Source organism: Devosia naphthalenivorans, assembly GCF_003056355.1.
Lineage (GTDB): Bacteria > Pseudomonadota > Alphaproteobacteria > Rhizobiales > Devosiaceae > Devosia > Devosia naphthalenivorans.
Window position 1 is genome coordinate 339,288 of record NZ_PYVW01000002.1, and the last position, 57,671, is coordinate 396,958.

The window sequence follows — 57,671 nt, forward strand, 5'->3', positions numbered from 1 at the left end:
CGAACCAGCTCGCACAGGTCGAGAACATGGTCACCAAGGGCTCCAAGGCCCTGGTTATCGCTTCGGTCGACGGCACCACGCTCAGCGCCGTGCTGCAGCAGGCTGCCGATGCCGGTATCAAGGTCATCGCCTATGACCGCCTGATCCGTGAAAGCGCCAATGTCGATCTCTACACCACGTTCGACAACTTCCAGGTTGGCGTGCTGCAGGCCAATTCGCTGGTTAAGGGCCTCAAGGAGCGCTTCGCCGACACCAAGCCATGGAACGTCGAACTGTTCGGCGGTTCGCCAGACGATAACAACGCGTTCTTCTTCTATGATGGCGCGATGAGCGTGCTGCAGCCGCTGATCGACTCGGGCGACGTGGTCGTAAAGTCCGGCCAGCAGGGCATGGACACCGTTGGTACGCTGCGTTGGGACGGTGCTGTTGCACAGGCCCGCATGGACAACATCCTGTCCGCCAACTACTCGGACGGCTCGATCGTCCATGGCGTGCTGGCTCCCTATGACGGTCTGTCCCGCGGTATCATCTCCTCGCTGCGCGGCGTGGGCTATGGCTCGGGCGACCTGCAGTGGCCAATCATCACCGGCCAGGATGCGGAAGCTCCATCGGTGAAGGCGATCATTGCCGGCGAGCAGTATTCGACCATCTACAAGGACACCCGCGAACTGGCCGCCAAGACCGCTGAACTGGTCGACACGCTGCTGACGGGCGGCACTCCTGAAGGCCTCGACACCACCACCTACGACAATGGCGTCAAGGTTGTTCCCTCGGTTCTGCTGACCCCATATGAGGTCGATGCGACCAACTACCAGGAACTGGTGATCGATAGCGGTTACCTGAAGCCTGAAGACATCCAGTAAGACAAGCCACCGGGCCTCGCTGAAAAGCGGGGCCCGACTGCTTTGGAAGCATGGTGCGAATGGAACGTTCCGATCGGAAGATCAATGTTTTGGAACAAGACGGCCGACCAGTAGAGCCGGGCGCCTTAACTGTCTTGCCAAGTTTCGATGCACGTACCTCAATTTGCTTGCGGAGCCTGTGGGCTTCTCCTATTCTTGCCGCACTGGCTTGGGAGGGCCAAGGCGTAGAAACGCCGCGGGGTACCGCGTCACACCTGCAGTTCCTGCCAGCGGCCCGGCGATACGGATCGCCGGAGGCATTGCGGTGGACAGCGCCGCATCCATCCCTGCCAGAGCACTCTGAAGGGAGACCAGAATGAACTTACTGAAAACGATGGCGACCGTGATTCTCGCCGGTGGCGTGGCACTTGGCGCATCTGCCTCGGCCCATGCCCAGGACAAGGGCATCATCGGCATCGCCATGCCAGAGCAGACCACACTGCGCTGGAACTCGGACGGCGCGGAGCTCAAGTCGGCGCTGGAAGCCAAGGGCTATACCGTGGACCTGCAGTATGCGGGCGACGATATCCCCAACCAGCTCGCCCAGATCGAGAACATGGTCACCAAGGGCTCCAAGGCCCTGATCATTGCCGCGCTCGACGGCACGACCCTGAGTGCTGCCCTTGAGCAGGCTGGCGCTGCCGGCATCAAGGTGATCGCCTATGACCGCCTGATCCGCGACACGGAAAACGTTGACTACTACACCACGTTCGACAACTTCCAGGTCGGCGTGTTGCAGGCCAATTCCATCCTCAAGGGTCTCGGCTACCCCGAGAACAAGGGCCCGTTCAACATCGAACTGTTTGGCGGCTCGCCAGACGATAACAACGCCTTCTTCTTCTATGATGGCGCGATGAGCGTGCTGCAGCCAGCGATCGATGCTGGCGATCTGGTGGTCAAGTCCGGCCAGACCGGCATGGACAAGGTGGGAACGCTGCGTTGGGACGGTGCAACTGCACAGGCTCGCATGGATAACCTGCTCTCCGCCTTCTACTCGGATGGCTCGCATGTCGACGCTGTGCTGGCCCCTAATGATGGTGTGGCCCGCGGTATCCTGTCTTCGCTCAAGGGCATCGGCTATGGCTCGGGTGGCCTCGACTACCCGATCATCTCGGGTCAGGACGCCGAAATCCCATCCATCAAGGCGATCATCGCCGGCGAACAGTATTCGACCGTCTACAAGGACACGCGCGAACTGGCCCGCGTGACCGCCGATCTGGTGGACAGCGTGCTTTCGGGCAGCGAGCCGGAAGGCCTCGATACCACCACCTACGAGAACGGCGTCAAGGTCGTGCCATCGCTGCTGCTGACCCCCTACGAGGTCGATGCAAGCAACTACAAGGAACTGGTGGTCGATTCCGGCTACATTAGTGAAGCCGACCTGCAGTAATTAACTGGACCGAAGCGGGGCTTCGCGGTAACGCGGGGCCCCAAGATCCGTGGACGCCCAGCGGCCACGGGCCGGCAAATCTGGCGGGTGGCACGATTACCCGTCAGAGGCGCCCATCAAGGCGAGAAAATATGAGCGAAACAATTCTGGAGATGCGTGGCATCACCAAGACCTTCCCCGGCGTGAAGGCGCTTTCGGACGTGAACCTCAATGTTCGCGAAGCCGAAATCCACGCCATAGTCGGGGAAAACGGGGCTGGTAAATCCACCCTGATGAAGGTGCTCAGCGGGGTCTATCCCTCGGGCAGCTATGAGGGAGAGATCCTCTACAAGGGTGAAGAACAGCACTTCAAATCGATCAGCGATAGCGAGCACAAGGGCATCGTCATAATCCACCAGGAACTGGCGCTAGTGCCGTTGCTCTCGATTGCCGAGAACATCTTCCTGGGTAATGAGCAGGCCAAGGGCGGCGTGATCGACTGGGACGAAACCCGGGACGGGGCGCGCAAGCTGCTGCGCATGGTCGGGCTGTCCGAAGACCCCAATACACTGGTGACCAATATCGGCGTGGGCAAGCAGCAATTGGTTGAGATTGCCAAGGCGCTGAGCAAGGAAGTCAAACTCCTGATCCTGGACGAGCCCACTGCATCGCTGTCCGAAAAGGATAGCGCGGCGTTGCTGGACCTGTTGATGGAATTCCGCAAGCAGGGGATTACCTCGATCCTGATCAGCCACAAACTGAACGAGATCTCCAAGGTTGCCGACCGCATCACGGTCATCCGTGACGGTCGCTCGATCGAGACGCTCAACAAGGAAGATATTTCCGAAGACCGCATCATCACCCTGATGGTAGGCCGCTCGCTGGATGACCGCTACCCGGTCCGGGAGCCGCATGTCGGGGAAGTGGTATTCGAGGTCAAGAACTGGAACGTTTTCCACCCCCAACACCGAGACCGTCAGGTCATCAAGAACATCGACATCAGCATCCGCAAGGGTGAGGTTGTCGGTATTGCGGGGCTGATGGGCTCGGGGCGTACGGAATTCGCCATGAGCATCTTCGGGCGCTCCTATGGCCAAAAGATCACGGGCGATGTGTTCCTGCACGGCAAGAAGATCGACACGTCAAGCGTGGAAAAGGCCGTTGCACACGGCCTGGCCTATGCCACCGAGGACCGCAAGACCTTCGGGCTGAACCTGATAGACCACATCAAGCACAACACGACCATTGCCAATCTCAAGGGTATTTCGAACGTCGGCGTCATCGACGACATGACCGAGATGGACGTGGCCAATGAGTACCGCAAGAAGACCAATATCCGTTCTTCGAGCGTCTACCAGATCACCGGAAACCTGAGTGGCGGCAACCAGCAAAAGGTCGTGCTCAGCAAATGGCTGTTCGCCAATCCGGATGTGCTGATCCTGGACGAGCCGACGCGTGGCATCGACGTCGGCGCAAAGTACGAAATCTATACAATCATCAATCAGTTGGCCGCCCAGGGCAAAGCCGTGCTGGTTATTTCGTCGGAAATGCCCGAATTGCTGGGCATCACCGACCGCATCTATGTAATGAACGAAGGCCGCATCGTGGGCGAAATGCCGACCGGCGAGGCGAGCCAGGAACAAATCATGCGCGCCATTGTTCGCGCTGAAGGAAAGGCATCATGACCACTGAAACCGCCCAGCCGGGCATTACCGCGACCGGCCAACCGGTCAATGTGCAGCAGCTTACCGTTCTTGGGGCGCTCAAGGCCAATATGCGCGACTACGGGCTCCTGCTCGCGCTGATCCTGATCATGCTGTTCTTCCAGTATTTCACCAATGGCGTGCTGTTCAAGCCGGTGAACCTGACCAACATCATCCTGCAGAACAGCTATATCATCGTGATGGCCTTGGGCATGCTGCTGGTGATCGTGGCCGGGCACATCGACCTCTCGGTCGGTTCGGTGTCGGGCTTTATCGGCGCTTTGGCGGCCATGCTGATGGTGGGTTGGCGTTTCCCGCCCGAGTTGGCATTCCTGACCAATCCCTTCGTCGCGGGGGCTATCTGCCTCGTGGTCGGGGCAGCGATCGGCGCGGCGCAAGGCTATCTGATCGCCTATCACAAGATCCCCAGCTTCATCGTGACGCTGGCCGGCATGCTGATCTTCAAGGGCTTGTCGCTGGCGATCTTGGCCGGCAAGTCGGTCGGTCCGTTCCCGGCGGAATTCCAGCTGCTGTCGGCAGGCTTTATCCCCGATGTCATCGGCCCGACGACGCTGGTCGCGGCCAGTGAGGGCGTCCAGCCCCTGGTGCTGCATACCACAACGGCCGTGCTGGCGCTCAGCGGTGTCGTTGTCATGGTGTTCATGGCAATCCGTGGCCGGGCTCGCCGTCAGGCTCGCGGTTATGAAACCGAACCTTTCAGCCTGTTCGTCGTCAAGAATCTGGTGATCGCCGCGCTGGTGCTGTTCTTCAGCTACATGCTCGCATCCTATCGCGGCCTTCCCAACGTACTGGTCGTGATGGCGCTGCTGATCGCGGTCTTTGTGTTCATCACCAAGCGCATGACATTTGGCCGACGCATCTACGCCCTGGGCGGCAACCTCAAGGCGGCGGCGCTTTCGGGCATCAAGACCGAACGGCTGACTTTCTACGTGTTCGCCATCATGGGTGCCCTTGCGGCACTGGCGGGCATGATCTATGCCGCACGCCTCAATTCGGCGACCCCGAAGGCAGGTCAGGGCCTGGAACTGGACGTGATCGCGGCCGTGTTCATCGGCGGCGCTTCGGCACTAGGCGGCGTCGGCGCCGTGGCCGGCGCGGTCATCGGTGCGTTCATCCTGGGCGTGATGAACAACGGCATGTCCATCATGGGTATCAACATCGACCTGCAGCAGATGATCAAGGGCGTGGTGCTGCTCGCAGCCGTGTTCTTCGATCTCTACAACAAGAACCGCGCTTAGCCATAAGGTTAGGATTGAAATAAAGAAGCCGCCGGGGAAACCTGGCGGCTTTCTTGCGTGCGATACATACTGCCGTCTTGGCCACAGGTTGTTATGGCTGCAGGTCTACGGCCTCTTCCGTTGTTTGGTGTTTTATTCCAAGGTCTGTGTATGGCCGCGGCTTAGAGGTGCCGGAGCGCAACGGAGTGTGGCATGAGGCTGTTTCGGATACTCTTGCGGTTGTTTTCCGGGAAGAGAAAACGAACGTCTTACCGGAGGAGGCCTCGCTCTGCCGAAATAGCCCCGCAACCAGAGCGCCGACCTCGAATTGTTCCTGAGACAAGCGTCAGAATAGATGCGGTATTGCAAGGCCGATGCTGGGTTATTGATGGTGACACTATCGTTCTTGGCAAGGTTCATCTGCGGCTTGCTGGAATTGATGCGCCTGAGCTTGATCACCCATGGGGTCAACAATCGAAGTGGGCGCTGGTAAAGCTATGCCAAGGGCAGACCGTTACAGCGCATATAAAACCTGAAATGTCGTATGACCGTGTGGTGGCGGAATGTTTCCTGCCTGACGGGCGCGATCTGGCCGCCGAACTTGTCAGTTGCGGACTAGCGCTTGACTGGGCGAAGTTCTCGGGTGGCAAGTACCGGCATCTCGAACCTGATGGTGCTCGGCGAAAGCTGTGGCGGTCGGACGCCCGCCAGCAAGGCAGGCTGCGTCCGCCCAACCCCAACTAACCCATGCCGTCCCGTATGTCGCATAGAAATGGGATCACGCAGCAGACCTCATCCTGAGTTTGCCGAAGGACGAGGGCGTGGCACCAGAGCCTCCACTCGCTCGACCTCGTGGTTCGGCAAGCTCACCGTGAGGCTTCCATAACTCTTCGACTGAGGCCCATCAAACGCGACGTGCTGTAGGTGAATGCCAACCAGCCCACAAACAGACTGACAGTAGAGCTGCGGGTCTCATCGAATTACACTACTCCGCCGGCTCCGCAATACCGTTGGCGGCGTCGAGTTCGCGTTCGAGGCGGGCTTCTTCTTCCGCTTTGGGGGTGGAGAAGCGGGCGAGAAGGAGATAGGCGACGGGGGTGAGGTAGAGGGTCGAGATGGCGGCGAAGCTGAGGCCGCCGACCATGACCCAGCCGAGAGCCGCGCGGGCTTCGGCGCCCGCGCCCTTGGCGAGCACCAGGGGCAGGCCGCCCAGGATGGTGGCGATCATGGTCATCATCACGGGCCTGAGGCGAATGTTGGAGGCTTCCTCGATTGCCTCGCGGACGGAGCGGCCCTGGTCGCGCAATTGGTTGGCGAACTCCACGATCAGGATGCCGTTCTTGGCCATGATGCCGACCACGAGAACGAGGCCGATTTGGCTGTAGATGTTGAGGCTCCCACCGGTCAGCAGCAGCGCATAGAGCGCGGCTGCGACGCCGAAGGGCACCGTGGTCATCACGATGACGGCGCTCCAGACGCTTTCAAACTGCGCGGCGAGCACCAGCAGGATGATCACCAGCGCGAAGCCGAAGGTGATGAAAAGGCCATTGCTGGCTTCGCCAAGCGTCTTGGCTTCGGAGAGCGGAATGATCGAGACGCCTTCGGGCAGCAGGGGCCGGGCAATGTCGAGCATGATGGAATAGGCGTCACCCAGGGCCAGTTGGCCATCATCGAGGCCGGCAGTGACCGGAACCGAGCGGCGCTGTTCCTCCCGGCGCAGGGAAGGGGGCACGGCGGATTCGGTGATGGTGGCGATGGTGGACATGGGCACGTAGCGCCCGTCACCGGCCTGTACGAAGAGTTGTTCGAGATCGCGCGGATCGTTGACCGGGTTGCTGGTCGAGACCATGCGCACGGTGTAGCTGGTGTCGTTGATGAAGACGTTGCCGACCTCGCTGCCATCGATCATGGCCTGCATGGTGGAGCCGAGACCATTGATGTCGATGCCCAGATCGTCGGCCCTGGCCCGGTCGATGCTCAGGGTCAGCTGGGGTTGCGTCGTGTCGTAATCGACGCTGACGCGGCCAAAGCGGCCGTCTTCGTCGAGGAGGTCCGCGATGTTCTGCGCGGTTTCAGCAAGCACGGTATAGTCGGGGCCGACCACGCCGAACTGCAGGCCGGAGCCACCGCCGCGAATGCCCAGGCTGTTGCCCTGGCGTACGGAAGCGCGCACGCCGGGAACCTGGGCCATCAGGGCCGTGATATCGTTGGCAATTTCCTGCTGTGTGCGCTCGCGTTCGCCCCAAGGCGCCAGGGTCATGATCAGTGCGCCGCCCGTGCCGAAGCCGGACAGCACGAACATGGACTCCACTTCGCCGCTTTCGACGAAAGGCTGGAGCATGGTTTCGACGGTGGTGAGCTGGGTGCGGATATAGTCGAGGCTGGCTGTGCTCGGGGCGCGAATGCTGAGGGAGATCTGCGAGCGATCTTCAGGCGGGGTGATTTCCTGGCGCAGATTGCCATAGACGAAATAAGACGAGGCGGCGAACAGCAGCGCGATGAGGATCACGACAAACGGGTTGGCGAGCGCGATGTGCAGCGTGCGGCGATAAACTGCAGCGAGGACACGGCCAATCGCCCCGATTATCCCGCCGGTGCCATGGTGGCCTTCCTTGAGCAGGCGTGAGGCGATCATGGGGCCGATGGAGAGAGCGACCACGGAGGAGAGCAGCACCGCTATCGCCAGGGTGAAGCCGAATTCGCGGAACAGGCGACCGCTCTGGCCTTCTAGGAACGAGAGCGGAACAAAGACCGCAGCCAGCGTCAGCGTGGTGGCAATGACGGCGAAGAAAACTTCCTGAGTGCCGAGTACCGCGGCGGCGCGTGGACCAGCGCCCATGGCTTTTCTGCGGACGATGTTCTCGAGCACGACGATGGCGTCGTCAACCACGAGGCCGGTGGCGAGCACCAGCGCGAGGAGTGTGATGATGTTGAGCGAAAAGCCCGCCAGATAGATGCCGGCTACCGCACCCAGCAGGGCAATGGGCATGGACAGCGCGGGCACAATGGTGGCGCGCCAATCGAGCAGGAAAAGGTAGATCACCGCGACCACCACGATCAGCGAGACCATGAGCGCGATCTCGACTTCGTGCAGGGCGCCATCGATAAAGACAGCGTCGTCGCTCGAAACCTTCATGGTGACCCCTGCAGGCAGGGTCTCGTTGAGGGCCTCGACGGCGGCATGTACGCCTTCGGAAATCTCGATGGTGTTGGATTGTGCCTGGCGCACGATGCCAAGGCCAATGCCGGGCTCGCCGTCCGAACGTAGCGCGGAGGTACTGGCGGCAGCGTCGAAAACGACGGTGGCGACGTCGCCCAGAAGCGTCAGGCCGTTGATAATGATGTTTTCGAAGTCTTCGGGCGTGGTGACTTCGGAAATGGCGCGGACTGTGATGTTCTGGTTGGGACCGTTGATCGAGCCGGCCGGGGTGTCGAAGGCGATGGTCGCGAGGGCGTTGCGAATATCGGCGACAGTCAGGCCGAGGCTTGCGAGCTTGACCTGGTTCACGTCGATCTCGAACGCGGTGTCGCTGGTGCCATAGACCTGCACTTCGGCAACGCCCGCTACGGCGCCGAGACGTTCGGCAATGACATCTTCGACGAGCTCGCTCAACTGTGCGACCGAGAGCGTATCGGAGGTGACCGAAAGCTGCATCACCGGTTGGGCGTCGCTGTCGGCCTTGAAGATCGTGGGATCGTCTGCATCGTCGGGCAGATCGCGCGTGGCGCGGCTAAGGGCGTCGCGCACATCCGAAGTGGCGGTGTCGAGATTGGTGCCGTCGGAGAATTCCAGAGTTACGCGGCTTCGCCCGGTGGAGGAACTCGAGGAAATGGCGGTGACGCCCTGCACGCGGGCCACGGCGCCTTCGACAACGGCGGTGATCTCGCGGTCGACGGTTTCGGCGGCGGCACCGGTGAAACTGGTGGATATGGAAAGGACCGGCTGCTCCACGCTGGGAAGTTCGCGTACTTCGGCGCCGAGAAGCGCTGCGAGCCCCGCGACAATGATCAGGGCGTTGATGACAACCGCCATGACCGGGCGGCGCACGAACAGCGCTGCCAGGGTTCCACCGCGTTCGTTTTTCTGGGCGATAGACATGGCCTGTTCTCCGATCAGGGGGCGGTGGCGGCTTGAGTGGCCGCGCCGTCGGGACCGGAAAGCAGGGATACCTCGTCGCCTTCGCTCAGTTGCAGGATGCCCTCGGTGATGATGGGTTCGCCTGCCGCGAGATCTGCGCGGACGAGCACGCCATCGCTATTGCGCTGAACGATTTCGGCCATGACCTTGGTGGCCTTGCCCGCAGCGTATTTCCAGACATAGGAACCTTCGGCCGACCACAGGATCGCCAGCGGATTGACGGCTGGGTATTGCTCGCCGGGGAAGGCCAGGGAGACCGAGAAGGACATGCCGGCGCGTAGCCGGTTGCCCTCGTTGGGAATCTCCGCCCGCACCTGCAGGGTGCGGCTGGCAGGGTCCAGGCGATTGTCGACGGCATCGACCTCGCCGGTAAACGCGCTGCCCGGGATAGCGACGGCGGAGACGGTGACGGGAGCGCCGGGGGCTATGGCGGCGGCGTAGCGCTCGGGAACCCAGAAATTGACCAGGATTGATGAAGTGTCATCGATGGTGGTGACGGCGGTTTGCGCGGCGACGTAGTTGCCCGGCGTTACCTGGATGAGGCCGACAGTGCCGGCAATCGGGCTTGCGATCGTGCGGCGGGAGAGGGCGACTTCTGCGGTACGCAGCTCGAGATTGGCTGTGTCGGCGGCCAGTTGGGCTGCGGTCAGCGTGGTGGTGGCAACAAGGCTGGAGCTGGCCATGCCCTTGGTGCGGGTGAGGGTAGCGTTCGCGTCGTCGGCGGCGAGCTTGGCGCGATCATAGGCGATCTGTTCGGCTTCGGCGTCGAGCCGAGCGACGATGTCACCGGCGGCAACTACCTGGCCGGGGTGCACAAGAACTTCATCCAGCGTGCCGCCGGAGGGTGAGGTCACCGTGACAGAACGGATGGCGGTACCCTCGCCAATGGCGCGCAGGTCGGCATTGATCGTCGCCATGGTGACTGGCGTTGTTACCACGTTGGTTTGCCGGGCAGCACGTCCACCGGGGGCACGCGCACCGGGGCGCTGGGCGGATTGTTCAGCGCCAGCCGGTGCGAATGGCAGGGTGATGCCATAGTTGGCGAGCGTGGCTGTCGCGCCGGGCACAAACAGCACCCAGGCGACGACAGCGGCCGCCAAAACAAGAATAGACGCCACCAATTGCCGTAACAAACGCCGAACCTCGATTACCGATGAGAGGGAGCCAGATAAACCGGCGATCCGCACGACTCTAGCAGCGGAGCGCCTTCCTGCATCTTACAATCTGGTAAGGCACGATAAATTTACGACATGATCTCGGCGTCGGGCCGGGCGCCCCATTCGGCCCAGGAGCCATCGTACACCGCCACGTCCCAAGCCCCGGCGAGCTCCAATGCCAGTGCAAGGGTCGATGCCGTGATGCCGGAGCCGCAGGAGGTAATAACCGGCCCGGTGAGATCGAGACCCCGGTCCGTGAGCAGTTGCCGAATTTCATCGGGTGAACGCATCTGGCCCGCGTCGGTGAGCAGGGAAACCGGCACGTTTAGGCTGTTGGGAATGTGGCCGCTGCGCAGGCCGGCACGCGGTTCCGGCACTTCGGCATGGAAACGCGGGGCGGGGCGGGCATCAGCGATTTGCGCCAAGCCGTCCTGGCTGCGGGCGCGCACCGTTTCGAAGTCGGCGACCCTGTGGGAGTCGAAATTGGGTCGGAAAATCTGGGGCGGATAGGTGACGAGACCAGCTTCGGTGGGGCGACGCTCGGCACGCCATTTGGGGCCGCCACCGGCCAGGATGCGAACATCTTGCGCGCCCATGGTGCAGAAGGTCCACCAGACGCGGGGTGCGGAAAAGAGGCCCAATTCGTCGTAGATGACGATTGTCATGGCCTCGCTGATGCCCAAGGCGCCGACCATGCGGGCGAAGTCGCTGGGCGATGGGAGCATGTGCGGCAGGTCGGTGCTGGTGTCGGCGACGCCGTCGATGTCGAAGAAGACAGCGCCGGGAATGTGTCCGGCTAGGTATTCGGCTTGTGCGTTGCGCGTTGCATTGGGCATGTGCCAGGAGCCGTCGAGGACGACGACGTTGGGGTCGTCCAGATGGGCGGCGAGCCAGTCGGTGGTGACGAAGGGTGTATCCACGGCGTGTCGCTCCTGCGGTTTTGCAAGCTTTGGTACGCCGGTCCGGGGTTGGGCGGCAAGAGGGATGGGTAGGCCGGGCTTTAAGGTTGGAATGCGGTGTTTAGCGTCAGAGGACGAGGAGGTCCTTGCTGGCGAGGCTGATGGTGACAGGTTCGCCGCGGGCGGGTGGCGCGGTGCGTTGGTCGTTGAAGGTGTCGAGGCTGACTATGTTCTGGCCGAGGGCGACGCGGAGGCGGATGACGGAGCCGAGGAATGTTACGTCGGCTATGGTGCCGGTGAGGGTTATGTCGTTGCCGTCTCGGGGGAAGGTGGACAGCACTTCGGGGCGCAGGGTGAGCGTGACGGCGGAGCCGGTGGCGGCATCGGTCGGCAGAGTGGGAACGGTCGCGATCTGACCATCGATGGAGACAGTTTTGGTTGCGGCTTCGAGCACCGTCGCTTCGATGTTGTTGAGCTGGCCGACAAAGCTCGCGACGAAGCGGGTGGCGGGCTTGTTATAGATTTCGTGCGGTGCGCCGAGCTGTTCGATGTTGCCGGCGTTCATCACGACAATGCGGTCCGATATGGACAGCGCCTCTTCCTGGTCATGGGTGACGAAGACGGTGGTGATGCCCAGATCAAGCTGGATGGCGCGGATTTCCTCGCGCAGAGATACACGGATTTTGGCGTCGAGCGCCGAGAGGGGTTCATCGAGCAGGAGCATGCGCGGGCGCGGCGCGATGGCGCGGGCGAGGGCGACGCGCTGTTGCTGGCCCCCGGATAACTCATAGGGGTAGCGCTTTTCATAGCCGGCAAGACCGATGAGCTTGAGCATTTCCTCGATGCGGGCGCGCCGCTGCTCGGCGGGCATGCCGGCAATTTTGAGGCCAAAGCCGATATTTTCGCCCACGTTGAGATTGGGGAACAGCGCATAGGCCTGAAACACCATGCCCAGCTGGCGCCGGTTTGGCTTGAGGCCGGTAATGTCCTGCCCGTCCACGGTGATGGAGCCCGAAGTGGGGCGCTCGAAACCCGCAATCATGCGCAGAATAGTCGTCTTGCCACAGCCGGAGGGGCCGAGCAGGGAAATGAACTCGCCCTTGTCGAAGGCGAAGCTGACGCCCTTGACCACGGTGTTGTTGCCGAAGGACTTGGTGAGGTCGTTGACTTGGATAAAGGCCATTGGTCAGTCAGTCCTGGCGGAGGTGCGGGGTGCGAAGCGGCCGAGCACGTTGATCATGCCCATGGCGCCCCAGGTGATGATGAAGGAAATGATGGCCAGGGCCGCCGGCTCATAGGCCCGGTTGGTGCCGATATTGACGAGGTAGGGACCGAACGCGGGGCGGTTCAAAAGGCTGGCGATGGTGAATTCGCCGATGACGATGGCAAAGGTCAGGAAAGCGCCGGAGAGGATGGCCACCAGAATATTGGGCAGGATGATCTGGCCAATGATCTGCACCTGGTTGGCGCCCATGATCTGGGCGGCTTCGGTTAGCGTGCCGATGTCGATGGTGCGCATGCCATTGTCGACGGCGCGGTACATATAAGGCAGGGCGAGCGTGACATAGGCACCGGTGAGCAGGATATCGGTGCCGAGAGCAGAGCCGGTGAATGGAATGATCGAGCTCGAATTATAGAGCCGGATATAGCCATAGACCAGGATCAGCGCCGGGATGATGAGCGGCAGGAGCGTCACGAATTCCATGAACGGGCGCAGCCATGGCATGCGCAGGCGCACGAAGTAGACGGCCGGGACGACGACCAGCACGCCTACCACAATGGTGACGAGCCCGATCGCCACCGAGTAGCCGAAGCTGGCGTGGAAGCGCGGATCGGCGAAGACCGAGGCATAGGCATCAAAGCTATATTCGCCCCGCCGCATGCGTAGTGAGAACTCGAAGGTGGCGATGAGCGGGACGATGAAATAGGCGGCGCCAAGAGCGAAGACGAGCCAGGGCCAGAGGCGGCTGGTCTTCATTTCATCCACCTCTCGGCGCGGCTGGCGACGATGAGATAGATGACGTTGGCGAGCGAGGTGATGACGATCATGCCCAATGCGAGGGCGGCGCCCAGACCGGGGTTCTGCAGGGCATCGCCGCGGATCTGATTGTAGAGCAGCACGGTTACGATGTTGAGGTTGGAGCCGGTGAGGGCCCAGGCGGTGGCGATGGCGCCGAAGGCATTGGCGAACAGCAGGCTGAGCGTGCCGAGAAAACTGGGCCAGAGGATCGGCAGGCCGACATAGCGCCAGAACTGCCATTGCGATGCGCCGAGCATCTGGGCGGCTTCGTTCCACTCCTTCTTGAGGCCATCCACGGCGGGCGCAATGGTCAGCATCATCAGCGGAATCTGGAAATAGAGATAGGTGAGGGTCAGGCCCCAGAAGCTCAGAAGGTTGAATCCCGAGCGATACATGTCGAAGCCGAAGACCGTGCGCAGGATGATGGTGACGAGGCCGAGACGGCCCAGCGTGGCGATGAAGGCAAAGGCCAGGGGCACGCCGGCGAAATTGGAGGCGACCCCAGAAAAGGTCATGACTGCAGAGCGCAACCCAGCGGGCAGCCGGCCGCGAATGATGGCGAGGGTGATGGCCAGGCCAATCAGCGCGCCGAAAATGGCGGAGGCGCCGGAAATGCGGATGGAAATCCAGTAGGCGGCGAGGATCTGATCGGTGAACAGGCCGACTATGTTGTCGAGGGTGAAATTGCCCTGGCGGTCCGTGAAGGCGCCGCCGACCAGCGACAGGGTGGGCAGGAACAGGAACATCACAGCGAAGATGATGAAGGGTGCGACCGCGAGGTAGTCCCAGGGAATGCGGCGGGGTGGCGTGCGAGGTGATGTGGTGTCGGTCATGTCGGCGCCTTAGCAGCCCTCACGGTGAGCCCGTCGAACCACGAGGGCGTGGCACGATCCAGCCACGACCTCGTCCTTCGACAGGCTCAGGATGAGGTCTGTTGAAGAGGTCGTGGCTGGCCTGGTCATGAGTTCAAGTTACTGAATGCTCGCGCCCACGGTGGTGTCCCAGCCGGTGGTGATGGTGGTCTTGTTGGCGTTCTGCTCCTCAATGGTGGGGAACACGGCCTTGGCGTAGTTTTCGGCGGCTGGCAGCTTGGCCATCAGATCGTCGGGAAGAACGCCGGCTTCGGCCATGGCGTTGAAGCGGATCGGGTGGCAATAGCCTTCGAGCCAGCCGAGCTGGCCTTCGTCGGAATAAAGATATTCCATCCAGAGCTTGGCAGCGTTGGGGTGTGGCGCGTGGGCCGAGATCGCCTGCACGTAGACGCCGGCGACTACGCCATCGGACGGTACAACCACGTCGATCGGCGGGTTGCCGTTGAGGTTGTCGCGGGCGGCGAGGAGGTTGTAGTCCCAATTGATGGCGATTGGCGTAGTGCCCTGGGCGATGGCGGCGGCTTCAGCATCGACGGGGACGAAATTGCCTTTGTCGTTGAGCGCCTTGAAGTATTCGAGACCCGCCTGGGCGCCCGTGGCGGCGTCGGCGCCAGTGGAAAGGCCAGCGGCGTAGACGGAGAGAATGGCGTTGTTGGCGGTGCGCGGATCACCAGCCAGGGCTACGGAATTGGCGTATTCGTCCTTCATCAAATCGGCCCAGGTCTGGGGATCGTCGCCGGTGATGATGTCCTTGTTGATGCCGAAAGCCAGCACGCCGTAATAGTCGCCATACCAGAAGCCATCGGCATCCTTGGCATCGTCGGGGATCTCGTCCCAGGTGGAAACCTTGTAAGCCTGCAGCAGGCCCTCATCCTTAGCCTGTGGGCCGAATGCGAGGCCGATATCGAGCACGTCGGGCGCTTGCGGACCGGTATTGCCGATATTGGCGCGGACGGCTTCGAGCTCGTCGGCGGAGCCCGCATCGGGATTGAGTTCGTTGATGGTGATGCCGGGATACTTGGCCTTGAAGCCTTCGATCACGCCGCCATAATTGCACCAGGAGTGGGGCAAGGCGATGGTGGTGAGCTGGCCTTCGGCCTTGGCGGCTTCGTAGAGCGCGTCGAGATCGGCCTGGGCGAAAGTGGGGGCAGAAACGGCAAACACGGCAAACACGGCAAGCATCGAAACCGATGCAGCAAGAGCGTTCTTGATGGACATCTTCAATCTCCCTGATTGTTCGTTCGCGAGCGCCCGTTGCAAGGCTTCCCGGCGAACTGGCGCGACGCAGTAGAGAGGCGATACGACAATGCGATGACGGCAGCCGCCCCGAGGTGGCAGACACACTCGCCGACATTTCAACCGGTTACGATAACCCGCTTCCCCCCTGCACCCCTCCAGTTGCAAATGTGACAGTGCCCGTTTGTGACAGCTTCGTCCAGATGGTCGAAAATAGCTCCATCGTGCCATTCCGCCTGGCATCTGCATTGCTTTTTTAAGATGACTGTCGTAGTCCGCTTTTGTGATTTCCGGAGGATGGTCCATGGTATTGTTAGGTAGGCGCGCACTGCGCAGCTTTGTTATCGCACTTAGCTTGTCGGTTTCCCCAATTGCGGCTTTGGCCCAGGCGCCGGCAGATGCCGATGTGCTGAGCAATTACGCCGATATCGCGCTGGCGGGGTACGAGGATTCCCTGCTCACCGCCCAGGCGTTGGACCAGGCGATCGACGCGCTGATTGCCGATCCAGGCGAGGCAACGCTGACGGCGGCTCGCGAGGCCTGGAAGGCAGCGCGCGTTCCATACCAGCAGACCGAGGCATTCCGGTTCGGCAATCCGATTGTCGATGAGTGGGAGGGGAAGGTGAATGCCTGGCCCCTGGACGAGGGGCTGATCGACTATGTCGACGCCAGCTACGGCACAGAAAGCGACAGCAATGCGCTCTATGTTGCCAATGTGATTGCCAATCCGAACATCACCATCGATGGGGCCGAGCTGGACGCTAGCGAGATCACGCCAGCGCTGCTGCAGGACAATCTACAGGAAGCCGCGGGCGTCGAATCGAACGTGGCCACGGGCTACCACGCGATCGAGTTTCTGCTGTGGGGGCAGGATCTGAACGGGACCGGTCCCGGCGCAGGCGAGCGGCCGTTTACCGATTATTCAACGGCAGAACATGCGGATCGGCGTGCAGCCTATCTCAAGGCGGCTTCAAGCCTGTTGCTCGATGATCTCGAGGAAATGGTCAGTAACTGGGAATCCGATGGAGCCGCGCGGGCGGCACTTGAGGAGCAGGGTATTTCTACGATCCTGACCGGCATGGGCTCGCTGAGCTTTGGTGAAGTGGCAGGCGAGCGCATGAAGCTCGGTTTGCTGCTGCACGATCCGGAAGAAGAGCATGATTGCTTCTCCGACAATACCCACATGTCCCATTTCAACGACGCGATCGGCGTGCAGAATGTCTATCTCGGCAAGTACACGCGGGTGGACGGGTCGGTCGTGGAAGGCCCATCGCTGTCGCAGGTGATTGCGGCCAAGGATGAGGCGCTGGATAGCGAGATCAAGGGCCTGCTGGACGACACCGTTGCCAAGATGAACGTGATGGTCGAGCGCGCCGAGGGTGGCGAGGCTTATGACCAGCAGATTGGCGAGGGCAACACGGAAGGCAATGCCGTCGTGCAGGGGGCTATCGATGGTTTGATTGCGCAGACGCGCGGGATCGAGCGGGCGGTGGCGCTGCTAGAGCTGCAAGATGCGGTTACGATCGAGGACAGTGACTCGCTGAGCAATCCAGACGCGGTTTTTGAGTAGGCCTCGGGCTTCCTACAACGGCGGTGTCACTTTGGCCTTGGGGTTAAGTGTTTGGTTTTAGCCTCGTCGTCATTCCCGCGAAAGCGGGAATCCCACTTTTTGTGCCGAAGGGAAGTGAGATTCCCGCCTTCGCGGGAATCACGCGGTGAAATTGAAAAGGCCAGCTCAAGGCCGGGACGACATCGGGGTTGTTTTGAAAACAGCGCAAGGCGATAGACTCGCGCCATGAAAACCCATCTGACCATTGTGCTTGTTGCCTTGCTCGTCGGGGGATTGGCTTTTGCGCAGGATGGGACCGTGCGGGGTGACCTGACGCCGGAGGATCTGGCGCGGGTGATCGCGGCGACGCGGCCGGCGACGGATTTCTCCAAGCCCGAGGCGTCGGAAAACCGGCCGGCGGGGAAGGGGACGACGCAGTTTGCTCCCAATGCGAATTCGTTTTCGCACTTTCTCGATAATCTCAGCTTCGAACAGGAAGAGCAGTTCAAGCTCGGCAATGCGTTGTTTCGCAAAATCTGGGTGAGCTCGCCCAGTTCCACCCAGGCGTCGGACGGGCTGGGGCCACTGTTCAATGCACGGGGCTGCCAGAGCTGCCACATCAAGGATGGGCGGGGCCATCCTCCGTTTGCGGGTGAAGACGAAAGCGCGTCGATGTTCCTGCGGCTGTCGGTGCCGCCGGGCGAGACGGAAGAGCGGCTGGCAATGGACGGGGTCATCGCGGGCGAGGTGGGCGATCCGGTCTATGGCACGCAATTGCAGGATTTCGCGGTGCCGGGCCTCCAGGCCGAAGGGCGGATGGTGATCGACTATGTCGAGATGCCGGTGACGCTGGGCGATGGCTCCGTGGCGAGCCTGCGCCAGCCGCATTACTCGGTCGTAGACCTTGGTTATGGGCCGCTTGCGGATGATGTGATGATATCGCCGCGCGTTGCCAATCCGATGATCGGGCTGGGCCTGATCGAGCAGATCCCGGCCGAGGATATTCTGACGCTGGCCGATGCGGATGATCTGGACGGCGACGGGATATCGGGTCGAGCGAACTGGACGATCGATCCGGAGAGCGAATCGGTGATGCTGGGGCGGTTCGGCTGGAAAGCGGGCATGCCGACCATCCGCAGCCAGTCGGCGGCCGCCTTTGCCGGCGATCTCGGAATTTCGACACCGCTCGATGACCTGCCGCATGGCGACTGCACGGAGAACCAGCCCGAATGCCTGGCGCTGCCAACCGGCGAGCAGGTGCGGCTTGGCGCCACGGAAGCGCCGGACCCGGTGCTGGACTTGGTGACGTTTTATGCCCAGACGCTGGGAGTGCCGCAGCGGCGCGATGTGGGTGATGCCCAGGTGTTGGCGGGAAAGGCCGCATTTTACGAGGCGGGGTGCGCCAGCTGCCATGTGCCCAAATTTGTCACCAGCCGTGATGCCGAAAACCCGGCGCATCGGTTCCAGCTGATCTGGCCCTATTCGGACCTGTTGCTGCATGACATGGGCGAAGGACTGGCCGACCGTCGGCCGGAGGGGCAGGCGAGCGGCACCGAATGGCGGACGCCGCCACTATGGGGAATTGGGCTGACCGAAACTGTTTCCGGGCACAGCTTTTTCCTGCACGATGGGCGAGCGCGCAACCTCACGGAAGCCATCCTGTGGCACGGTGGCGAGGCGCAAGCCGCGCGCGACGCGTTTGCTGGCATGTCGCAGGCGACGCGGGACAATCTGTTGGCCTTTTTAGGATCGCTCTGATGCGCAAATTGCTTGTTGGCATGATGCTGATTTTGTCCGGTCCGACCTTGGCGCAGGAGGCACCGGGCAAGGTACTGGAGGCTGCGGTGAACCAGGTGATCCGGCCCGGTATGAGCGCGTTTGCCGAAAAGGCGGGCGTGCTGGAAGGCTCGGTCGCGGCGCTTTGCAGCGATCCATCTGCCGAGGGGCTGGAAACCGCGCATGACGCATTTGCGGACGCGGCAATCGCCTATGGCCACGTTGAATTTATTCGGATTGGCCCGCTCATGGAAGACAACCGCGCGGAGCGGTTGCTGTTCTTTCCCGATCGCAAGGGGATTGGGCTGCGGCAGGTGCAGGCCATTTTGGCGAATGAGGATGCTAGCGCCGCCGATGTCGCAAGCCTGCGGGGCAAGAGCGTCGCGGTGCAGGGGTTTGGAGCGCTGGAGTTCGTCCTGCACGGCACGGGTTTCGAGGCGCTGACGGGAGCCGAGGGGCAGTTCCGATGCCAATACGGCGCGGCTATCGCGACCAATATCTCGGATATTGCCGATGAACTGGCCTTTGCGTGGCAGCAAGAGAATGGCATTGCGGCCCATCTGATGCAGCCGGCGCCGGAATACGATGACTATCGCACGCCAACCGAAGCCTTGGAGGAGATCGTGGGGCTGGTGTCGCACGGACTTGAGGCAACGCGCGACACGCGGATCAATCCATTTATCGCCAAGGCAGACGCCGCCCCCAAGCCCAAGCTGGCGCTGTTCTGGCGCTCTGGACTGACTATGGCAATGATCCGCGCTAATCTGGAAGGCATGCGTCGGTTCATTGATCAGTCGGGTGTGGCGCGGAACGTGGCGGAGAAGGACAAGGGATTGGACAATTCGATCGCCTTTGAGTTCAGCAATGCCAACCGGGCCCTGGATTTGGTGACATCACCAGTCGAACAGGCGGTGGAGGATCCCAAACAGGTACAGGCGCTACACTATCTGGTGCTGGTGACGGGATCGCTGCAGGCGCAGGTGGGCGAACAATTGTCCGCAGCCCTGGGTCTGAGCGTCGGCTTTTCCTCTCTGGACGGAGATTGACGGTGTGGCAGCGGCGGTCTCAAGGCTGCCGGCGCAGGATTTGCCGCCAGCCTTCTGCCGCAGCAACTGCTGGCGCTGGAGCGGAACGAGCTGATGTTTGCCAGTTCCGTGCAAACGGCTAGCGGACGATATGGCGCGGTGTTGTTGGGCGAGCGGGGCGATGTGATTGCCTCCATCGACCTGCCGGACAGGGGGCACGACATCACGGTGAGCCGCGAGGCCGGACGCGGCGTGGTTTTCGCGCGGCAGCCGGGAACGTTTGCCGTGGTGTTCGACCCGGCTGGGCGGGAAGCACCGGTGACGCTTACCAGCGTGGAGGGGCGGCACTTCTTCGGGCATGGCGTGTTCTCTCCCAATGGCAATCTGCTCTATGCAACCGAGAGCGATTTCGAGGCGGCGCAGGGCATTATTGGCATCTATGACGCGAGCGATGGATATGGACGCGTCGGAGAATTTCCGACCTATGGTACGGGTCCGCACGAAATGCTGCTGATGCCGGACGGTATCCATTTCGTGGTCGCCAATGGAGGCATTGAAACGCATCCCGATTATGGCCGGGCTGAACTGAACCTCCAAACCATGGACCCTTCGGTGGTGTTCATCGATCGCCGGGACGGCAGCCTTATGGGGCAATTGCGGCTCGATGCAGGGCTGCACCAGCTCTCGATCCGACACATGGCGATCGATGCGCGCAGCCGGGTCTGGTTTGGGTGTCAATACAAGGGCGCGCCGAGCGATAGCCCGCAACTGGTGGGTTATGCGAGCATGGACGGGGCGATCGAACTCATCGAACTGCCTCCCGAAACGCTCGCCGATCTGCGCAACTATGTCGGCTCGGTGGCGGTTTCGACCGATGGAAACAGAGTGGCGGTGTCCTCCCCCGAGGGGAATTTGCTGGTCGCCATCGACGTCGAAGGCAGGCGGCCGGTGCTGGTTGAAACCCTGCGCAGCGGGTGCGGGTTGGCAGCGGATGACAAAGGATTCGTCGCGACCAGCGGCGAAGGCGAGATGGTGGGCATTGCCGGAGCGTCGCGCGAGCCGCAGCACTTCCCGTTCCTGTTCGACAACCACATGCTTCGAATAGACGCCTAGCCCGGCGGCGGACCGGAGCTCTCGCGCAGCACGAGTTCCACCGGCCAGAGTTCGCGCACCTGCTCGGCCGGCTTGCCGGCCAGCACCTGTAGCGTCAGGTCGGCCACGCGCACGCCGGCCTGGCGGATAGACGAGCGGGTGGTGGACATGGTGGGGAACATGTTGTCGGCGTTGAGATAGGGGAAGACGTCATCATGGGCGATGACGGAAACGTCGCGTCCCATGACCAGCCCCGCCTGGCGGATGGCGCGAAAGACGCCCAGCGCCGTCATCATCGAGCCGGCCAGGAACGCAGTGGGTGCGGGGCGCATCTCAAGCATGCTCTGCGCAAGACGGAAGGCTGCTTCGTCGGTGAAGAGCGAGTTGGAAATCAGCGCCGGATCGAAGGAAATGCCGCGCGAGGAGAGTGCGGCCAGATAGCCGATCTCGCGATGCTCGGAAAAGGTGCGGCCCTTGACCCCATTGAGCAGGGCAATACGGCGGTGGCCCAGATCGAGCAGATGGCCGGTAGCGCGCTCCATGGCGCCGGTATTGTCGATGTCGAGCCAGGCGACAGGGGCATTGATATTGGTGCGGCCGTGCAGCACGAACGGGATTTTGAGCTCGGACAGCAACGTCGCGCGTTCATCGTTTACGGTCGGGGAGTGAAGGATTACCGCGTCCACCTTCTGGCTGGAGGCGGCGCGCCGATAGGCAGCGATTTCGTCGGCATAGCTTTCGACGATGGTAACGACGATATCCATTTCCTGCTCGGCCAGCTTGCTGCCGAGGCCGGCCATGAACTCGCTCATGTGCGGCCCAAGCTCGTGGGCGCCGCGCAGGACGAGGCCGATGGCACCGGACCTCCCAGTTGCCAACCGTAGCGCGCTGGCATTCGGACGATAGCCCAACCGTTCGGCCGTTTCGGCAACGCGCCGGCGCGTTGCCTCGTTGACTTCGGGGTAGCCATTGAGCGCGCGGCTGACAGTGGTTTGCGACAGGCCAAGATGCTCGGCCAGATCCTTTAGTCTCATGACGATGTTAGTGCCTCGTTTGGTGCAGCCGACTACGGAGTGGTGCAAGAATTGCACCACTGGCTGGAACCAGTATCGGGCAAGCAGGCCGCCTTGCTAACGGTTCCTGCATCCTCCTCTTGCGGCATTCAAAGCGATTTCAAATTTTGACGCAAGGGGCGAAATCACATGGATCATATCTGAGGTGCGTACCTCAATGTTTGTCCGAGTACAATTTACAGGTGGCCGCGTGTCCGGTTCGTAACTCTTTGAAATTTATATATTTATTTCGATCGAGCAGAAAAGTTCTCAACATTCTGAGGTGCTGCTGCTTGACAGGAATACGCCGCTCTGGTTCCTTTTCGTTCAAAGCGCTTTGGAATTGGCGGAAACAGCCGCCTGTGCAAGGCGCTTTGGAGGTGGGCGATCCGGGCTGGTGCTGTTGCGCACAGGCCTGCTTGTCGTGTCTCCTGACACTTGGTTCATTCGGGAGGATATCTAATGAAAACCAACAAGCTGCTCGTAGGTCTGTTGACGAGCGTGACGCTGGTGGCGGGTGCAGCTCAGGCGGCTGAACTGTCGATCGTGTCCGGCGATACGGGCACCGGCCTCGCGTTCCTGCAGTCCGAGCTCGAGATCTTCACCGAAGAAACCGGGCACACAGTCACCATCGTGCCAATGCCTTCGTCCACCAGCGACCAGTTCGGTCAGTACCGGCTGTGGCTGGCTGCGGGCAACGCCGATATCGACGTTTATACGACCGACGTGATCTGGGCGCCGCAATTGGCCGATCAGTTCATCGACCTGACCGAGGCCGCGGCAGACGTGGTGGGCGAGCATTTCCCCTCGATCATCGAGTCGCAGACCGTTGACGGCAAGCTGGTCGCCATTCCTGGCTATACCGACGCTCCTGCCCTATTCTACCGTACGGACTTGCTGGAGAAGTACGGCAAGGAAGTCCCGAAGACCTGGCCGGAACTGCATGCAACGGCCCAGGAAATCATGGACGCAGAGCGCGCCGAAGGTGCGACCGACCTCTGGGGTTACGTGTTCCAGGGCAATGCCTATGAAGGCCTGACCTGCAATGCGCTGGAGTGGGTCAATTCCTATGGCGGCGGGCAGATCATCGAAGCTGACGGCACGATCTCGATCAATAATCCCCAGGCCGTAGCCGCGCTGGAGGAAGCCGCAAGCTGGATCGGTACCATTTCTCCTGAAGGCAACCTCGCCTATATGGAAGAGGAAAGCCGCGGCGTTTGGCAGTTAGGCAATGCCGTGTTCATGCGCAACTGGCCCTATGCCTATGCGCTTTCGAACGGCGATGACTCGGCCGTGAAGGGCAAGTTCGACGTGGCGCCACTTCCTGCCGGTGTCGGGGAGGGTGCAAAGCCATCGGGAACCTTGGGCGGCTGGAACTTCGCCGTGTCGCGCTACTCGACCGAGCAGGAAGCGGCAACCGAGCTGGCCCTTTTCCTGGGTTCGGCAGAATCGCAGAAGCGCCGCGCCATCCAGCAGAACAACCTTCCGTCCATCCAGGCACTCTACCAGGACGCCGACGTGCTTGAGGCTGCGCCGTTCATGGCCACGTGGGAAGAAATCTTCCAGTCCGCCGTGCCGCGTCCTTCGGCTCCCGCCCAGTCCAACTACAACGAGGCTTCCTCGCTGTTCTGGAGCGCGGTCCACGATACGCTTTCGGGCAACGGTTCAGCCGCCGAGAACCTGGAACTGCTTGAAGTCGATCTGGAAGACCTGCTGAACTAAGCCGGTTTATCAGCGACGGGGATGCGGGCGCCTGCCGTTCGCGTCCCCAAAAAATCAAACATCAAGGGGAAGCTGCATGACGACCGAAGCGCTCAGATCGCCGGCGATTGCACAGAGGCGGGGTCGGTCCGAGCTGATGCAGCAGCGGGCCCGCGCTGCACGGTGGTTCTTGCTGCCGATGATGATCGCGCTGGCCGTGGTGGCGGGTTGGCCTCTGGCGCGGTCGATCTACTTCTCCTTCACCGACGTCAAGCTCAATAACCTTTATGGCGCCGAGTGGGTCGGCTTCGCCAATTACCTGCAGATCCGCACGCTGGAGAGCGGCCGGACCATCTATCGCGGGGTGCTGGCCGACCCGGACTGGTGGAATGCCGTCTGGAACACGGTGCGCTTCGCTTTCTGGTCGGTGGTATGGGAAACTATCTTCGGCATGATCGTGGCCCTGGTGCTGAATGCCGAATTCAGGGGACGCGGCATCGTGCGGGCCGCTATCCTGATCCCATGGGCCATCCCGACGATCGTGTCGGCCAAGATGTGGAGCTGGATGCTCAACGACCAGTTCGGCATCCTCAACGATCTGGGCGTGCGGCTGGGCCTGCTCGGCGCGCCCGTCGCGTGGACCGCATCGCCCGACACGGCCATGATGGCTGTGCTGGTGGTGGATATCTGGAAAACCACGCCATTCATGGCGCTGCTGATTTTGGCGGGGCTGCAGATGATCCCCAAGGACATCTATGAAGCTGCCGATATCGATGGCGTGCATCCGATCAAGCAGTTCTTCCGGATTACCCTGCCGCTGGTACGCCCGGCGCTGATGGTTGCGATCATCTTCCGCGTGCTTGATGCGCTGCGCATCTTCGATCTGATCTATGTGCTGACGCCCAACTCGGCGGCGACCAAGACAATGTCGGTCCTGGCGCAGGAGAATCTGTTCCAGTTTGATAATTTCGCTGAGGGCTCGACCCAATCGACCCTGCTCTTCTTGCTGATCGCCCTGTTCACGATCGTCTATATCTGGCTGGGCAAGGTCAATTTTGACGGGGGAGCGCGCTGATGACCGCAACGTTTGACCTTTGGAAGGTCACCAAGCGGGTGCTGTTCTATGCACTGGTGGTGTTCATCGTCCTAGTGTCGTTGTTCCCGTTCTACTATGCGATCCTGACGAGCCTGGAGACCGGGACGGACCTGTTCCGCATCAATTATTGGCCGACCTCGTTCAGCCTCGCCAATTACCAATCGGTATTCAGCCAGGGCGCCTTCCCGCGCAACCTCTTGAACTCGGTGTTCGTGGCAAGTGTCACCGTGCTGCTGGCGCTGTTCCTTGCGATCACCGCGAGCTTTGCGCTCAGCCGGGTGCGGTTCAGGGGGCGCAGCCTTTTGCTGATGACCATCCTGGCCGTGTCGATGTTCCCCCAGATCGCCGTGCTGGCGGGCCTGTTCGAGGTGATCCGGTTCCTCGGCATCTACAACACGCCTTGGGCACTGATCTTCTCCTATACGATCTTCACGCTACCCTTCACGGTCTGGGTCTTGACCACGTTCATGCGCGACCTGCCGGTAGAAATCGAGGAAGCGGCAATCGTGGATGGGGCAACGCCGTGGGTCATCATCACGCGCGTGTTCATGCCACTGATGTGGCCAGCGCTGGTAACGACGGGCCTGCTGGCCTTCATCGCGGCCTGGAACGAATTCCTGTTCGCGCTGACCTTTACCGTATCCAACCAGACCCGCACCGTGCCGGTAGCCATCGCGCTGCTGTCGGGCGGTTCTCAATATGAAATCCCCTGGGGCATCATCATGGCAGCCTCGGTCATCGTGACCGTGCCGCTGGTGGTTCTGGTGTTGATTTTCCAGCGCAAGATCGTCAGCGGGCTCACCGCCGGCGGCGTGAAGGGCTAGGACCGATGTCCATTTTGCCTATGCCGGCCTGCAAATTCCAATCTTCTGCGCTTCCGGTCCTCACGTACTCGCGCGTACGCTCCGGTCCGGTTCTCGAAGATCGAAATTTTCGACTCGGCCTAATCAAATTGTCCAGTCGGCCTTAAGGAGAAAAGAAATGGCAAGCATCGAGCTTCGCGACGTCCGCAAGGCCTTTGGCGCAGTAGAAGTCATCAAGGGTGTGGATCTCGAAGTCCGCAAGGGCGAGTTCATGGTGTTCGTGGGGCCTTCCGGATGCGGCAAGTCCACCCTGTTGCGCCTGATTTCGGGCCTTGAGGATATTACCTCCGGCGAAATGCTGTTTGATGGCAAGGTCGTCAATTCCCTGGCGCCCTCCAAGCGCGGCATCGCCATGGTGTTCCAGAGCTACGCGCTTTATCCGCACATGAGCGTCTACGACAACATGGCGTTCGGCCTGACCCTGGAGAAGGGGCAGAGCAAGGAAGAGATCCGCCGGCGTGTGGAGAAGGCCGCCGATATGCTGCAAATCCGTCAGTATCTTGATCGGCTGCCCAAGCAGCTATCTGGCGGCCAGCGCCAGCGTGTTGCCATTGGTCGTGCCATCACGCGCGATCCGAAGGTGTTCCTGTTCGATGAGCCGTTGTCGAATCTCGATGCGGCGCTACGCGTGCAGACGCGCATCGAGATTGCCAAGCTGCACGAAAGCATGGACAACGTGACCATGATCTATGTGACGCACGACCAGGTGGAGGCCATGACACTGGCCGATCGCATCTGTGTGTTGCGCGACGGGCTGGTGGAGCAGGTGGGTACGCCCATGGAGCTCTATGAGAAGCCAAATTCGGTGTTCGTGGCCGGGTTTATCGGCTCACCAAAGATGAACTTCATTTCGGGCGATCTGGCCAAGAGCTTCAATGCCGACACAGTAGGTATCAGGGGCGAGCACATCACCATCGTGCCCGAGAATGGCGTCTGGAGCGGCACGGTGATCCACACCGAGAATCTGGGTGCGGACAGCTATGTTTATCTTGAGATGGGCACCGAGGAGCCAGTCGTCGTGCGGCTCGATGGCGTGAACACTTACAGGAGTGGCGATGTGGTGCAGATCTCGCCCATGCCAGACAAGATTCATCGCTTCAACGCAGCAGGCAAGCCCGTAGCTTAGCCAGCCGCGCTTCCAGTTGCCGCCAACCCGACCCAGCTGGCTGCGGACCTGATCCGCAACCAGCACCGATGCAGTGCGTTTGACCTGCTTCCCGGCCACAAGCCGAGGCACCAAATGCAGGCAGCGAATGCGCTGGACAGTTCCGGCGCGAGTGTGAAATGCAGCCGTGGCGGATAGCCTCCCCAAGACCCCGCTTCGGCCCAACTATTCTTAGGAGATACCCCATGCCTATCCGTACCCTGATCTGGGGCGAAAACGTTCACGAGCAAAAGAACAAGATCGTTTCTGACAACTATCCCAACGGCATGCACAACCAGATTGCCAAGCTGCTGGCCAGCGACAGCAATATCGTGACCAAAACGGCGACGCTGCAGGAGCCTGAGCATGGCTGCACCGTCGAGGCACTCGACAACACCGACGTGCTGGTCTGGTGGGGTCACGCCGCGCATGGCCAGGTGCAGGACGAAATCGTCGAGCGCGTTGCCAAGCGCGTTTGGGAAGGCATGGGCCTGATCGTGCTCCACTCGGGGCACTTCTCCAAGATTTTCAAGCGGCTGATGGGCTCGCCTTGCGGGCTGACTTGGCGCGAAGCCGGCGAGCGCGAACGGCTCTGGGTCACGAGCCCGGGACACCCGATCGCGCAGGGCCTGCCGCCCTATTTCGAACTCGAAATGGAAGAGATGTATGGCGAGCCCTTCTCGGTGCCCGAGCCGCTGGAAACGGTATTCGTTTCCTGGTTCCAGGGTGGCGAGGTTTTCCGCAGCGGGCTGACCTATCGCCGTGGCGCTGGCAACATCTTCTACTTCCGTCCCGGCCACGAAACCTACCCAACCTATCACGACGACACGGTCGGTCTGGTGCTGCGCAATGCGGTCAACTGGGCCTACAACGCCAACCGCTTCCCACAAATGCTTGAGGCACCCAATGTGCCTGTTGACGAGGCACTCGAAAAGATCGAAGAGCGCGGCCCGAAGCTGCATCACGGACGTGAAGAAGGCTTTAGGTAGGACATCTCGTTTGCACTTCAGGGGGTCACCCCGGCTCAGAGCCGGGATGACGCCGTGTGTGCGTTGAATCATGGCGGACCACCAGGTGCCGCATAGGAAGAAGAATATGCGGATCCTCATTTTGGGAACCGGCGGCATGGCCAACCAACATGCCAAGCACTTCGCAGCTATTGAGGGCGTGACCCTGGTGGGCGGTGTGGACGTCGATCCGGCGCGTGTTGAAGCCTTCAATGCTACGCACAATATCGAGCGTGGCTTTGGCTCGCTGGATGCGGCGCTCGCATGGGGTGAATTCGACGGGGTGGCCAACGTCACTCCCGATTCAATCCACCATCCGACCACGATGGCGGCATTGCGCGCGGGCAAGCACGTGTTTTGCGAAAAGCCGCTGGCAACGGACCACGCCAAGGCGCTCGAGATGACCGAGACGGCGGAAGCTGCCGGGCTCATCAACATGGTGAACCTCACGTATCGCAATGTGAGCCAGTTGCAGAAGGCACGCGAAATCGTGCAGTCGGGACAGGTGGGCAAGGTCAAGCATTTCGAGGCGAGCTATCTGCAGAGCTGGCTGGTGAGCAAGGCCTGGGGCGATTGGCGCACTGAAAGCCAGTGGCTGTGGCGCTTGTCCAAAAAGCATGGCTCGAACGGCGTGCTGGGCGATATCGGCGTGCATATCCTGGACTTTGCGGCCTATGGCGCAGGCAGCGATTTTTCCAAAGTGTTCTGCCGCCTCCATACTTTTGAAAAGGCCGAGAACAACCGCATCGGCGAATATGAGCTGGACGCCAATGACAGCTTTGCCATGACGGCGCAGCTGGAAAACGGCGCCTTGGGCGTAATCCACGCCACGCGCTGGGCGACGGGGCACTTCAACGAATTGCGCCTGCGTATCTATGGCGAATTGGGTTCCGTCGAAGTGCAGCACCGGCATGACTGGTCGCAATTGCGCACCTGCCTTGGAGCCGACGCGGAAACGGGCACCTGGACCGACGTGGAGGTGGAACCCGTGGCCACCAATTATATGCGGTTCGTCGAGGCGTTCCGAACGGGGAAAAACTTGGAGCCAAGCTTCCGGCACGCGACCAATATCCAGAAGGTGCTGGATCTGTCGGTGGCGACCGACCGCGATGCTAGCGAATACCAGGTGTGATTGGGGTTCTGCCGCGTCATTCCCGCGAAAGCGGGAACCCCACTTTTTCGCCGAAGGGAAGTGAGATTCCCGCGTTCGCGGGAATGACGCGGGGGGAAACGGGAATATTGCGTTGGGATGGGAATGATCTTGAACGCGGTGGCATGCGTTGCGATCTAGGTTGAACAACACACGGAGCGTCACGCTATGGGTATTATCTGGGCCGTCATTATCGGGTTTCTTGCAGGGCTCATCGCCAAGTGGATTACGCCGGGCAGTCACAAGCCGAGCGGATTTATCCTGACCACCGTTCTGGGCATCGTGGGCGCGGTGCTGGCGACATGGCTTGGGCAGGCGGTCGGCTGGTACAACGCGGGTGACGGGGCCGGGTTCATCGCCTCCATCGTAGGCGCGGTGATTATCCTGCTGGCTTGGGGGCAGATTGCACGTAGCCGTGCGTGACTGGCCCGCGGCCAGGAATTTGAAAAGGGCGCCTGGTGGGCGCCCTTTTTGTTGGTGGGTTTACTCGATGACGGTGATGCGGCCGTCGGTGAAGGGCGTGTATTCGCCGCCCTGTTTGGCGATGTAGTCAGCCAGGACTTCTTCGAGCGGCGGGCCGAAATCGTAGGCGTTGTCGCCTTCGGCGAATGTAGCGAAGCCGTCGCCGCCGCCACGGACATAGTTGTTGGTGACGATGGTGTAGGTGGCGTCTTCGTCGATGGGCTCAAAGCTGTCGCCGGAACCGACCATGACGTCGCTGATGCGCTGACCGGCGGGCTTGGAGAGGGTGTAGGAATATTTCAGCCCCGCAATCTGGGCGAAGCGGCCAGCGGCATTCTCGACATCGCTGACGCCGTTTTCGAGCGCTTCGATGACGTCGGCACCCGAAATATCGACCGTCGCCAGAGTGTTGGAGAAGGGCAGCACGGTGATGACTTCGCCCTTGGTAATTTCGCCAGCATCGATCGAGGCACGCAAGCCGCCACCATTGGCGATGGCGATCGTTGCGCCCTGGTCCTTGACGCGGTCGAGCATGGCTTCGGCCACGAGATTGCCCATCTGGCACTCAACGGCGCGGCAGCTTTCGCGGGCGCCGTCGATTGGACCCGTGGTGGTGCCGATCACTTCGCCCATGGCTTCTTCGATTGGGGCAGCAAGCGCAGCAAGCTGGCCCTTGAAGTCCTCGTTGCCGTCGACCGAAGCATCGATCAGGAAGGGCTCACCTTCGGCTGATGTCACAACACCGTTGTCGTCCCAGGTGATCGCGATGTCACCCAGGTATTTGCCGTACTGGTTGGCCTGCACCACGGGAACTTCAATCCCTTCGGGATTGGTAACCATGGTGGGGTAGGGGCCTGCTGCGCCTTCGGCAGTGTTGCTGAGGAGGGTATGGCTGTGACCGCCCACGATCACGTCGACCAGTGGCAAAGCCGCGGCAACATCCAGGTCCACCGTATAGCCGATGTGGCTAAGCAGGATGATCTTGTCGACCCCAGCCGCGTCGAGCGCTTCGGACGCGCCGCGTACGTATTGGATCACGTCGGTGAATTCGACATTGGGGCCCGGCGCCGCAATTTCAGGCGTATCCTCGGTGGTGGCGCCGATGATGCCGATCTTCTCGCCGCCGATTTCAACGACGATGGAGCCCTTGATCTTGCCGCGCAGGTTCTCGTCGCGCGTGACATCGAAATTGCCGCCGATGATCGGGAATTCGGCAGCTTCGATGAATTTCATGAATTCTTCGGGGCCATCGTCGAACTCATGGTTGCCGGTAGCGACCACATCGAAGCCCATCTGGTTGAAGAAGTCGGAGACGACCTTGGACTTGTAGGTGGTGTAGTACAGCGAGCCCTGGAAATTGTCGCCCGCCGAGAGGAGCAGGGAATTGCCATCCTCGTACTTTGCGCGAGTGTCGTCGATGATGGTCTTGAGACGCGCAATACCGCCGAAACATTCGCCGGCGGCGTCGGTTTCCGCGTCGCAATTGCTGTCGCTGTCGGTGATCGGGTCGAAGCGCGAATGGAAGTCGTTGATGTGAAGGATGTTAAGCGTGAAATCGGCATAGGCAGCGCTTGAAAACCCGGCGCAGAGCGTCAGCGCGGTGGCGCCCAGAAGTAGACTCTTCATCCCTTTTATCCCTTTGTGCTGGTCGACTGTCTCGTCCGCGCCGTGTCCTGCATCGCCTTGCTTCTCGCGAGCAATTGGGCAGCGGGCCGGGGGCAGTTAAGCAGTCTTTTGCAACAGTGAAAAGCACGCGTTTCGAGCGACGTGAAATCGCTGCACAGGATCGCAGGCTCGGCGCTTGCGGTGGCTTGCTCCCCTGCGGACCGGGGGCACGCCGCCACCGCATAATTTCCTTGGTGGGGTTCCCTTGGCGCTTTAGTCAGGTAATCTCCGCGCCGTTTGATTTGCGGGGAATTGCAGCATGAAAAGCGCACTGATCGTTTATGGCGGGTGGTCTGGGCATGACCCAGAAGAGTGTGCCGCTATCTATCGCCGCTGGCTGCACGAGGACGGCTATTCCGTTCGCATGGCTACGGAAACCAGCGCCTTTGCCGATCCATCGATCCACGATTTGTCGTTGATCGTGCCGATCTTCACGATGAGCAAGATCGAGAAGGCAGAAGCTGAGAACCTCACCAAGGCGGTGGAGAACGGCGTCGGACTGGCCGGGCATCACGGCGGGATGAGCGACGCGTTCCGCGAGTCGGTGGAATACCAGTTCATGGTGGGTGGCCAGTGGGTCGCGCACCCCGGCAACATCATCGACTACACCGTTGATGTCGCCGATCCGCTCGATCCGATCATGGCGGGGGTCAAGTCGTTCCCCTATACGTCGGAGCAATATTACATGCACGTGGACCCATCCAACCACGTGCTGGCGACCACCACATTTACCGGCGAGCACGCCTCATGGATCGAGGGCGTCAAGATGCCGGTGGTGTGGAAACGCAAGCATGGCAAGGGCCGGGTGTTTCATTCAACGCTTGGGCATCAGGCCAAGGAGTTCGATAACCGTGAGATGGCAACGATCCTGCGTCGCGGCATGAACTGGGCGGCGCGCGAGGAGTAGCTCGCGGCTACTCGCGTCGATAATATAACGGTGATGGTGAGCCATTCTTCCCTGCGATACCGTAACTATGGGTTGCAACAGCGCGGGGAAGAGCATGACCGACACCAAGAGCCTACCGGGTAGCCGGGGGCCGCTGATCTACCGGCAGTCGATCTGGACCCGGGTAACGCACTGGGTCTGGGCGATCTGCCTGTTCTTCCTGTTACTGACGGGATTGCAGATCTTCAATGCGCATCCGGCGCTCTATATCGGGCAGCAATCGGGCTTCGAGTTCGATAACTCCATCCTCTCGATCGGTGCCTTCAATTCCGATGCAGGGCCACGTGGACGCACCACGGTCCTTGGACAGAGTTTCGACACCACCGGCGTGCTCGGGGTGAGTGGATCGGCCGAACGGCCGAGCTTTACTGCATTTCCCGGAGCGGTGACGATCCCGTCATACCGGGACCTTGGTACCGGGCGCGTGGTGCACTTCTTTTTTGCCTGGATGTTTGTGGCGACGATGCTGATCTGGTTCGTCGCCAGCTTCATCAATGGTCATCTGAGGCGTGATGTCGTTCCGCGCCCTGCGGATATTGGTGCCATTCCCCGCGATGTGGCGGATCACGCCCGCCTGCGCCTCAAGCATGGGCGCAGTTACGGGCCGCTGCAGAAGCTGGCCTATTTTACCGTGTTCTTCGTGCTCTTTCCGCTGATCATCATGACGGGGCTGACCATGAGCCCGGGGATAAACGCGGCGGCGCCGTGGATGCTGGACCTGTTTGGCGGGCGGCAAACGGCGCGAACGGTCCATTTCATCGTCATGCTGCTGCTGGTGACGTTCTTTGTGGTCCATATCGTCATGGTAGTGGCGGCAGGACCGCTCAATGAGTTGCGCTCGATGATTACCGGCTGGTATCGCGCCAGCCCGGGCACACCCACAACGCAGGGAGACAAGCCATGAGCGGGCTCATTACGCGACGCAATTTCCTGCGCGGGACGGCGGTGGCCGGTTCTGGGCTGATCCTCGCTGGATGTGACCAGTTCGACTTTCTTGGCGCACGAGACAACCAGGTGCGCCAGGTGATGGAACAGGCCAACGTGCTTACCTATCAGGTGCAGCGGGCACTGATCGGGGACCAGACGCTGGCGCGGGAGTATTCCGCCAGCGAAATCCGGCAGGGGCAACGACCCAATGGCTCCATGGACCCGACCACGCCGGAATATACTTTCCTCAAGATGCAGAACTTTGCGCCCTACCGCCTGACGGTCAAAGGCATGGTGGAACGGGAGGTGAGCTTTTCGCTCGATGAGTTGCGCAACATGCCGGCGCGGTCGCAGATTACGCGGCACGATTGCGTGGAGGGCTGGAGTTGCATTGCCAAATGGACGGGCACGCCATTGGGTCCGATCCTCGACATGGCGGGAGTGAAGCCGCAGGCCAGGTTCTGCGTCTATCATTGCTATGACAATATCCAGCGGACGCTGAGCGGCGATATCCTCTATTATGAAAGCTCGGACCTGGTCGACGCCTATCATCCGCAGACGATCCTGAGCTACGGGCTCAATGACCAGGTCTTGCCGGTGGCGAACGGCGCGCCGATCCGGCTGAGGATCGAACGAGCGCTGGGCTACAAGCAGCCCAAATACCTTCATACGATCGAGCTGGTGGATGATCTGTCGCCGTTCGGGCGAGGGAAGGGCGGGTACTGGGAAGATCTGGGGTATGACTGGTACGGGGGAATTTGACGCTGTTCAGGTTCCCGCCGCAACCCCACCATGCACGGCGTTACCGCGAATTGCCTTGCTATTCCAGCCTGCTTCCCCCATATCAGCGACATCGTCACCGGCGCATGGACCTTTAGTGGATCCGCTGGCGCCAGAAATTGGTGACGGACTTCTCTTCTTATCCCCTGCGGTGAGCGGCGAAGTCAGCCCGGAAACAGTTTGTCCGGGTTCGAGCCAGCACCCGCGCGATAGCTTCCCTTTTATCGCCCGATTGCACCTGTTGACCCGCCCGCCGAAGGTTCGGTTGGCGTCATGCGCGCTGCATTGTTCTGCGCGCTCTGCAGCGCCATTTGGGCGCAGAAAGAACTGTTCTTTGAACGACTTTATTTCCCTTGGGCTTCCCTCGATCATCACCGACAGCCTCGCCGCTGGCGGCTTCACCGAGCCCACCAAGATCCAGAGCCAGGCTATTCCCAAGCTGCTTGAAGGACGGGACGTTATGGGCATTGCCCAGACCGGTTCGGGCAAGACGGCGGCTTTTGGCCTGCCGATCCTGGCTGGCATTCTGGGCCTTACAGGCCGCCCGCGGCCGCTGACCACACGGGCGCTGATCCTGGCGCCGACGCGCGAGCTTGCTGTGCAGATCGATGAAGCAATCCGCAAGTTTGCTGGCTCCAAGATGAAGCTCGACACGGTTTTGCTGCTGGGAGGCGTGTCGCGTTATCATCAGGTCAAGAAGCTCGAGCGCGGTGTCGATATCACCGTCGCGACTCCTGGACGTCTCAAGGACCTGATGGACGACGGCAAGATCCGGCTGAACGAAACGCGCTGGCTTGTGCTCGATGAGGCCGACCGCATGCTCGACATGGGGTTCATTGCGCCGGTGCGCGCCGTCGCCAAGGCGATTGGCTTCAAGCGCCATACCATGATGTTCTCCGCGACCATGGCTCCCGAAGTGGCCGACCTCGCCAAGAGCCTGCTCAATGAGCCGGTGCGTGTCGATGCGTCGGTCGCAGGTTCGACCGTGGTCAAGATCGACCAGCGGGTCATCCTCTCGGGTGCCAAGGCTAAGCGTGGCGTGCTCAATGAATTGCTGGCCAGCGAAACCGAGAACATGGAACGCGTCATCATCTTTGCACGCACCAAGCATGGTGCCGACCGCGTCGCCAAGAACCTCGAGATCGATGGCCACAAGGCTGCGGCCATTCATGGTAACAAGTCGCAGAATGCCCGCCAGGCAGCGCTCAAGGGCTTTGCGTCAGGCGGCGTGCGCATTCTGGTCGCAACCGATATCGCAGCGCGTGGCATCGACGTTCCAGGCATCACCCATGTGGTGAATTACGAGCTGCCCGACGATCCGGAAAACTATGTGCACCGCATTGGCCGCACGGGTCGCAACGGCGCGTCCGGTTTTGCCATTACACTGTGTGACGGCACGGAACGCGGCAAGCTGCGTGACGTGGAGCGCCTGATCCGCCGCACGCTACCGGTCTCGGGCGATCTGCACATCGGCAATGACACTGGTGTCGTGGAGGCACCACGCTCGGCTTACAAGAAGCCTTCGGGCGGTCGTCCGGGGCCGCGTTCGTCCAAGAATCCGCGGGTCCAGGCCGATCGTCGTTCGCCCGCAGAGCGTCGTCCGTTCGCGGAGTTCGGCGCGGAAGGCAACAACAAGAGCCAGCCACACCACCAGCCGTCGGAAGCACCGCGCTCGCGTCCTGCTGCCGAAGGCCGCACGCGTCCTGAGGGCCAGGCACCGCGTGGCGTTCGTCGCGACATGGAAACGGGCAAGCCCATGGCGGCCAAGCCTGCTGCAGGCGCCGCAAAGCCAAAGCAGCGTTGGGGCAAGGCGCAGAAGGACGCGCTCAAGACCGGTGGCCGGTCCAATGCCGACCGCCAGCGCGGTCGCGTGGCGTAAGCCACAATCTTCGATTTATGGAAAAGGCGGCCCGAGTGGCCGCCTTTTTTTGTTGGGTGATGGGGTCAGGCCACGGACGCGAGATAGAGAATGTCGCGCGTCGTGCCATCGGGCGCCGTGGAGGGCGCCAGGCGCTCGATGAAGCTCTTGGACCAGTCTTCCACATTGTGCCTGCGGGCGGCGTTCATCAACGCCTGCCAGCGCTCGATACGTTCCTCCAGCGGCATGTCCAGCGCCATGCGCAAGGCCTCGGCAGTCTCGTCGGTGTCGAAAGGATTGACGAGGATAGCCGTATCGAAGATCTCGGCGGCGCCGGCGAAACGGGACAAGACCAATACGCCCGGGTCCTTAGGGTCCTGCGAGCCGACATATTCGTGGGCGACCAAATTCATCCCATCGCGGAGCGGCGTGACGAGGCCAACTTTTGCCAGGCGATAGAGGCCGGCAAGGCTCGCTTGCCCATAGGCGCGCTTCACATAGGTGAGGGGCGACCAGTCCGGCTCGGCAAAGCGCCCCATGACCCGCCCGCACATGGCATCCAGCGCGTCGCTGACCTCGCGATATTCCTTGATGGTGTCGCGCGAGGGCGGAGCCACCTGCAGCATATGGACATTGCGCCGGAAGCGGCTGTCATTGGCGAGGAGCTTTTCGTAGGCCTCGACCCGCTGTGGCAGGCCCTTGGAATAATCCAGCCGATCGACACCCAGAACAAGCTTCTGGACGCCCATGACGCGGTCCATGCGCTTGATCATCTTGGTGGCCGCAGGGCTGACGGCGAGCTTGGCAAAGGCGTCCGGGTCGGAGCCGATTGGAAAGGAAGCCACTTCCGTGCGGCTGAAATCCACGGTCTGGAGCGGGTCGCCGGATAGGTTCGAGGGCGCCTGATGTTCGGCAAATTCGGTGAAGGCCGTGACGTCGCGCTGCGCCTGCATGCCGACCAGATCATAGCGCGATAGGTCGCGCATCAATTCCTGGTGGTGGGGGATGGCGTAGAGCGCATCGAGCGTCGGGAAGGGGATATGCAGGTAGAACCCGATGCGGTTGCGTACGCCCAGGGCGCGCAACTCACTGGCCAGCGGAATTAAATGGTAGTCATGCACCCAGATCAAATCGTCAGGTTTGAGCAGGGGCAGAAGGGCCCGGGCGAACTGCGCGTTCACCCCGCGATATCCCTCGTACCAGTGCGCCTCGATGGTTGCGAGGTCCAGCCGCAAGTGGAAGGATGGCCACAGGATCGAATTGGAAAACCCGGCATAATAGGCGTGATGGTCGTCGCGGGTGAGATCGATCTGCGCGACCGAAAGGCCATCAATGTCCTCGAAGCGCGCCTTCTCGCTGGGGTGTTCCACCAGCTTGCCTGACCAGCCAAACCAGAAACCCTCGCGTTCGGCGAGGGTTTTGCGCAGCGCTACGGCAAGTCCCCCGGCAGTGGGTCCCTTGCCCGGCGTGCGGTTCGATACGACGATAATTCTACTCAATAAACTGCCCCCAGTTGTCCACCCTTAATGGGCTTCTGCTAACTCCCGATCGCGGGCGGCAATATCGCCCAGACCTTTGATCAATGCGTGGACCGATGCCACGTTGGCTATGCGCATCCGCGCCGCCGTATCGCCCTCACCCAGCTTGATGCCAACGCCACCCAGTTCCTGAGCCGCAATGAAAGCATCCTCGTCGGTTATGTCGTCGCCGATAAAGATCGGCGTGCGGCCAAGGAAGGGTTCTTCGCGCATGAAGGCGCGCAGGGCTTCCCCCTTATTGACACCGCTGGGCCGGGCTTCGAAAACCATCTTGCCGGGCACCAGCGTGAAATCGGTAACGTTGTGCAGCGCCTCTTCCATGGCGTTGCGTGCCGTTTCCTCCAATTCCGGAGCCAGGCGGTAGTGCAGCGCAACTGCGCCTTCCTTGGCCTCCATCACCAGGCCCGGATTGGCCGCGACCAATGGCTCGATAGCGTGGGCGATTTCCTCTGCCCCCAGAACGGATGCAGGATCGATTGTTTCGATGAACCCGTCAGCGCGTCGGCGTTGGGTGCCATGAGCGCCGGCAATCGGAAGGTGGAGCGGGGACAGGAACTTGTCGATATCTGCAATCTCCCGGCCGGTAAGCACCGCGAAGGCGCTGTCGAACTCACGCGCTGCGCGCTCTAGTTCGGCGGGCAGGTTCCATGGCACGTCGATGTCATCAGGCGTTTCTGCCAACTCCACCAGTGTTCCATCGAAGTCAGTAAAAATAGCCAGCTGCGGAACAGCATGGGGACCGACAGCATCAATTTGGGACATCGAATGAACCTGTGCGTGGATTACTTCACCAACAGCAACGCACGAGTTCCGGTTTGGTTCGCCTGGACATGCCAGCCATGTGCGGAGAGGCTCCCCGTGCCGCCCCAGTCACCGAAAATTCGCGGTGGGCGTCCATCCCGCCGGCCCGCGCCAAGGGGCGAACCGCAACACTGTTTGGTCTCAGAACGGAACCGAGTTAGTGGCGCCCGAGCACATTACATTGTTCTTAGGGGCACCACGGTATTTGACTCGGGACGCGCAAATTTGTCCCGATCTCGATACGCTGCCCCGAACAGACTGCCAGATATCATGGGGGGCGCTTTCGAAGCGCTGGCGCTGATCTGCACAACGGCGCTGCTGACGCGGGCACCCATAAGAGCGGCCTGGGTGCGGTTGTGTGCGCCCAGCTTCCGCATGATTTCCCGAACATGCACTTTGACCGTGGATTCCTGCAATGTGAGGTCACGCGCGATCTGCTTGTTGGAGACTCCCTGGCGGAGTTTTTCGAGAACCTGCAATTGCCGCGGCGAAAGCTCGTCAATTGTCAAACCCGCAGGCTGTGTCGCTTCCGGTCGGGCGGCCTTTTGCAGGAGCGCCTCGCGAGGAAAGTAGGTTCCTCCGCCAATCACGAAGGCGAATATCTGTAGAGCCATATGCGGCTCCATGCTTGTGGACATGAAGGCCTGTTCCCCGAGTTGGGCTGCGAGGATAGCCTCCTCCGGCTCGTCCAGATCGGAAAGCACCAAGCATGGTACGTTGGCGAACACACGGGCAATGTCAGCGGCCCAGCGCGACATTTGCGCGGAATGCAGTGAGGTCCCACCTACGCTGAAGACGACAAATACCGGCGTTGCTGAAATCGGCAATGGCCGATTTAGCTCATTCGGAGCCAGGCTGATGGTGGCTACGCCCAAGGTCTCCGCCAAAGGTACTAGCAGCGCCGCTATACCGGCGCGGCGGAGTTCCTGGGCATCTACGACTACGACACATCGTTCCTGTATTATCGTCACTATCGCCCCCCTTAAGTAACATGACGTTTTACATTAACCTATATTGCCCACCGTAATATATTTTGAACACGTTTCTCATTGGCTTCCAATAGGCGGCGATGGACTAAAAGGTCTATATATGCACTTTGAAGATATAGTCCGGCCTCAATTTTATTGACTTAGGTTATATGCTAGGTCTTCCGCCGGCGAAGGCAGCTACGCTTGCCCTGTCATGGACATCAAGAACCTTGAACACAGCACTGACATGTGCCTTTACAGTTCCTTCTGAAAGTTGAAGCTGCCTGGCAATCTGCTTGTTACTCTTGCCTTGAGCTATAAGGTCAACCACCTCGAGCTGCCGGCTGGTCAGGCGGGTATTGACGAGGTTCAGTTCATGCCGATCCGGGCTGCCGCTCAACGATCTGCCGCTGGTTACTTGTGCCCCGTCATCCCCGACCTCGGAGAGGGCGGAAGGAACATAGATATGGCCGCTATTGATGAGTTCCAGCGCCTGGACGACTTCCGCTACCTCCAGACGACGGGGGATATAGCCATGAATACCTACGATCAGTGCGCGCAGTATATCATCGCGCCCACTGGACCGAGCGATGACCGCCAATCGCAACTCGGGGTAGTCCACCCGAAGCTTGGCGATATCGTTGAGGCCGTTCATATCCGGTAGGGCGATGTCGATCGCGGCAAAATCTATTGACGAGTTCGCCGCGAGAATGCGAGATGCTTCTGAAAAGCGCGAGACCGAAATAACTTCATGGAAGTTCAGGCGGTCTTTTAGGAGCGCAGCCAATGCGTAGCTGAAAAGTTCTTCGGTGTCCGCAATGAGAGCAATCGAAGCCGCCCCGTTCATCTACTCCCTCCAGGAGATCACTGTATAACACTCCAGCTCTTCCAACATCTCAAAAAGAAGTGTTGATCGATTCAGTCTCTGACTTAGTTAATTGCTCCGTCTCCCGTCGGGCCGGCTCCCTTTCAGGGCCTTTCGGACGACGCCAGAAAAGCCCAGATTTTCCGAAGCGTAAAACGGGCTAGGCCACGGCCCGCCAGGCTAACCCGACCTGGATTATACCTAGGGATAAGTTTATACCGGGAGCTAGGCAAGTTCTGCACCACCCAAACGGGTGGGCGTGCCGGGCAGTCTTTGCGGGGTCAATTGGTCCTGCGTGCCTTAGTAACCGTAGCGGTCAGGCAGGTAGCGGGTCTTGTTGAGGACTAGCCCGCCGAACTTGCTGTGCAGTGACAATTCTTTTTCGCACAGGTCTATATCGGCCATGGAGGTCTGCCCGGCGGCTGCAACAAGTATTATGGCATCGGTCGAAGGCAGGATTGCCAGAACATCATCCGTAGCGAGCATCGGTGGCAAGTCGAACACAACCAGGTCCAGCGACAGCGAATCGCGCATGCGGCGAATGGCTGGTCCGGGAACACACTCCATCAGGAGTTCCGCCGCGTTGGATGTCTGCGTGCTATTGGTTGCGATTGCCAACTGGTCTTTGAAGCGGCAGAGCCTTTCGCTCAAATTGGCCCGGCCGCGCAGGAAACTCTCGATATCGCTTTGGCCGTACCAGCCCAGCCTGCTGGCAAGGCTCGGACGATGCAGATCCAGGTCCAGCAAGGCCAGCTTGAAATTGGTTTGCTGGGCGAGGCTGAACGCGAGGTTGAGCGCCAGGGTGGTCTTGCCGCAACCGCCTCTTGGAGAGGTAATCCCGATGGTGCGCCACTTCTTCTCGCGTATCGTGCTCATCAGCCTGGTGCGCAACATGTTGATGGCGACGTGGGCGGGATCGCGCCGGGCGGCGGCAATGATCCTGTTGCGGGCGAGGTGACGCTTGTCCAGCTTGATCTCGGGCAAGTCGTCCCACCCTTCGTCTCTGAGGGCCAGGCGTGGTTCTTCAATCATCGGAACAAGCGGCACAACTTTGGGCCCGGAAATTTCTTGAGCAGGTCGCGCATCGTGGTGGAGGGGCTCACGGAAAATATCGTTCATGAAGACTTCCTCGGTCATAACAGGATTACGCCGATGGCAATGAGCGGCACGACGACCCAGCGTGCCAGGCGCAGAGCACTCCAGCTCGAGTCAGCACGGATGTAGGGAATGGATGTCATGACCTCGATACCGAGGCGGCGCTCGATCTCTACGGGCCGACGCACGCGCTCGTTAAGCAGTTCAAGCCCAAGCGCTACTGCGATCGCCGCGGCGCCACCTATTCCAATGCTTAACAGAGCTAGAAGGAACCGCTTGGGTGCTACGGGGCGCTCGGGCGGTAAGGCGGGCTCCATCAAAGAAAGCTTTTCTCCCTGCAGACGGGCTTCGATCTGCTCACCGGTGGACGCCTCGGCCAGCCGGGCAACGGCGGCATTATATATCGACTGGGCATTCTCGTAATCGCGTTCCAGGGCATTGAGAGCCGCTTCGTTGGCCGGCGTGGCCTTGATGGAGGCGGTGAGCTCGGCGTCGGATTGCTCGAGCGAGTTTCGTTCGGCTTCTATGGCATCCAGACGGTCGCTGATTTCAGCCAACTGAAAGTCCAGGCTCGAGCCATTTGCATTACTGCCGGAGTTGCCTTGTTCGGGGCTGATCTGGGCTTCGACAGTCGCGATCTGGGTCAGCAGACCCATAATGGCCGGACTATCTTCGGTGAAGATCATCCTTTGTGATCTCAGCGCAGCGTTAAGCTCGGCAAGCCGCAACTGTTCGGGCGTCTGCATGGATTCGTCGGGCACATTGCCGGTGCGTCGATAAAGCTCGATATAGCCAGCGCGCCGACTTTCAAGCGAAGTTTTCTCGCGGTCCAGGAGAAGCAGCCGGTCGCGAATGTTGACCTGCATGGAGCGCCTGAAGTTGAGCGTATCCGGCATGGATTGGAGGTTGCGAGTCTTGTGGTTCTGCAACTGTACTTCGATGGAGGCGAGCGCCTGCGCGGTGCGAGCCACTTCTTCTTCGAAAAACGACAGACGGGCGCCAACGCGCTCGGTACGGCTGCTGAGGTCCCGCTGAAGGATTGTTGCAATCAGGTCGTTGGCGACTTCAGCCGCGAGTTCTGGCTCATCCGCTTCGAAGGAAACGGAAAAACCCAGCGCATCTATGTTGTCGCCGAAAAGTACAGGGTTGAGATCTATCCGGCCGCGCAAATCTTCAGCGATGGCAGCGGGGGTTATCTTCGCTGCGTCGTCATAAAGCTCGTGCCGTTCCGCGAGATTTGCGAGGGCGTCTTGGGTAAGCAGTTCCTGGTGGATTATGTGAAACCGTGCCAAGGCACCGACTGCTTCACCCGAGCGTGTGCTGTTGGTGGCCACCTGAGGAGATTCCACCAAGATTGTGCCGCTCGCCCGGTAAACCGGAGGGATGGACAGCACGATCATCAGCCCGATGCCGCTTACAACAGCCGCTATGGGGATCATCAGCGGCAAACGCTGAATGGCGAGATAGAGGTAAAACCGTAAATCAGCGCTTATCATGTTAATTGCCCAAAAGCTTGCCCGTCACTGGATGTATGGTGACGCGCTATCAGCTCCATCCTGGCTCCGATCAAGCCTTGCGGGGGCGCCCCCGGCAATAGCGCCCATGGGCTAGTTCAGGCGGGCGCGCGTTATGATCTAGTCCTTGGTCAAGATCATCCCGGACACGTGCCATGGCTTATGCTCGTTCCTCTGTTCGCTCCCGCCTCGTTCCGCGGCGAGGCAAGTTTCTGATGCGGCTGTCGTTTTCGCTTGCTGCCTTTGCCGCTGCGACCGGGTTGCCCGGTCCCGCTGCTGCGAGCGAGCTGTGGCCACAAACCAAGCTCAGGCTCACCGTGATACATTGGATGCCGATGAGCGGGTCCTATGAACGCTGGGACGCTTTCAGCGGTGAGTTCGTTGTTTCAGAGGAGGGCGCGATACCGCTGCCTGTGATTGGGTCGGTTTCCACTTCCGGCAAATCCAATGACCAGCTTGCGGGCGAGATTGCTGCCGCTCTCAAGGGCAAGCTCGGCTTGGTCACTGCCCCTGAAACCTCGATCGAAGTCATCGCTTATCCGTCTATCTACGTGGTTGGTGCGGTCTCGGCACCCGGAGCATTCAATTACCAACCCGGAATGAACGTGCTGCAAGCCTTCGCCTTGGGCGGTGGCATCAAAGTCGAGCAGAACGGCACTAGTGCGGATCGTCTGCGCCTAGTTGCGGAGCTTCGCTCGCTGGAAGACGAGATGCTGCGAGGTAGAGCCCGCATTGCGCGCTTGAGCGCCGAAATTGGCGGTAGCGCAGAGATCGTGTTCCCACGGGAAGTTACCGATAGCCCTGATGCGGATCTTGCTGGTGCCGCCATGAACGAAGAGCAGGCGATCCTGGAAGCCCGGGCGCGGGAGCAGGAACGCCAGGCAAAATCGCTTGGAGAACTGATCGGATTGCTGGACCTCGAAATCGAAACTCTTACCACCCGGATGAGCGACATCGAAAAAGCGATCGCTTCCGCTGAGAAGGAACTGGCCGGTGTCGAGAGCCTCGTAGCCAAGGGATTGGCAACGATGTCGCGGCAATCGGACCTTGAGCGTCGGGTGGCTGATCTGCGCTTCGATAGGCTGACGCAAACGACCGCTATCTTGCGGGCGCAGCAGGCACGAAGCCAAGCCGATCGAGAGACGGCGCAACTTGAGGATGCCCGCGTAACTGAATTGGCTTTGGACCTGCAGGAAGAGCGGTCCAAACTCGAGCAACTATTGCTGCGTCAGGTCACAGCACAGCGCCTGATGCTCGACATGGATGTTGCGCCGGCAAGTGTCGGTGACCAAATGGTACAACCTGGTTACACCATCGTTCGCCAGAGCGCGCAAGGAGCGGAGGAATTGCCAGCGGATGAAACCACCCCCTTGCTGCCCGGGGACGTGCTCAAGGTAGTCAGAGCTGTTCCGGGGGCAAGCAGCACTCACCCAACAGCGGCGATGCACAACACGGAGCTTGCAGATCGCCAGGACAGGTAAAGCGGGTGGTCTAACAGCCGGTGCCGCCGAATACGACACGGATGGTGCACAACATGATCCAGGCGTCGGTGCGAAACGAGAGCTTTTCCGCATAGAGCTGGTCGTAGCGAGCCCTGTCGGCGAAGGCTGATGCGTGGCGATCCTTTACCTGCCAAAGGCCGGTTATGCCTGGACGCAGATTGCCGTAGAGGACGCCGGGATAAAGATCGCGCTGCTGGGGGAACATGGGCCGCGGGCCGATCAGGCTCATGTCGCCCATCAGAACATTGTAGAGTTGGGGAAGCTCGTCGAACGAGTATTTGCGCAGGATCCGCCCAATGCGAGTGACCCGAGGGTCGTCCCGCAGCTTCTGCGTCCGGTCCCATTCCAGCTTAGCTTCCGGGTGCTGCGCCAGATAATCGGCAAGGGCACGTTCTGCATCAGGCACCATGGTCCTGAATTTCCAGAACCGGAATTCGGCGCCATGGCGACCGAGCCGCTTCTGGCAGAAGAACACGGTGCTACCGTTCAGCCGGATAAAGATCGCTATGATTGCCATCAAGGGCAGCAGAAACAAACCTAGTGCCGTGGCTCCGAGGATGTCGATCACCCGCTTGATGACCACATAAGATCTTGCTTTGGATTGCTCCGTATCGACTAGAGTGTTGCTGATCTCGAGTGGCACTCGTCCCTGGTCGGACAGCATTCTTTTGCACTCCTTCCTGCTCGGGGTTCAGTAACCGTCCAGCGCGCTGTGGTTTTGCCGAGACGCATCTGCGAACGGATCTTCAGATTGAACAAAGTAGTGCATTAATCTTTCATTTATCCTGCCCATTGGAGCTACCGGTGAGTTGCTGCGCAGAGCCGCGCGCACTTCTGCCACGCAGCCCAACAAGAGCTGGTGCAGCGCCTCCGTCAGCCCTTTAATTCTAGCCGTTTTGGGCGATGGCGATTGGAAGTCCATTGCAGGACTGTTTCACTGGAAAGCGTGGCATCTTCAGTACTGCCGCGGATAAAGCAGGAGCAGTGGCGATGTCTGATGTCGTTCTCGAAAGCATGAAGGATATTGTGGCAGAGACCCTTGGCTTGGGAGCGCGCCGTGACACGCTGACCGAAAACACCGCCCTCCTGGGTCAAATGCCTGAGCTGGATTCCTTGGCCGTGGTGGAACTGGCCATGGCCATCGAAAAGCGGTTCGGCATCACCATTGCAGACAACGATTTTGGCAGCGAACTGTTCGAGAGCATGGGTTCGCTGGTTGCTTACGTCGAGCAGAGCACGAGCGCCGTGGCAGCTGAATAGCCTTGAGGCGGATGCCGACATGACAAGCGGGACGTATGCCAGCAGCAGTGCCGTTCGGTTGCAGCCGATTACCCGGAGCGATGTTCCTCGTGTCGCACGCTTTCTGCACCAACACTTGAACGAGCGCATCAGTGTGAAGAATTGGACCGACGCCATCATTCCGCCGTGGCAGGTCGAAGCACCGAACCATGGTTACATGCTTACCGTCGGAGACAACACGGTTGGTGTACAACTCGCCTTCTATTCGGAACGGCGCACCCAGCAAGGCCCCGTCCGCATCTGCAACGTGGCCGCTTTCTGCGTGGTGCAGGTGTATCGCGCCCATAGCGTAAGGCTGTTGCGGGCGATCCTGGCGCAGCCCGGCTATAGTTTCACCGATCTCTCGCCCAGTGGCAATGTTCGCCCGCTGAACCTGCGGTTGGGCTTTGAAAAACTGGATACCAGCACTGCGCTGGTGTTCAACATGGTCTCGATGATCGGCCCATCCCGTGCGCGCCTGATCAGCAAGCCAAGCGAGATTGCGGCAACGTTGAGGGGCTCTGATCTCCAGGTGTTTCATGATCACCGCCCGGCCCAGGCGGCGCACCAGTTGGTCCTGGTTAAAGGCGAGCGATATTGCCATGTCATTTTCCGGCGCGATCGCCGCAAGAACCTGCCGCTGTTTGCGACAATCCTGCATGTCAGCGATCCAGCTTTGTTCGTGGAAGCTCAGGCGCAGGTATTCAGATACCTGCTGCTGCACCTTGGCATCTTGTTCAGCCTCCTTGAACTGCGCTTGGTGGGTGACCGGCCGAAGCCTTCGCTGCTTTTGCGGGGTCACCGGCCCAAGATGTTCCTTAGCGATACGCTGCGGCCACAGGCGATCGATTATCTCTATAGCGAACTGACTTGTGTGGCCTGGTGAATGCCGGGCCGGAGCGCCATTCCATGAAGACCAACTTCCATCATCTGCTAAGCGACGCTGTCCTGGCCTACCCAAACAACCGCGCGCTCAGTTCAGACGCAGTGACCCTAACGTACAGAGAACTTTGGCTAAGCGCCCTGGGGGTGAAGTCAGCCCTTGAGCAGATGGCTTTGGCCCGGCAAGATCGCGTTGCCATTTACCTCGACAAGCGCCTCGAAACTGTATCCGCCCTGTTTGGAGCATCGGCGGCAGGCGGGATTTTTGTGCCGATCAACCCGCTGCTGCGGCCATCTCAAGTCAGTTTCATACTGGCCGATAGTGGGGCGCGGGTGCTCGTCACATCAGCCGAGCGGTTGAATCAGCTGGCCGACTGCCTTGGAACTTGCCCTGATCTGAGGCATGTCCTGCTTGTCGACGGGGCTGGGGACCTTCCAGTGTTGCCCAATGTGGACGTGCACGGTTGGCCTGCGGCATTGGCGCCGCAGCGCCATCATGCTGAAGGCCACACGCTCGATGTGGACCTCGCGGCGATCCTCTATACTTCCGGCAGCACTGGCAAACCCAAGGGCGTGGCACTGAGCCACCGCAACCTGCTCGCGGGCGCTGAGTCGGTGAGCCACTATCTGGCGAATTCGGAACGCGACGTCATTCTAGCGGCATTGCCGCTCAGCTTCGATGCAGGCCTCAGTCAAATCACTACCGGTTTCCTGGTTGGCGCCCATGTAGTGCTGCTCAACTATGTCATTCCGCAAGACGTACCCCGCATTTGCCAGCGTCATGGGGTAACCGGAATAACGGCAGTGCCGCCATTGTGGATCCAACTGGCTGAACTGAACTGGCCGGAGGAAGCGCGAAACAACCTTCGATATTTCGCGAATACTGGTGGCCGCATGCCGCGAGCGCTGCTTGGCCGGTTGCGAGAGCAATTCCCGCGGGCATTGCCGTTCCTGATGTATGGGCTGACCGAGGCGTTCCGTTCGACCTATCTCGACCCCAGCGAGATTGATCGACGCCCAAGCTCTATTGGTAAGGCCATTCCAAACACCGAGATCCTGGTTGTTCGTCCGGACGGCTCACCTTGCGATCCCGGCGAGCAGGGCGAATTGGTACATCGCGGTGCGCTCGTTGCGCAGGGATATTGGAACGATCCGGCGCGCACCGCGGAACGGTTCCGGCCGGTGCCGGGACGCGATCAGCCGTGGCGGTCGGCCGAGTTGGCCGTGTTTTCCGGTGATCTCGTTATACGGGACGACGAGGGGTTCCTCTACTATGTCGGGCGTAACGACGAGATGATCAAGACGTCGGGCTATCGTGTAAGCCCTACCGAAGTGGAAGAAGCGGCTTTCGATACCCGGCTCGTGGTTGATGCTGTGGCAGTGGGAGTGGACGATGATCGCCTCGGGCAAAAAATTGTTCTTATCGCCAGTCCGGCGGGGTCGGGACCACTTGATGTCGTCGGCCTGCTCTCACAGATGAAGCAGCGCCTGCCGCTCTATATGGTGCCGGCCGTGGTCATCGAACGGGCGGCCATTCCACGCTCGCCCAATGGCAAATTTGACCGGGTGCTCCTGCGGCAGGAACTGGCCGCATGAGCCATCATCCGGCGCTTGATGGATTTGAAATTGCTGACGATGTCCTGCTGATCGGCGGCATTCCACTCGACCGTTTGGCTGAGCGGGTCGGCTCGACACCTTTTTTTGCCTATGACCGCAAGCGCATTGCCGACCGGGTCGCGCGACTGCGTGCGGTGCTGCCCAAGGCGGTTCGACTGGCTTATGCCGCCAAGGCCAATCCGATGCCGGCTGTGATGCAACACCTTGCCTCATTGGTTGACGGGTTTGATGTTGCATCGGCTCACGAGCTCTCGGTTGCGCTCGATACCGGGGTTGCCCCCCATGAGATCAGTTTCGCGGGGCCCGGCAAGACTGATGCCGAGTTGGGGCGTGCCGTGGCCACCGGTGCCACGATTGAGCTGGAGTCCTTCCTCGAGGCCCGCCGCGTGACAGCGCTCGGTGATCGTCTGGGCATCCGGCCCCGTGTTGCCGTGCGGATCAATCCAGATTTCGTGGTCAGGGGCTCCGGGATGCGCATGGGGGGAGGATCGCAGCAATTTGGCGTTGATGCGGAGTGCGTTCCCGATCTTTTACGGGAACTGGGCACAATGGACATTGAATTTGTCGGCTTTCACGTTTTCGCCGGCTCGCAAAATCTGGATGCCAACGTGATCGCCGAGGCCCAAGGCAAGTCCCTGGAGATGGTGGTGCGTCTCGCGTGTTCCTGCCCCGGGCCGGTACGCTACCTTAATCTGGGTGGCGGCTTCGGCATTCCTTATTTCAACAAGGATCGTCCGCTTGAGCTCGACCGCGTAGGTGAAAACTTGGCGGGCCTTGTCGAAACAATCCTTGAGCCGCACATGCCTGAAGCTCGGATCACCATAGAGCTGGGCCGGTATATCGTTGGAGAATCCGGCGTCTACGTAACCCGGGTGTTGGACAAGAAAAAATCTCGTGGAAAGACCTACGTTGTGGTGGATGGCGGCATGCATCATCAATTGGCCGCCTCAGGGAATTTTGGCCAAGCGATCAGGCGAAACTATCCCATTGCATTGGGCAATCGCATGGGCTGTGGAAGCCCTGAAACCGTCGACGTGGTTGGATGCCTGTGCACACCCCTGGACCTGCTGGGGCAGGATGTCGATCTACCCAATCCACAAGTTGGAGACTTGGTGGTCCTGTTTCAGTCCGGAGCTTACGGCCTGACAGCCAGCCCAACTGCTTTTCTAGGGCACCCTGCACCAGCTGAGTGCTTGGTGTAGCCTGCCAAACGGGTCTTTGGCGCGGCGGGCGAGAGCATCATGCGTCGACCGCTCTTTGGAGCTATCGGCGGCATCGCGGTGAAGCACTAGCCTTTCTGAAACGGGTTCGCCAGTTTCCGGCGCATAACTTCGGCCAAAGGACAGCCTATGGCGGATCAGACTTCGGCTCCACCGACCAGACTGCAGAGCTATCGGGCAATCCTGCATTCCACTGCGCTGATAGGTGGCTCCTCTATAGTGGTCATGTTCTTTGCGCTGATCCGGATGAAGATCGTGGCTATCTTGCTGGGGCCCGCCGGCATCGGGCTGTTTGCGCTGTTCTCGTCGATAGCTGACGTCGCCGTCGCCCTTGCTGGCATGGGTGTCCAGCAATCGGGCGTTCGCCAGATCGCCCAGGCCCAAGGCAGCGGTGACCATGCCAAAATTGCTGGCACGGTTCGCACGTTGGCACGGATATCGCTGATACTGGGGCTGGCTGGAGGTGTGGGGCTGGCAGTATTGGCGGTTCCAGCCGCGTTGCTCACCTTCGGGAGCACGGAATATTCACTGGCCGTTGCGGCGCTAGGTGCAGTGGTGCTCCTGCGCATCCTCACCGGGGGACAGACTGCGCTTTTGCAAGGGCTGCGTCGCATTGGTGACCTTACCAAGTTCAATATCATCGCTGCTATCGCAAGCGTGGTTGTAACGGTGCCAATGGTCTTCGCCTGGGGCGCGGCGGCGATCGTTCCCTCGTTGATCATTGTGGCGCTGGTTACCTGGCTCACCGCTCAGTGGTATGCCCGGCGTGTACCCACGCCGACCTCGGTGCCGTCCGCCTCCGTGCGCGGCGAGGCTGGCGACATGCTGCGTTTGGGATTCGCGTTCATGGTGAGCGGGTTTTTGACCATGGGCACGGCTTATATCATCAGGATCATCGTGTTGCATGACGGAGGCATAGTGGCCGCCGGCCTTTATCAAGCGGCGTGGGCGGTTGCGGGGCTTTATGTCGGCGTGGTGCTCCAGGCCATGGGGACGGACTTTTATCCGCGGCTCACCGCCGTTGCTACGGACAATGAAGAGGTGTGCCGCCTGGTCAATGAGCAGACACATGTCAGTCTTCTGATCGCTGCGCCTGGCGTTATTGCTACCATCACCTTTGCCCCCCTGGTCATTTCCGCATTCTACTCGAGTGAATTCAGCGGCGCCGTGGAACTGCTACGCTGGTTCTGCCTGGGCATGATGCTGCGTGTTATCTCGTGGCCGATGGGCTTCATCATCGTTGCAAAGGGCTGGCAGAAGACCTTTATTGCAATCGAGGTTGCGGCGGCGATACTTCAGGTTGGTGTAAGTGCAATCTTTGTGCCGCTTATTGGCATGGATGGGGCCGGAACTGGGTTCGTCTGCCTCTATGTGTGGCACGGGCTGCTCGTTTATGTGATTGTCCATCGGAGCTGCGGTTTCAGATTTTCACATGGAAATCTGGTACTGCTACGACTGTTCGGGCCGGCCTGCGTGCTAGTGTTTACCGGCTCTCGTTTGCTGCCATTCTGGTGGGCAACGGCAATTGGATGCACGATTTGTTGTATCGCTGGAACTCTCACCTTGAAGACTTTGCACCACTTGTACCGTGCTCACTAGTCCTCGTTACATTGCAACTTATGGGCATTCCGTATGTAGTCCCAGGTCAAGCTGCCTTGTTGAGTTCTCGATGTCGCCAACTAGTCAAGCGGCGGAGCGCAAGCCGAATTTGCCACAGCAAGGTTTCCGCAATGCTCGCCCGTCTTGTCCGGTATTCTTGTGCTCGGTGCCAGTTTTTGCTTTCCACTATCCCAGGAAATGCCCTCTCTGCGAAGCTACAGTACTCGTCTATCGTACCAGACATGGGGCGCCGCATTCTGACCTGATTGAGGACATACCAGAGGCTGTCGTTAGCGAGGCGTTTCCGCGCTCGGGATAGATATTCCTCCGCTTCTAAAAAGGACGCGCGACCTAAGACTAATTCATAGGTCTTTAGCTTTGCATATAGATCCAGCAAAGGCCCCGCGTGGAGCGTGTGCTGCATGCTGGAAGGATGAAGCCTATAGTATGCTTGATCGACCCCATCCAGCCGAGCGACTCCAGCATGGAGCGCCGCTCGCATCCACATCTCCATGTCGCCTGTCTGAGGTAGGTCTGGGTTGTAGAGACCAATTTGTCGTTGAATGCTGGTGCGCATGACCACTTCGGGGGAGTGGATAAAGCAGCGGCCCCCTTCACACATGAGCCGCAACCACTCGCGGCCAGCCCAGATAATTGGCCGGCCTAGTCCATCTTGCTTGGCGGGAGGAAGCGTGTCTGTGAATTTTATGGCGTTTCCGTAAACAAAGCCGACGGATGGATTCTCTTCCATTATGGCGGTCGCCCGAGCCAAGCAGCCAGGCGTGAGCAAGTCGTCGGCTGAAAGAAGAACCACGTAGTCCGCATCAGCGGCCGCTAAGCCTTCATTGTAGGTTGCTATGTGTCCCTGGTTCTTGGGATGATGGATGACTTTCACCCGCCGATCCTCGGCGGCGATCTCGTCGCACACCCGTGCGCTCTCGTCGGTTGACGCATCATTGATGATAAGTAATTTTACGTCCACACCCCTCTGCGAGAGCACAGAGGTCGCACAGGTCTTGATGAACCTTGCATAATTGTAGCACGGCACAACAATGTGAACTGAAGGCATTTTGCACCTGCCGGTCGCAATCTTCCAAGCTCCTCAGTGAGCGCTACTGCTAATATATCATCCGTGATTGCACAACAACTCGCCCGATCGATTTAGAGTTGGTGCGGAAGTTCTCTCTTACACTGCTTGGTTGGCCTAGATCGTTAGATTGGTGTTCGCCAACACGAACGTAAATTAGCATCGATGCAGCCAGTACTTCCAGGGAAGTCGGCCGTCTACGCGCTATCGTCACTAGTTTGCGGATGCATGGATATGTTCGAGCCGCCCATACACATCGTTTTCACTGTTGACGGCGGGTACGCCATGCCACTCGCCACTGCCATATGTTCAATTGCTTCTAACGTGTCTGTGGGTGTGGAACTCATCTTTCATGTTTTATTCAGTGATTTTCCTCTTCCGTTGCGTCAGAAAGTCGAGGCTTCGCTCAACAACATCGGACATCGATCGGCAACGATTACATGGCAGGAAGCTAGTACTGCAGGGCTAGCGCACCTCAGAATAAACAACAAAAACTTAAACAGCCTTGTGTTTTTACGTCTGCTAATTCCGCAACTGCTACCCGAGGACGTCAAAAAGGCGATCTATCTAGATGCAGACGTTGTCGTACTCGACAATATAGTTGCTCTCTGGACGGAGCCTTTGAGTGACGTCGCGCTGCTAGCAGTGCGCGACCGCATCGGTTCAGTTGGATCGCCCGCCGGACTCCAGAATTATCGCGAGCTCGGGATACCTGCAGACGCCAAGTATTTCAACTCGGGGGTTCTGGTCCTCAATTTGGAGCGCTGGCGAAAGATGGGGCTAAGTGGAAGAATACTGCAATACATAGCTGAACATCCAAAATATACGTTAATGGAAGACCAGGACGGACTTAATGCAGTTTTGTTCGCCGACTGGGGTGAACTCGATTTTCGCTGGAATTGGCAGGTTGTTCCGAACATGAAGAGGGCTATTCATGCGGGCTGCTGGGGATTGGGGCTGACAGAAAAAAGCATTGTCCACTTCGTTACCTCTGCAAAACCTTGGCTCCCAGGCAGCCAATCCGCCGAACGAACTCTCTTCTATCACTATCTAGACATGACGGTTTGGCGAGGATGGCGCGTACCCGTGTTGCTGGAATGGAAAGTCGCTGCAAAGCGGGCAATCAAATCCGCAATCGCGTTACTTCACGTGTGTCGCAACACTGGTCACGCCGGGTTTGCTGCAGGAGCGGATTCATGACAGGTTCGACACCCCGCGTTTCCGTTATCATCCCCGCCTTTAATCGGGCAACTACGCTGCGAGCGTCGGTAGAGAGCGTGCTTCGTCAATCCTATACCGATCTGGAGCTGATCGTTGTAGATGACTGCTCCTCCGATGATACAGCGAACATAGCACTTGCGTTTGATGATCCACGTATCCGGCTTTTACGAACTACGAGCAATCTTGGAGCAGGAGGTGCGCGCAATGTTGGCGTCGCAAACAGCCGAGGCAGTTGGGTTGCCTTCCAAGATAGCGACGATGAATGGCTTCCAACGAAGCTCGAGAAGCAGATGGCACTGCTGGACAAGGGTGGTTCGGATCAGGTCGCCGCCTATTGTGGCTTGCTGCGTCTGGGCAAATTGAACGGCGTTGCCGACGCACGTTTGGAAATGAGCTACGTGCCGGATAAATCGCAACTAAAAGTCGATGGAGAATTGATTGAAGAACTGCTCCGGACGAGCATAATTAGTACGCAGACGCTTGTTGTGCGAAAAAATATCTTTGAGAGTATCGGGGGATTCGACGCGGAATTGACTCCCATTGAAGACTGGGATTTCGCGCTCTCACTGTGCCAGAAGGGGTTAATAAAATTCGTTGACCAGCCACTCGTACTTCAGCGTTTTTCCGAAAACAGCATTAGCAGAGACGGCGACAAACGGCTCATTTCCCAGATTAGAGTTGTGGAGAAGCACTATTCCACTTTCTCCAAATACCCCGGAATTCTAGCTTATCAGTACCGCTTAATTTCAGGCGCCCTAAGGCGCAAAGGTGATTTTGCCGAGGCTTTACGCTATCTGCTTCGGGCGATCAAAGTACACCCCTCCAGCATACAGCTTTGGCCTCGAGCCGCGCACGTCGGTATCCTCACGCTCGCAGCTAATCCGTTTTTGGCTTGGCCGCGGAGGAATTTTGGCCGCGCCGCAGACAAATAGTAGACGCGGTTAGGGTCATCAAAGACGACCTCTCCACTTGTCCCGCTGCGTTCAGGTTAGTTAAAATGCCTTCCGGTATCTGAGTGCAATTTGTCGCAGCTTGCGGGCCGCACGGCGGGGATCCGCCGCTACGTCCTTGATGCGTTTGGTGAAATCGCGCCAGTTCCCGTACCTGTTGATGGGAATACTCAAGAGTTCCGGCCAAGAGCGACTGATAGCGTCTCGAAACACTCTACCATCGCGTCGCATCTCAGGGGGTATCGAAAGCATGGCCGCAAAGTTTGCGCGTGAGATCATGGGATGCAGTTCAGTTTCGACGGGATTGGCGTAGCTATCAGAAAAGGCCCAACTGCTCATGCGCAGTTCGAGGTATGCTAGGTCGAGCTTAAGCAGCGTGTCGAAGGCGTCGATCGGTTCCAGCCACCGTGCCACTGCTTGGACAACTTGCGGCTCACGCGGTAGCTTCAGGCGTGCGGTGATTCCGCTGGCGTCGATCGGTGTTTGATCATCAGCGCCAAGCCAGAGAAACCCACGGCCCACTTCACCACCGAGTCCTCCCAGAAAATAGCTACCGCGGAGGGGGTGTACGCTGGGGTGCATGGTCATATTTGCGCCGCTAATGCAGTGCCCAGCGCGAACTTGCCATCCCAGCGTCTGTGCCTGGGTCGCGATACGGTAGGGCAGTACCTCGTGCCGGAGGTTGAGTTCACGAGCAAGGTGACGAGCAGTGTGGACGTCAAGCCCACCAGAGGGCGCTGCAACCGTCACCGCCTGAACAGCACTTGCGATAGGACGGAGTGCGGACAAGACAAATCGAGAATCGGTTCCCGCAGTGAGGGCAATTTTCACCGTGCCGGATCTCTGAAGGACCTCTACGGTCCGGCGAATGCGAACAAGAACGTCGTCGAATGTCGTCATTGGATCTGTAGACATCGCGATAGGCTCGGAAGGCCAGTGCCGGTGCGCCGCCCAACTGTCGAGATCCAGATAATGATTGCAGGTAAGGCGGTATATGTCTTTGTGGGCGGTCAAACCTGCTGGGAACCAGCCGGCTTGAGACACCCCGAGTTTGCGGTGCAGCTCGGTTTGAAGCCGGTTGCTATACTCATGAGGGTCCAGCAAGGTCATAGCCGTAGCGCCGGCTACTTTCCTCGAACGATCGTACACGAGAGACTTAGTGCCATCTGCGTCGAGGTAAATCCTACTGCAATGGGGAATGTCTAGGACGAATATAAAGCTGCCCGTCAGCGAATATATATTGCGTTCTACCCAGTTATCGACGGTATTGTAGTCAATATTTTCGTTTACCTGAGTCGCCACAGAAAGCAACCCGCGGTCCAGATCAATCGCATTGCCAAGTATTGCACCGACAATGCGTCCGGTTCTCTCGTGTACTGCCGTTATGGAGAGGCCGCCGAACGTATCGATCGCGTGCCGAGACAACACATGTCGTACCGCACCCGATGCTATTGGTTCTTCCCGCCTTATTACAAGGAACTGGCCGTTTCTGCTGGGCCAAGCTGCGGTCATTGTTCCTAGCTCCATCAATACGGCTCGCATTGGACGGTTGGACCAAACTCGCACCCGCCCAAACGCCAGGGCACCAACTGACGAGCCAGGTCTAGGCGTTTGCGAGCGCGGGGCGAGACAGTTGAGTCTCAAAATAGGCGATGGTTTTTGCCAAACCTTCTTCGAGTTGAATGGAGGGCTCCCAATCAAGCAGGGCACGTGCCCGAGTGATATCGGGACGGCGTTGGGTGGGGTCGTTTTCGGGCAGCGGACGCCTGACGATCGCAGAGCGAGAGCCGGTGAGCCTCAGGATTATCTCGGCTAGATCGAGTACGGTGACCTCAGTAGGATTACCCAGATTAATGGGACCCGTAACGTCGTCTGGTGCCCCCATCATTCTGAGGAGCCCAGATATCAGGTCATCGACGAAGCAAAAGCTACGTGTCTGACTACCTTCGCCGTATATGGTAATCGGATTGCCGAGGAGCGCCTGAACGATAAAGTTGGAAACAACTCGCCCGTCCTGGGGGTGCATCCCAGGACCGTAGGTATTGAATATCCGCACCACCCGAATTCGCAGTTGGTGCTGGCGAAAATAATCGAAGAACAGCGTTTCCGCACAACGCTTGCCCTCGTCATAGCACGACCGAGGACCGATAGGATTGACATTGCCCCAATAACTCTCCGTTTGCGGATGTTGCAAAGGTTCGCCGTAGATTTCCGACGTCGACGCCTGCAGGATCTTCGCTCCCGTACGTTTCGCGAGCCCGAGCATGTTAATCGCGCCATGCACACTAGCTTTCGTAGTCTGCACCGGATCGGCCTGATAGTGAACCGGGGAGGCTGGACAGGCTAGATTGTAGATCTCATCCACTTCCACATAGAGCGCAAAGGTTACGTCATGCCGCATGACTTCAAAGTTGGGTAAGCCTTGGAGGTGCGCGATGTTCGAACGGCGTCCGGTACAGTAGTTGTCAACGCAGAGCACATCGTGGCCAGCCTGAACTAGCCTCGTGCAAAGATGGCTACCGAGGAACCCGGCGCCGCCGGTGACGAGAATGCGTCTGCTCATAGTCTATCCCCCGCTGCAAATTTCTTGTCAGAACTAGCACGCGTATTTGAACCTTGAAGCTGACCGAAGGAGCTATGGTTCTGCCAAGTGCGTCAGTCCTAGTCTGGTGATCTACAGGTCCGGGGGGACCAACTGCTCTTCGGATTTAGAATGACATCGAACTCGGCGGCCTCTTATTTAGGGACTGGGCAGCAGCCACCATCAACGTTCTTTGTTGCCGCACCGAGGGTGTCAAAATGGCCTCCAGCGGCGGTGACGGCCTTGATGGTCGCCCTTGTTATACCCTGGGTTTTTTCATTTGGCTCTGTAGCGGTCTCGTTGTACCGGCTGGTGCTCCTGGCAGTAGCGGTGCCCACACTGGCTTTTTGGCTTTCGGGTAAAGCAGGCCGGATCAGAGCAGTAGATATTCTGCTCGGGCTCTTTTGCATCTGGGCCACCATTGCCACGATCGTAGTTCATGGGGCTATGGAAGCGATCGAGCCCAGCGGAATTCTGTTTCTCGAAACTTTCATCGCCTATCTAGTGGCCCGTTGTTACATCCGTACGTATCAGGATCTTGTCGCCACCACCAGAATCCTGCTCCTGATCGTGTCTGTTCTGCTACCGCTGGCGATTGTTGAGGCGATCACCCAACAGAAGTTAACGCTTGAGCTCTTCCGGCTTGTCTTGCCAAGCATCCAGGGCACGACAAACGAGCTGCGCTGGGGGCTGGCTAGAGTGCAGGGGCCGTTTGAGCATCCCATTTTGTTCGGTGTCTTCTGCGGCGCACCTGCTGCACTGGCCTGGCTTGTTCTTGGTGTGGAAGCCCGTCTCGTCCAACGGTGGACAATGACTGCCATCGTCGCTGGGACTTCTATGCTGGCACTTTCATCGGGTCCAATGGTGGCTTTGCTCGTGCAGCTTGCGTTGGTCGTGTGGAGTTGGACGTTTCAGAAAACACCCTTTCGCTGGCGAATATTATGGGTCGTATGCATTGTTAGCTACTGCGCGCTCGAAGTGTTGTCTGACCAGCCCGTGTTGCATTTACTTACACGATTTGCCTTTGACCCTTGGACAGCTTTTTACCGTTTGCTGATTTGGGAATATGGCTGGGCGTCTGTAATGTCTCATCCGCTATTTGGCACTGGGTTCAACGACTGGCTTCGCCCTGCGTGGATGTCTTCGAGCATCGACATGTTCTGGTTGCTTCCAGCGGTGCGGCACGGACTGCCAGCCGGCATTCTTCTGTTGTCCGCGTTCTTCGCCGCTTACCTCGCGGTTAGCTTCAAGCCCTGTCGTGAGCAGAAGCTGCTGGCGTGTCGTACCGCCTATCTTATCACCCTGAGCGGCTTCTTTTTGGCGGGA

At 59.7% G+C, this 57,671-nt stretch carries 48 protein-coding genes (2 of these 48 cut by a window edge); 29 read left to right on the top strand and 19 right to left on the bottom strand.

Annotated elements, in window-relative coordinates:
- The 5 genes from chvE (C8264_RS04775) to C8264_RS04795 all read left to right on the top strand — a co-directional run.
- Positions 1 to 863, top strand: partial view of a multiple monosaccharide ABC transporter substrate-binding protein gene (chvE, locus tag C8264_RS04775; protein WP_108459810.1) — the 3' portion only. 214 nt of this gene lie to the left of the window's left edge; the window shows 863 of its 1,077 coding nt (coding positions 215-1,077); its start codon lies beyond the left edge, outside the window; it ends in the stop codon at positions 861 to 863.
- Positions 864 to 1,227: 364 nt separating this feature from the next.
- Complete coding sequence (chvE, locus tag C8264_RS04780; protein ID WP_281261433.1) at positions 1,228 to 2,292, top strand: multiple monosaccharide ABC transporter substrate-binding protein; 1,065 nt, start codon at positions 1,228 to 1,230, stop codon at positions 2,290 to 2,292.
- Between the two features lie 131 nt (positions 2,293 to 2,423).
- Positions 2,424 to 3,956 (top strand): multiple monosaccharide ABC transporter ATP-binding protein, encoded by a 1,533-nt coding sequence (gene mmsA / locus C8264_RS04785; protein ID WP_108459812.1) that lies wholly within the window; start codon positions 2,424 to 2,426, stop codon positions 3,954 to 3,956.
- Positions 3,953 to 5,233: a multiple monosaccharide ABC transporter permease gene (gene mmsB / locus C8264_RS04790; protein ID WP_108459813.1), complete on the top strand. Its 1,281-nt coding sequence runs from the start codon at positions 3,953 to 3,955 to the stop codon at positions 5,231 to 5,233. The genes mmsA and mmsB overlap by 4 nt, the downstream gene beginning before the upstream one ends.
- Positions 5,234 to 5,425: 192 nt before the next feature.
- Complete coding sequence (locus C8264_RS04795; protein WP_108459814.1) at positions 5,426 to 5,956, top strand: thermonuclease family protein; 531 nt, start codon at positions 5,426 to 5,428, stop codon at positions 5,954 to 5,956.
- Positions 5,957 to 6,197: 241 nt separating this feature from the next.
- On the opposite strand, the gene C8264_RS04800 is transcribed toward C8264_RS04795, so the two are convergent.
- From C8264_RS04800 to C8264_RS04830, 7 genes are all read right to left on the bottom strand, one after another.
- A complete protein-coding gene (locus C8264_RS04800; protein WP_108459815.1) occupies positions 6,198 to 9,311 on the bottom strand; it encodes an efflux RND transporter permease subunit in 3,114 nt (1,037 codons plus the stop codon).
- 14 nt (positions 9,312 to 9,325) lie between these two features.
- The gene (locus C8264_RS04805) at positions 9,326 to 10,468 is read right to left on the bottom strand and encodes an efflux RND transporter periplasmic adaptor subunit (protein ID WP_162783462.1); all 1,143 of its coding nucleotides are present in this window, start codon (positions 10,466 to 10,468) and stop codon (positions 9,326 to 9,328) included.
- Positions 10,469 to 10,593: 125 nt separating this feature from the next.
- A complete protein-coding gene (gene sseA, locus C8264_RS04810; protein ID WP_108459817.1) occupies positions 10,594 to 11,427 on the bottom strand; it encodes a 3-mercaptopyruvate sulfurtransferase in 834 nt (277 codons plus the stop codon).
- 106 nt (positions 11,428 to 11,533) lie between these two features.
- Positions 11,534 to 12,589 carry an ABC transporter ATP-binding protein gene (locus C8264_RS04815; RefSeq protein WP_108459818.1) on the bottom strand — a complete coding sequence of 352 codons (1,056 nt, stop codon included), beginning with the start codon at positions 12,587 to 12,589 and terminating at the stop codon, positions 11,534 to 11,536.
- 3 nt (positions 12,590 to 12,592) lie between these two features.
- Positions 12,593 to 13,384, bottom strand: coding sequence for an ABC transporter permease (locus tag C8264_RS04820; RefSeq protein ID WP_108459819.1), 792 nt, complete (start codon positions 13,382 to 13,384; stop codon positions 12,593 to 12,595).
- A complete protein-coding gene (locus C8264_RS04825) occupies positions 13,381 to 14,259 on the bottom strand; it encodes an ABC transporter permease (protein ID WP_108459820.1) in 879 nt (292 codons plus the stop codon). The genes C8264_RS04820 and C8264_RS04825 overlap by 4 nt, the downstream gene beginning before the upstream one ends.
- A gap of 138 nt (positions 14,260 to 14,397) precedes the next feature.
- Entirely contained in the window at positions 14,398 to 15,516 is a 1,119-nt protein-coding gene (locus tag C8264_RS04830; protein ID WP_108459821.1) for an ABC transporter substrate-binding protein, read from the bottom strand.
- A gap of 322 nt (positions 15,517 to 15,838) precedes the next feature.
- Between C8264_RS04830 and C8264_RS04835 the strand changes: the two genes are divergently transcribed.
- The 4 genes from C8264_RS04835 to C8264_RS04850 all read left to right on the top strand — a co-directional run bounded on the left by C8264_RS04835 (position 15,839) and on the right by C8264_RS04850 (position 20,997).
- A complete protein-coding gene (locus C8264_RS04835; protein WP_108459822.1) occupies positions 15,839 to 17,104 on the top strand; it encodes an imelysin family protein in 1,266 nt (421 codons plus the stop codon).
- A 225-nt stretch (positions 17,105 to 17,329) separates the two neighbouring features.
- Positions 17,330 to 18,841, top strand: coding sequence for a di-heme oxidoreductase family protein (locus tag C8264_RS04840; RefSeq protein WP_108459823.1), 1,512 nt, complete (start codon positions 17,330 to 17,332; stop codon positions 18,839 to 18,841).
- Positions 18,841 to 19,905: an imelysin family protein gene (locus C8264_RS04845; RefSeq protein WP_108459824.1), complete on the top strand. Its 1,065-nt coding sequence runs from the start codon at positions 18,841 to 18,843 to the stop codon at positions 19,903 to 19,905. Before C8264_RS04840 ends, C8264_RS04845 begins: the two co-directional genes overlap by 1 nt.
- Positions 19,906 to 19,998: 93 nt before the next feature.
- On the top strand, positions 19,999 to 20,997 hold the full coding sequence (locus tag C8264_RS04850; protein WP_108459825.1) for a DUF1513 domain-containing protein: 999 nt from the start codon (positions 19,999 to 20,001) through the stop codon (positions 20,995 to 20,997).
- Here the strand turns inward: C8264_RS04850 and C8264_RS04855 are convergent.
- Positions 20,994 to 22,010: a substrate-binding domain-containing protein gene (locus C8264_RS04855; RefSeq protein ID WP_108459826.1), complete on the bottom strand. Its 1,017-nt coding sequence runs from the start codon at positions 22,008 to 22,010 to the stop codon at positions 20,994 to 20,996. The genes C8264_RS04850 and C8264_RS04855 overlap by 4 nt on opposite strands.
- A gap of 480 nt (positions 22,011 to 22,490) precedes the next feature.
- On the opposite strand from C8264_RS04855, the gene C8264_RS04860 reads away from it, so the two are divergent.
- The 7 genes from C8264_RS04860 to C8264_RS04890 all read left to right on the top strand — a co-directional run bounded on the left by C8264_RS04860 (position 22,491) and on the right by C8264_RS04890 (position 29,412).
- Positions 22,491 to 23,750, top strand: a complete 1,260-nt coding sequence (locus C8264_RS04860; RefSeq protein WP_108459827.1) for an ABC transporter substrate-binding protein — start codon at positions 22,491 to 22,493, stop codon at positions 23,748 to 23,750.
- A 76-nt stretch (positions 23,751 to 23,826) separates the two neighbouring features.
- The gene (locus tag C8264_RS04865; RefSeq protein WP_108459828.1) at positions 23,827 to 24,804 is read left to right on the top strand and encodes a carbohydrate ABC transporter permease; all 978 of its coding nucleotides are present in this window, start codon (positions 23,827 to 23,829) and stop codon (positions 24,802 to 24,804) included.
- Positions 24,804 to 25,649, top strand: a complete 846-nt coding sequence (locus C8264_RS04870; protein WP_108459829.1) for a carbohydrate ABC transporter permease — start codon at positions 24,804 to 24,806, stop codon at positions 25,647 to 25,649. Before C8264_RS04865 ends, C8264_RS04870 begins: the two co-directional genes overlap by 1 nt.
- Before the next feature lie 157 nt (positions 25,650 to 25,806).
- Entirely contained in the window at positions 25,807 to 26,814 is a 1,008-nt protein-coding gene (locus C8264_RS04875; protein WP_108459830.1) for an ABC transporter ATP-binding protein, read from the top strand.
- A gap of 224 nt (positions 26,815 to 27,038) precedes the next feature.
- Positions 27,039 to 27,821: a ThuA domain-containing protein gene (locus tag C8264_RS04880; RefSeq protein WP_108459831.1), complete on the top strand. Its 783-nt coding sequence runs from the start codon at positions 27,039 to 27,041 to the stop codon at positions 27,819 to 27,821.
- A 106-nt stretch (positions 27,822 to 27,927) separates the two neighbouring features.
- A complete protein-coding gene (locus tag C8264_RS04885) occupies positions 27,928 to 28,971 on the top strand; it encodes a Gfo/Idh/MocA family protein (RefSeq protein ID WP_108459832.1) in 1,044 nt (347 codons plus the stop codon).
- Between the two features lie 186 nt (positions 28,972 to 29,157).
- Entirely contained in the window at positions 29,158 to 29,412 is a 255-nt protein-coding gene (locus C8264_RS04890) for a GlsB/YeaQ/YmgE family stress response membrane protein (RefSeq protein WP_108459833.1), read from the top strand.
- Positions 29,413 to 29,472: 60 nt separating this feature from the next.
- Here C8264_RS04890 and C8264_RS04895 read toward each other — a convergent pair whose 3' ends face one another.
- Positions 29,473 to 31,077 (bottom strand): bifunctional metallophosphatase/5'-nucleotidase, encoded by a 1,605-nt coding sequence (locus C8264_RS04895; RefSeq protein ID WP_108459834.1) that lies wholly within the window; start codon positions 31,075 to 31,077, stop codon positions 29,473 to 29,475.
- Positions 31,078 to 31,375: 298 nt separating this feature from the next.
- On the opposite strand from C8264_RS04895, the gene C8264_RS04900 reads away from it, so the two are divergent.
- From C8264_RS04900 to C8264_RS04915, 4 genes are all read left to right on the top strand, one after another.
- Positions 31,376 to 32,023 carry a ThuA domain-containing protein gene (locus C8264_RS04900; RefSeq protein WP_108459835.1) on the top strand — a complete coding sequence of 216 codons (648 nt, stop codon included), beginning with the start codon at positions 31,376 to 31,378 and terminating at the stop codon, positions 32,021 to 32,023.
- Positions 32,024 to 32,117: 94 nt separating this feature from the next.
- Positions 32,118 to 32,966: a cytochrome b/b6 domain-containing protein gene (locus C8264_RS04905; RefSeq protein ID WP_108459836.1), complete on the top strand. Its 849-nt coding sequence runs from the start codon at positions 32,118 to 32,120 to the stop codon at positions 32,964 to 32,966.
- Positions 32,963 to 33,751: a molybdopterin-dependent oxidoreductase gene (locus C8264_RS04910; protein WP_108459837.1), complete on the top strand. Its 789-nt coding sequence runs from the start codon at positions 32,963 to 32,965 to the stop codon at positions 33,749 to 33,751. The genes C8264_RS04905 and C8264_RS04910 overlap by 4 nt, the downstream gene beginning before the upstream one ends.
- A gap of 352 nt (positions 33,752 to 34,103) precedes the next feature.
- A complete protein-coding gene (locus C8264_RS04915; protein WP_245892936.1) occupies positions 34,104 to 35,648 on the top strand; it encodes a DEAD/DEAH box helicase in 1,545 nt (514 codons plus the stop codon).
- A 65-nt stretch (positions 35,649 to 35,713) separates the two neighbouring features.
- Here the strand turns inward: C8264_RS04915 and C8264_RS04920 are convergent, their stop codons facing one another.
- From C8264_RS04920 to C8264_RS04945, 6 genes are all read right to left on the bottom strand, one after another.
- Positions 35,714 to 37,126 carry an alpha,alpha-trehalose-phosphate synthase (UDP-forming) gene (locus C8264_RS04920; RefSeq protein WP_108459839.1) on the bottom strand — a complete coding sequence of 471 codons (1,413 nt, stop codon included), beginning with the start codon at positions 37,124 to 37,126 and terminating at the stop codon, positions 35,714 to 35,716.
- A gap of 24 nt (positions 37,127 to 37,150) precedes the next feature.
- Positions 37,151 to 37,927, bottom strand: a complete 777-nt coding sequence (otsB, locus tag C8264_RS04925; RefSeq protein WP_108459840.1) for a trehalose-phosphatase — start codon at positions 37,925 to 37,927, stop codon at positions 37,151 to 37,153.
- A gap of 215 nt (positions 37,928 to 38,142) precedes the next feature.
- Entirely contained in the window at positions 38,143 to 38,841 is a 699-nt protein-coding gene (locus C8264_RS04930; protein ID WP_162783464.1) for a response regulator transcription factor, read from the bottom strand.
- A 259-nt stretch (positions 38,842 to 39,100) separates the two neighbouring features.
- Positions 39,101 to 39,781, bottom strand: coding sequence for a LuxR C-terminal-related transcriptional regulator (locus tag C8264_RS04935; RefSeq protein ID WP_108459842.1), 681 nt, complete (start codon positions 39,779 to 39,781; stop codon positions 39,101 to 39,103).
- Between the two features lie 318 nt (positions 39,782 to 40,099).
- Positions 40,100 to 40,918: a CpsD/CapB family tyrosine-protein kinase gene (locus C8264_RS04940; protein WP_162783465.1), complete on the bottom strand. Its 819-nt coding sequence runs from the start codon at positions 40,916 to 40,918 to the stop codon at positions 40,100 to 40,102.
- A 14-nt stretch (positions 40,919 to 40,932) separates the two neighbouring features.
- Positions 40,933 to 42,390 carry a GumC family protein gene (locus C8264_RS04945; RefSeq protein ID WP_108459844.1) on the bottom strand — a complete coding sequence of 486 codons (1,458 nt, stop codon included), beginning with the start codon at positions 42,388 to 42,390 and terminating at the stop codon, positions 40,933 to 40,935.
- 173 nt (positions 42,391 to 42,563) lie between these two features.
- On the opposite strand from C8264_RS04945, the gene C8264_RS04950 reads away from it, so the two are divergent.
- Positions 42,564 to 43,889 carry a polysaccharide biosynthesis/export family protein gene (locus C8264_RS04950; protein WP_108459845.1) on the top strand — a complete coding sequence of 442 codons (1,326 nt, stop codon included), beginning with the start codon at positions 42,564 to 42,566 and terminating at the stop codon, positions 43,887 to 43,889.
- Positions 43,890 to 43,899: 10 nt separating this feature from the next.
- Here C8264_RS04950 and C8264_RS04955 read toward each other — a convergent pair whose 3' ends face one another.
- Positions 43,900 to 44,574 (bottom strand): sugar transferase, encoded by a 675-nt coding sequence (locus C8264_RS04955; RefSeq protein WP_108459846.1) that lies wholly within the window; start codon positions 44,572 to 44,574, stop codon positions 43,900 to 43,902.
- A 326-nt stretch (positions 44,575 to 44,900) separates the two neighbouring features.
- On the opposite strand from C8264_RS04955, the gene C8264_RS04960 reads away from it, so the two are divergent.
- From C8264_RS04960 to C8264_RS04980, 5 genes are all read left to right on the top strand, one after another.
- The gene (locus C8264_RS04960; RefSeq protein WP_108459847.1) at positions 44,901 to 45,170 is read left to right on the top strand and encodes an acyl carrier protein; all 270 of its coding nucleotides are present in this window, start codon (positions 44,901 to 44,903) and stop codon (positions 45,168 to 45,170) included.
- A 133-nt stretch (positions 45,171 to 45,303) separates the two neighbouring features.
- A complete protein-coding gene (locus tag C8264_RS04965) occupies positions 45,304 to 46,074 on the top strand; it encodes a hypothetical protein (RefSeq protein WP_245892937.1) in 771 nt (256 codons plus the stop codon).
- Between the two features lie 23 nt (positions 46,075 to 46,097).
- Positions 46,098 to 47,666 carry an acyl-CoA ligase (AMP-forming), exosortase A system-associated gene (locus tag C8264_RS04970; protein WP_108459849.1) on the top strand — a complete coding sequence of 523 codons (1,569 nt, stop codon included), beginning with the start codon at positions 46,098 to 46,100 and terminating at the stop codon, positions 47,664 to 47,666.
- Positions 47,663 to 48,889, top strand: a complete 1,227-nt coding sequence (locus C8264_RS04975; RefSeq protein WP_108459850.1) for a pyridoxal-dependent decarboxylase, exosortase A system-associated — start codon at positions 47,663 to 47,665, stop codon at positions 48,887 to 48,889. The genes C8264_RS04970 and C8264_RS04975 overlap by 4 nt, the downstream gene beginning before the upstream one ends.
- A gap of 147 nt (positions 48,890 to 49,036) precedes the next feature.
- Positions 49,037 to 50,506: an O-antigen translocase gene (locus C8264_RS04980; protein WP_108459851.1), complete on the top strand. Its 1,470-nt coding sequence runs from the start codon at positions 49,037 to 49,039 to the stop codon at positions 50,504 to 50,506.
- Between the two features lie 46 nt (positions 50,507 to 50,552).
- On the opposite strand, the gene C8264_RS04985 is transcribed toward C8264_RS04980, so the two are convergent.
- Complete coding sequence (locus C8264_RS04985) at positions 50,553 to 51,575, bottom strand: glycosyltransferase family 2 protein (protein ID WP_108459852.1); 1,023 nt, start codon at positions 51,573 to 51,575, stop codon at positions 50,553 to 50,555.
- 252 nt (positions 51,576 to 51,827) lie between these two features.
- On the opposite strand from C8264_RS04985, the gene C8264_RS04990 reads away from it, so the two are divergent.
- Together C8264_RS04990 and C8264_RS04995 are read left to right on the top strand one after the other, a co-directional pair.
- Positions 51,828 to 52,793 carry a glycosyltransferase family 8 protein gene (locus C8264_RS04990; RefSeq protein ID WP_162783467.1) on the top strand — a complete coding sequence of 322 codons (966 nt, stop codon included), beginning with the start codon at positions 51,828 to 51,830 and terminating at the stop codon, positions 52,791 to 52,793.
- Positions 52,790 to 53,746: a glycosyltransferase gene (locus tag C8264_RS04995; RefSeq protein WP_162783468.1), complete on the top strand. Its 957-nt coding sequence runs from the start codon at positions 52,790 to 52,792 to the stop codon at positions 53,744 to 53,746. The genes C8264_RS04990 and C8264_RS04995 overlap by 4 nt, the downstream gene beginning before the upstream one ends.
- Positions 53,747 to 53,806: 60 nt before the next feature.
- Here C8264_RS04995 and C8264_RS05000 read toward each other — a convergent pair whose 3' ends face one another.
- Complete coding sequence (locus C8264_RS05000) at positions 53,807 to 55,276, bottom strand: hypothetical protein (protein ID WP_245892938.1); 1,470 nt, start codon at positions 55,274 to 55,276, stop codon at positions 53,807 to 53,809.
- Positions 55,277 to 55,367: 91 nt separating this feature from the next.
- On the bottom strand, positions 55,368 to 56,327 hold the full coding sequence (locus tag C8264_RS05005) for a UDP-glucuronic acid decarboxylase family protein (RefSeq protein WP_108459855.1): 960 nt from the start codon (positions 56,325 to 56,327) through the stop codon (positions 55,368 to 55,370).
- 264 nt (positions 56,328 to 56,591) lie between these two features.
- Here C8264_RS05005 and C8264_RS05010 point away from each other — a divergent pair, with 264 nt between their 5' ends.
- A protein-coding gene (locus tag C8264_RS05010) for an O-antigen ligase family protein (protein ID WP_245892953.1) crosses the window boundary here: on the top strand, positions 56,592 to 57,671 show its 5' portion. Its footprint extends 228 nt past the window's final position; the window shows 1,080 of its 1,308 coding nt (coding positions 1-1,080); the start codon lies at positions 56,592 to 56,594; the stop codon falls past the right edge of the window.

Coding starts and splice junctions, on each gene's coding strand:
- C8264_RS04960 (WP_108459847.1), top strand. CDS start 44,901: ATGTCTGATGTCGTTCTCGAAAGCATGAAGGATATTGTGGCAGAGACC.
- mmsB (WP_108459813.1), top strand. CDS start 3,953: ATGACCACTGAAACCGCCCAGCCGGGCATTACCGCGACCGGCCAACCG.
- C8264_RS04950 (WP_108459845.1), top strand. CDS start 42,564: ATGGCTTATGCTCGTTCCTCTGTTCGCTCCCGCCTCGTTCCGCGGCGA.
- C8264_RS04875 (WP_108459830.1), top strand. CDS start 25,807: ATGGCAAGCATCGAGCTTCGCGACGTCCGCAAGGCCTTTGGCGCAGTA.
- C8264_RS04855 (WP_108459826.1), bottom strand. CDS start 22,010: ATGAGACTAAAGGATCTGGCCGAGCATCTTGGCCTGTCGCAAACCACT.
- C8264_RS04880 (WP_108459831.1), top strand. CDS start 27,039: ATGCCTATCCGTACCCTGATCTGGGGCGAAAACGTTCACGAGCAAAAG.
- C8264_RS04975 (WP_108459850.1), top strand. CDS start 47,663: ATGAGCCATCATCCGGCGCTTGATGGATTTGAAATTGCTGACGATGTC.
- mmsA (WP_108459812.1), top strand. CDS start 2,424: ATGAGCGAAACAATTCTGGAGATGCGTGGCATCACCAAGACCTTCCCC.
- C8264_RS04865 (WP_108459828.1), top strand. CDS start 23,827: ATGACGACCGAAGCGCTCAGATCGCCGGCGATTGCACAGAGGCGGGGT.
- C8264_RS04890 (WP_108459833.1), top strand. CDS start 29,158: ATGGGTATTATCTGGGCCGTCATTATCGGGTTTCTTGCAGGGCTCATC.
- C8264_RS04940 (WP_162783465.1), bottom strand. CDS start 40,918: ATGAACGATATTTTCCGTGAGCCCCTCCACCACGATGCGCGACCTGCT.
- C8264_RS04910 (WP_108459837.1), top strand. CDS start 32,963: ATGAGCGGGCTCATTACGCGACGCAATTTCCTGCGCGGGACGGCGGTG.
- C8264_RS04840 (WP_108459823.1), top strand. CDS start 17,330: ATGAAAACCCATCTGACCATTGTGCTTGTTGCCTTGCTCGTCGGGGGA.
- C8264_RS05005 (WP_108459855.1), bottom strand. CDS start 56,327: ATGAGCAGACGCATTCTCGTCACCGGCGGCGCCGGGTTCCTCGGTAGC.
- C8264_RS04870 (WP_108459829.1), top strand. CDS start 24,804: ATGACCGCAACGTTTGACCTTTGGAAGGTCACCAAGCGGGTGCTGTTC.
- C8264_RS04985 (WP_108459852.1), bottom strand. CDS start 51,575: ATGCCTTCAGTTCACATTGTTGTGCCGTGCTACAATTATGCAAGGTTC.
- C8264_RS04900 (WP_108459835.1), top strand. CDS start 31,376: ATGAAAAGCGCACTGATCGTTTATGGCGGGTGGTCTGGGCATGACCCA.
- C8264_RS05000 (WP_245892938.1), bottom strand. CDS start 55,276: ATGACCGCAGCTTGGCCCAGCAGAAACGGCCAGTTCCTTGTAATAAGG.
- C8264_RS04835 (WP_108459822.1), top strand. CDS start 15,839: ATGGTATTGTTAGGTAGGCGCGCACTGCGCAGCTTTGTTATCGCACTT.
- C8264_RS04850 (WP_108459825.1), top strand. CDS start 19,999: ATGTTTGCCAGTTCCGTGCAAACGGCTAGCGGACGATATGGCGCGGTG.
- C8264_RS04905 (WP_108459836.1), top strand. CDS start 32,118: ATGACCGACACCAAGAGCCTACCGGGTAGCCGGGGGCCGCTGATCTAC.
- C8264_RS04980 (WP_108459851.1), top strand. CDS start 49,037: ATGGCGGATCAGACTTCGGCTCCACCGACCAGACTGCAGAGCTATCGG.
- C8264_RS04885 (WP_108459832.1), top strand. CDS start 27,928: ATGCGGATCCTCATTTTGGGAACCGGCGGCATGGCCAACCAACATGCC.
- C8264_RS04845 (WP_108459824.1), top strand. CDS start 18,841: ATGCGCAAATTGCTTGTTGGCATGATGCTGATTTTGTCCGGTCCGACC.
- C8264_RS04935 (WP_108459842.1), bottom strand. CDS start 39,781: ATGAACGGGGCGGCTTCGATTGCTCTCATTGCGGACACCGAAGAACTT.
- C8264_RS04970 (WP_108459849.1), top strand. CDS start 46,098: ATGAAGACCAACTTCCATCATCTGCTAAGCGACGCTGTCCTGGCCTAC.
- C8264_RS04945 (WP_108459844.1), bottom strand. CDS start 42,390: ATGATAAGCGCTGATTTACGGTTTTACCTCTATCTCGCCATTCAGCGT.
- C8264_RS04795 (WP_108459814.1), top strand. CDS start 5,426: ATGAGGCTGTTTCGGATACTCTTGCGGTTGTTTTCCGGGAAGAGAAAA.
- C8264_RS04995 (WP_162783468.1), top strand. CDS start 52,790: ATGACAGGTTCGACACCCCGCGTTTCCGTTATCATCCCCGCCTTTAAT.
- otsB (WP_108459840.1), bottom strand. CDS start 37,927: ATGTCCCAAATTGATGCTGTCGGTCCCCATGCTGTTCCGCAGCTGGCT.
- C8264_RS04815 (WP_108459818.1), bottom strand. CDS start 12,589: ATGGCCTTTATCCAAGTCAACGACCTCACCAAGTCCTTCGGCAACAAC.
- C8264_RS04955 (WP_108459846.1), bottom strand. CDS start 44,574: ATGCTGTCCGACCAGGGACGAGTGCCACTCGAGATCAGCAACACTCTA.
- C8264_RS04820 (WP_108459819.1), bottom strand. CDS start 13,384: ATGAAGACCAGCCGCCTCTGGCCCTGGCTCGTCTTCGCTCTTGGCGCC.
- C8264_RS04860 (WP_108459827.1), top strand. CDS start 22,491: ATGAAAACCAACAAGCTGCTCGTAGGTCTGTTGACGAGCGTGACGCTG.
- C8264_RS04830 (WP_108459821.1), bottom strand. CDS start 15,516: ATGTCCATCAAGAACGCTCTTGCTGCATCGGTTTCGATGCTTGCCGTG.
- C8264_RS04800 (WP_108459815.1), bottom strand. CDS start 9,311: ATGTCTATCGCCCAGAAAAACGAACGCGGTGGAACCCTGGCAGCGCTG.
- C8264_RS04990 (WP_162783467.1), top strand. CDS start 51,828: ATGTTCGAGCCGCCCATACACATCGTTTTCACTGTTGACGGCGGGTAC.
- C8264_RS04825 (WP_108459820.1), bottom strand. CDS start 14,259: ATGACCGACACCACATCACCTCGCACGCCACCCCGCCGCATTCCCTGG.
- C8264_RS04895 (WP_108459834.1), bottom strand. CDS start 31,077: ATGAAGAGTCTACTTCTGGGCGCCACCGCGCTGACGCTCTGCGCCGGG.